General features: G+C 55.3%; 38 protein-coding genes and 1 pseudogene (1 of these 39 cut by a window edge). 23 read left to right on the forward strand and 16 right to left on the reverse strand.

Annotated features, from left to right (window positions below; genetic code table 11):
* The 5 genes from IQ22_RS07995 to IQ22_RS08015 form a co-directional block, all read left to right on the forward strand.
* On the forward strand, window positions 1-912 hold the 3' portion of the coding sequence (locus tag IQ22_RS07995; protein WP_145140611.1) for a cation acetate symporter. Its footprint begins 747 nt before the window's first position; only the last 912 of its 1,659 coding nucleotides appear in the window; its start codon lies beyond the left edge, outside the window; it ends in the stop codon at window positions 910-912.
* Window positions 913-976: 64 nt separating this feature from the next.
* Window positions 977-2,776 (forward strand): DUF294 nucleotidyltransferase-like domain-containing protein, encoded by a 1,800-nt coding sequence (locus IQ22_RS08000; RefSeq protein WP_145140612.1) that lies wholly within the window; start codon window positions 977-979, stop codon window positions 2,774-2,776.
* Window positions 2,776-3,399 (forward strand): 3'-5' exonuclease, encoded by a 624-nt coding sequence (locus IQ22_RS08005; protein ID WP_145140614.1) that lies wholly within the window; start codon window positions 2,776-2,778, stop codon window positions 3,397-3,399. Before IQ22_RS08000 ends, IQ22_RS08005 begins: the two co-directional genes overlap by 1 nt.
* Window positions 3,400-3,532: 133 nt before the next feature.
* Window positions 3,533-3,691, forward strand: a complete 159-nt coding sequence (locus IQ22_RS08010) for a DUF3309 family protein (protein ID WP_145140616.1) — start codon at window positions 3,533-3,535, stop codon at window positions 3,689-3,691.
* A gap of 304 nt (window positions 3,692-3,995) precedes the next feature.
* The gene (locus tag IQ22_RS08015; protein ID WP_145140618.1) at window positions 3,996-4,409 is read left to right on the forward strand and encodes a hypothetical protein; all 414 of its coding nucleotides are present in this window, start codon (window positions 3,996-3,998) and stop codon (window positions 4,407-4,409) included.
* A gap of 31 nt (window positions 4,410-4,440) precedes the next feature.
* Here IQ22_RS08015 and dacB read toward each other — a convergent pair whose 3' ends face one another.
* Window positions 4,441-5,901 carry a D-alanyl-D-alanine carboxypeptidase/D-alanyl-D-alanine endopeptidase gene (dacB, locus tag IQ22_RS08020; protein WP_145140620.1) on the reverse strand — a complete coding sequence of 487 codons (1,461 nt, stop codon included), beginning with the start codon at window positions 5,899-5,901 and terminating at the stop codon, window positions 4,441-4,443.
* 265 nt (window positions 5,902-6,166) lie between these two features.
* Here dacB and IQ22_RS08025 point away from each other — a divergent pair, with 265 nt between their 5' ends.
* From IQ22_RS08025 to IQ22_RS08050, 6 genes are read left to right on the forward strand one after another with little or no spacing between them, the layout of a single operon-like run.
* Window positions 6,167-6,562, forward strand: a complete 396-nt coding sequence (locus tag IQ22_RS08025) for a hypothetical protein (protein WP_145140622.1) — start codon at window positions 6,167-6,169, stop codon at window positions 6,560-6,562.
* The gene (bcsQ, locus tag IQ22_RS08030; protein WP_145140624.1) at window positions 6,553-7,344 is read left to right on the forward strand and encodes a cellulose biosynthesis protein BcsQ; all 792 of its coding nucleotides are present in this window, start codon (window positions 6,553-6,555) and stop codon (window positions 7,342-7,344) included. The genes IQ22_RS08025 and bcsQ overlap by 10 nt, the downstream gene beginning before the upstream one ends.
* A 10-nt stretch (window positions 7,345-7,354) precedes the next feature.
* Complete coding sequence (gene bcsA / locus IQ22_RS08035; protein WP_145140626.1) at window positions 7,355-11,731, forward strand: UDP-forming cellulose synthase catalytic subunit; 4,377 nt, start codon at window positions 7,355-7,357, stop codon at window positions 11,729-11,731.
* 17 nt (window positions 11,732-11,748) lie between these two features.
* Window positions 11,749-15,708: a cellulose biosynthesis protein BcsC gene (locus tag IQ22_RS08040; RefSeq protein WP_158635416.1), complete on the forward strand. Its 3,960-nt coding sequence runs from the start codon at window positions 11,749-11,751 to the stop codon at window positions 15,706-15,708.
* Entirely contained in the window at window positions 15,708-16,169 is a 462-nt protein-coding gene (gene bcsD, locus IQ22_RS08045; protein ID WP_145140628.1) for a cellulose biosynthesis protein BcsD, read from the forward strand. The genes IQ22_RS08040 and bcsD overlap by 1 nt, the downstream gene beginning before the upstream one ends.
* The gene (locus IQ22_RS08050) at window positions 16,159-17,181 is read left to right on the forward strand and encodes a family 8 glycosyl hydrolase (protein WP_145140629.1); all 1,023 of its coding nucleotides are present in this window, start codon (window positions 16,159-16,161) and stop codon (window positions 17,179-17,181) included. Before bcsD ends, IQ22_RS08050 begins: the two co-directional genes overlap by 11 nt.
* Window positions 17,182-17,221: 40 nt before the next feature.
* On the opposite strand, the gene IQ22_RS08055 is transcribed toward IQ22_RS08050, so the two are convergent.
* From IQ22_RS08055 to IQ22_RS08080, 6 genes are all read right to left on the reverse strand, one after another.
* Complete coding sequence (locus tag IQ22_RS08055; protein WP_145140630.1) at window positions 17,222-18,553, reverse strand: deoxyguanosinetriphosphate triphosphohydrolase; 1,332 nt, start codon at window positions 18,551-18,553, stop codon at window positions 17,222-17,224.
* A gap of 112 nt (window positions 18,554-18,665) precedes the next feature.
* Window positions 18,666-19,838, reverse strand: coding sequence for an EAL domain-containing protein (locus IQ22_RS08060; RefSeq protein WP_145140631.1), 1,173 nt, complete (start codon window positions 19,836-19,838; stop codon window positions 18,666-18,668).
* A gap of 178 nt (window positions 19,839-20,016) precedes the next feature.
* A complete protein-coding gene (locus tag IQ22_RS08065) occupies window positions 20,017-20,373 on the reverse strand; it encodes a hypothetical protein (RefSeq protein ID WP_145140632.1) in 357 nt (118 codons plus the stop codon).
* Entirely contained in the window at window positions 20,370-20,765 is a 396-nt protein-coding gene (locus IQ22_RS08070) for a phage holin family protein (RefSeq protein ID WP_145140633.1), read from the reverse strand. Before IQ22_RS08070 ends, IQ22_RS08065 begins: the two co-directional genes overlap by 4 nt.
* A gap of 19 nt (window positions 20,766-20,784) precedes the next feature.
* Window positions 20,785-21,165 (reverse strand): ElaB/YgaM/YqjD family protein, encoded by a 381-nt coding sequence (locus IQ22_RS08075; protein WP_145140634.1) that lies wholly within the window; start codon window positions 21,163-21,165, stop codon window positions 20,785-20,787.
* Window positions 21,166-21,263: 98 nt separating this feature from the next.
* Window positions 21,264-23,219, reverse strand: coding sequence for a monovalent cation:proton antiporter family protein (locus tag IQ22_RS08080; protein WP_145140635.1), 1,956 nt, complete (start codon window positions 23,217-23,219; stop codon window positions 21,264-21,266).
* A gap of 133 nt (window positions 23,220-23,352) precedes the next feature.
* On the opposite strand from IQ22_RS08080, the gene IQ22_RS08085 reads away from it, so the two are divergent.
* Window positions 23,353-23,595 (forward strand): glutaredoxin family protein, encoded by a 243-nt coding sequence (locus IQ22_RS08085; RefSeq protein ID WP_145140676.1) that lies wholly within the window; start codon window positions 23,353-23,355, stop codon window positions 23,593-23,595.
* 217 nt (window positions 23,596-23,812) lie between these two features.
* Window positions 23,813-24,073 (forward strand): DUF3509 domain-containing protein, encoded by a 261-nt coding sequence (locus IQ22_RS08090; protein WP_208733618.1) that lies wholly within the window; start codon window positions 23,813-23,815, stop codon window positions 24,071-24,073.
* 293 nt (window positions 24,074-24,366) lie between these two features.
* On the opposite strand, the gene IQ22_RS08095 is transcribed toward IQ22_RS08090, so the two are convergent.
* The 3 genes from IQ22_RS08095 to IQ22_RS08105 form a co-directional block, all read right to left on the reverse strand.
* A complete protein-coding gene (locus tag IQ22_RS08095; RefSeq protein ID WP_145140637.1) occupies window positions 24,367-24,780 on the reverse strand; it encodes a hypothetical protein in 414 nt (137 codons plus the stop codon).
* 116 nt (window positions 24,781-24,896) lie between these two features.
* Complete coding sequence (locus IQ22_RS08100) at window positions 24,897-25,175, reverse strand: DUF3509 domain-containing protein (protein ID WP_145140638.1); 279 nt, start codon at window positions 25,173-25,175, stop codon at window positions 24,897-24,899.
* Window positions 25,176-25,316: 141 nt separating this feature from the next.
* A complete protein-coding gene (locus tag IQ22_RS08105) occupies window positions 25,317-25,988 on the reverse strand; it encodes a haloacid dehalogenase type II (RefSeq protein ID WP_208733619.1) in 672 nt (223 codons plus the stop codon).
* A 524-nt stretch (window positions 25,989-26,512) separates the two neighbouring features.
* Between IQ22_RS08105 and IQ22_RS08110 the strand changes: the two genes are divergently transcribed.
* From IQ22_RS08110 to IQ22_RS08130, 5 genes and pseudogenes are all read left to right on the forward strand, one after another.
* A complete protein-coding gene (locus IQ22_RS08110) occupies window positions 26,513-27,181 on the forward strand; it encodes an aspartate/glutamate racemase family protein (protein WP_145140639.1) in 669 nt (222 codons plus the stop codon).
* 322 nt (window positions 27,182-27,503) lie between these two features.
* Window positions 27,504-27,809 carry an NIPSNAP family protein gene (locus IQ22_RS08115; protein ID WP_145140640.1) on the forward strand — a complete coding sequence of 102 codons (306 nt, stop codon included), beginning with the start codon at window positions 27,504-27,506 and terminating at the stop codon, window positions 27,807-27,809.
* 168 nt (window positions 27,810-27,977) lie between these two features.
* Window positions 27,978-29,348, forward strand: a pseudogene (locus IQ22_RS08120) (transposase).
* Window positions 29,349-29,582: 234 nt separating this feature from the next.
* Entirely contained in the window at window positions 29,583-29,843 is a 261-nt protein-coding gene (locus IQ22_RS08125; RefSeq protein ID WP_145140641.1) for a hypothetical protein, read from the forward strand.
* A gap of 591 nt (window positions 29,844-30,434) precedes the next feature.
* Window positions 30,435-30,641, forward strand: a complete 207-nt coding sequence (locus IQ22_RS08130; RefSeq protein WP_145140642.1) for a hypothetical protein — start codon at window positions 30,435-30,437, stop codon at window positions 30,639-30,641.
* A gap of 249 nt (window positions 30,642-30,890) precedes the next feature.
* On the opposite strand, the gene IQ22_RS08135 is transcribed toward IQ22_RS08130, so the two are convergent.
* Window positions 30,891-31,451 carry a hypothetical protein gene (locus IQ22_RS08135; protein ID WP_145140643.1) on the reverse strand — a complete coding sequence of 187 codons (561 nt, stop codon included), beginning with the start codon at window positions 31,449-31,451 and terminating at the stop codon, window positions 30,891-30,893.
* 176 nt (window positions 31,452-31,627) lie between these two features.
* On the opposite strand from IQ22_RS08135, the gene IQ22_RS08140 reads away from it, so the two are divergent.
* A complete protein-coding gene (locus tag IQ22_RS08140; protein WP_145140644.1) occupies window positions 31,628-31,855 on the forward strand; it encodes a hypothetical protein in 228 nt (75 codons plus the stop codon).
* Between the two features lie 2 nt (window positions 31,856-31,857).
* Here the strand turns inward: IQ22_RS08140 and IQ22_RS08145 are convergent, their stop codons facing one another.
* Entirely contained in the window at window positions 31,858-33,201 is a 1,344-nt protein-coding gene (locus IQ22_RS08145; RefSeq protein ID WP_145140645.1) for a short-chain fatty acid transporter, read from the reverse strand.
* A gap of 250 nt (window positions 33,202-33,451) precedes the next feature.
* Between IQ22_RS08145 and IQ22_RS08150 the strand changes: the two genes are divergently transcribed.
* Window positions 33,452-33,781 carry a hypothetical protein gene (locus IQ22_RS08150; protein ID WP_145140646.1) on the forward strand — a complete coding sequence of 110 codons (330 nt, stop codon included), beginning with the start codon at window positions 33,452-33,454 and terminating at the stop codon, window positions 33,779-33,781.
* Between the two features lie 67 nt (window positions 33,782-33,848).
* Here the strand turns inward: IQ22_RS08150 and sstT are convergent, their stop codons facing one another.
* The 4 genes from sstT to IQ22_RS08170 form a co-directional block, all read right to left on the reverse strand.
* A complete protein-coding gene (sstT, locus tag IQ22_RS08155; protein WP_145140647.1) occupies window positions 33,849-35,063 on the reverse strand; it encodes a serine/threonine transporter SstT in 1,215 nt (404 codons plus the stop codon).
* A gap of 229 nt (window positions 35,064-35,292) precedes the next feature.
* Window positions 35,293-35,760, reverse strand: coding sequence for a DUF2269 family protein (locus IQ22_RS08160; protein WP_145140648.1), 468 nt, complete (start codon window positions 35,758-35,760; stop codon window positions 35,293-35,295).
* 70 nt (window positions 35,761-35,830) lie between these two features.
* On the reverse strand, window positions 35,831-38,929 hold the full coding sequence (locus IQ22_RS08165) for a PAS domain S-box protein (RefSeq protein ID WP_145140649.1): 3,099 nt from the start codon (window positions 38,927-38,929) through the stop codon (window positions 35,831-35,833).
* A gap of 97 nt (window positions 38,930-39,026) precedes the next feature.
* Window positions 39,027-40,811, reverse strand: coding sequence for a sensor domain-containing phosphodiesterase (locus IQ22_RS08170; RefSeq protein ID WP_145140650.1), 1,785 nt, complete (start codon window positions 40,809-40,811; stop codon window positions 39,027-39,029).
* 185 nt (window positions 40,812-40,996) lie between these two features.
* Here IQ22_RS08170 and IQ22_RS08175 point away from each other — a divergent pair, with 185 nt between their 5' ends.
* The 3 genes from IQ22_RS08175 to IQ22_RS08185 form a co-directional block, all read left to right on the forward strand.
* On the forward strand, window positions 40,997-41,563 hold the full coding sequence (locus IQ22_RS08175; RefSeq protein WP_145140651.1) for a DNA-3-methyladenine glycosylase: 567 nt from the start codon (window positions 40,997-40,999) through the stop codon (window positions 41,561-41,563).
* Between the two features lie 137 nt (window positions 41,564-41,700).
* On the forward strand, window positions 41,701-42,987 hold the full coding sequence (locus IQ22_RS08180; RefSeq protein ID WP_145140652.1) for a cytochrome P450: 1,287 nt from the start codon (window positions 41,701-41,703) through the stop codon (window positions 42,985-42,987).
* A gap of 666 nt (window positions 42,988-43,653) precedes the next feature.
* Window positions 43,654-43,962 (forward strand): Hsp20 family protein (locus tag IQ22_RS08185; protein ID WP_145140653.1); only part of this gene is annotated, 309 nt, incomplete at its 3' end.

Below are 43,962 nucleotides of genomic sequence, written 5' to 3' on the forward strand. Positions count from 1 at the left end.
GGCGAAGCGATCATGAGCCCCGGCGGTCTGGTGAAGGATCCGATCTCAGCCTTCTCGCTGGGTCTGGCTCTAATGTTTGGTACTGCAGGTCTGCCGCATATCTTGATGCGCTTCTTCACTGTGAGCGATGCCAAGGAAGCTCGCAAAAGCGTGTTTTATGCGACTGGTTTCATCGGTTACTTCTATATCCTGACCTTTATTATCGGTTTCGGCGCGATTCTGCTGGTTAGCACTAACCCCGCGTTCAAGGATGCTGCTGGCGCTTTGATTGGTGGTAACAACATGGCAGCGGTCCACTTGGCCAATGCCGTGGGCGGCAGTATCTTCCTAGGCTTTATCTCAGCCGTTGCATTCGCCACGATTCTGGCGGTAGTGGCTGGCCTGACCTTGGCGGGCGCATCAGCGGTATCGCATGACCTGTATGCCAGCGTGATCAAGAAGGGCAAGGCTGTCGAAAAAGATGAGCTGCGCGTTTCGAAAATCACAACCATTACCCTGGGTGTTGTTGCTATCGCTCTAGGTATCCTGTTCGAGAAGCAAAATATTGCCTTCATGGTAGGTCTGGCGTTCTCCATCGCAGCCAGCTGTAACTTCCCTGTACTGCTGCTTTCCATGTTCTGGAAGAAGCTTACTACCCGTGGGGCGATGATTGGCGGCTGGATGGGGTTGATTACTGCCGTGGCACTGATGATCCTAGGCCCAACCATTTGGGTAACCATCCTGGGCCATGAGAAAGCTATTTACCCCTACGAGTACCCAGCGCTGTTCTCCATGCTGGCAGCTTTTGTTGGTATCTGGTTCTTCTCGATTACTGACAAGTCCACTGCTGGTAACGAAGAACGCGCACGCTTCCTCTCGCAATTCGTACGCTCTCAGACGGGCCTAGGCGCTTCCGGCGCAGCAGCTCACTAAGTCTCGTTGAAACGGCAGGCCCCTTTGGGTCTGCCGTTTTGTCGTTTTAAACGAGCATCAATCCATGTCTGAACACTTTAATTTTGACGCGACACCGTTCAATGAGTTGACCAATCATGAGCGTGAGCTATTCAAGGAAGGGCTTTCGATAGGCTATTACGTGCCAGGCGAGACGTTGATCGAGCCGGGGCGTAGTAGCGAGGCGCTATTCATCGTTCTTAAGGGTGTAATTGAAGAGCGGGGCAAGGACGACCACTTGTTTGCTCATTACGGTCCGGATGACTTTTTCGATGTGCGAGGCCTGTTGTCAGGGCAGAGCCGGCATGCCTATCGCGCGGTAGAAGAAAGTATCGTCTATGAGTTGATGGCTGCTACGTTTCATCAGCTTTGTGAGCGCAACCCCGCGTTTGCTTATCATTTCCAGGCTGACCTTGCTGCGAAGCGCCAACTAGCACGACGTGATGGTCAGAACTTGGCCGAATTCATCCTGACTCGAATCGCGCGCGAGCATCTGCTTCCGGCCATTGAAGTAGCAGCCGATCTTTCGCTGGGTGACGCGGCCCGCATGCAACTTGACGTAGGTGCCGATGCGTTGCTGGTGCGTCAGGGGGAGGGCTTCGAAGGGCTTGGGATTGTGACACGCACCGATCTTATGCGCGCACACTTTCAGCAGCGGCTGGGCGATGATAGCCCCATCGGCCCACTGGCCTATCGTCCTGTAGCCTGGGTTGAGCTCGGCGATTTTCTGTTTGACGCAATGATCCTTATGACCCGCCAGCGAATCGAGCGAGTGGCCGTTCGACAGGGGCAGCAGGTGATCGGTTTGTTGCATCTCACCCAGGTTCTGAGTCTGTTCTCTACCCACTCTCATGTATTGGCCCTGCGCATTGCCCGCGCCGAAACGCTTGATGAGCTGAGGCACGCGGCGGAAACACTGGATACGCTGATAGCCACCCTTGAAGGAAACGGCATTCGGTTGCGTTTCATTATGCAATTGGTCAGTGCGCTGAATGAACAACTGTTGGCCCAGGTCTTTGAGCAGTGCGTCCCGCCTGCCGGCCGGGGACGCTGCTGCCTGTTGGTCATGGGGAGCGAGGGGCGTGGGGAACAATTGCTCAAGACCGATCAGGACAATGCTCTGATCCATGCCGATGACGTTTCCCCGGGGCAGGCAAGGAGCTGGATGGCACGTTTCACTCAGGCACTTGAAGCATTCGGCTACCCGGTTTGCCGGGGAGGCGTAATGGCGTCTCGTCCGGAGTGGTGTCGCTCTCTGAGTGATTGGCAACGTGAGCTCAGAGCTACAGCTCAGGAGGGCCGACCTGAACAACTGCTGCGGCTCTCTATCTTGATGGATGCCTATCCGGTAGCAGGCAACGACAATCTTTATATTCCACTGCGGCATACGCTAAGCAATTGGCGTGAGCAAGGAGAGCGTTGGTTGAGCTATCTGGCCGCAGCGACAGTACAGTTTGATACGCCTTTGACCCTGTTCGGCGGTCTAAAGACAGCAGGCGAGCGATTGGATATCAAGCGGGGAGGGATCTTTCCTATCGTACATGGTGCGCGCGTACTAGCCTTGCGCGAAGGGCTCACGGAGCGCGGCACATTGGCCCGTTTGAATGCCTTGGGTTCACGAGGCGTGCTTGATCCCGTACTGGCCGAAAACCTGAGCGAAGCCTTCGAGCTATTCATGCAGATACGGCTTGCCCAGCAACTGTCCGCACACCGTGACGGTTTGCAGCAAGGGATCAACGTTGCGACCTTGAACCGTACCGAACGGGATCTGCTGCGGTTCAGTCTACATGTGGTCAAGAAGTTCAAGCAGACCCTGACTCGACAGTTTCACCTGGATACACGCTGATGACGTCCTTTGTTCATGCTCCTGACCTTCAATGGCCTTCCTGGCGGCAGCGCCTGTATTGGTGGCGGCACGACCCGATGGAGGCTGACGAGATCGTTTCTCTTGATCTGGAGACTACCAGCCTTGACCCCAGGAAGGCCGATATCCTGAGCATTGGTGCCGTGATGATCCGTCAGGGTAAGGTCATGGTGGGCGAGCGGCTGGAATTATATGTTGAACCGCCTGCCAGCCTGGGCGCGGAGTCGATCCGTATCCATAAGCTTCGCCGTATAGACCTGGAAGGGCAGTTGCCTCTGGAAGAGGCTCTGCGACAAGTGCGGGCCTTTCTCGGCAATCGCCCACTGCTGGGATATTACTTGTCCTTTGACATGGCTGTGCTCAACCGACACTTTCGACGCCTGGGGCAGCCGCGGTTGAAGAATCCGCGTATCGAGGTATCGGCTTTGTATCACCGTAAGGTCAGTCGCCTTTTCCCCGACGTTCACCTGGACCTGCGCTTCGATACCTTGTCGCGTGCGCTCGAGGTTCCAGTTACGGGGCGGCATACTGCCTTGGGGGACGCGCATACCGTGTCTCTGATGTTTTTACGGTTGCGCAAGGGCTCGGTACCTTACCCACGGTAGCGGCTAAATTGGATACCTGGATTTTCTCTGCCGCTGCGTAGTCCAATCAAACAGGTGATGTTCCTGCCAGACGGGTAGCGCTGGAACGAAGCCTTATGCTGGATTCTCCGTGGCGCTAATAAGGAGATAAGTCATGTCGCTTACAACCATCCTGATTCTAGTGCTTCTCGTCCTGTTGATCGGCGGCTTGCCGATATTTCCCCATTCGCGCAGTTGGGGATACGGTCCTTCAGGGATTCTAGGCGTTATTCTGGTCGTATTGCTCGTGCTGCTTTTACTGGGAATGATTTGACCTTGCTGCTTTCAGCAAGACACTGCATTAGCATTAAAAATAAGGTCTTTTTGACCTAAAACGGTGCGTTTATAAAAAAACTTGCCCAATCCGGTGCAAACGAGTAGGGTTTCTGTACCGGCCTGCCTTGCCGATGTCAGTTGTGAGACAAAACCAGAGCCAAGCGTTTCGCTTGCTCTGGTTTTGTCTTTTCTGCATAACCCTTTTTATATGTTCTATCTGAGTGCCTCGGATCACGACGGCTTGGCTCGGTTTCGGTTATTGTCCGAAGAGTCTGCTGGATGAAAGGATAAGGAGTGTCTATATGGACTCAGAGTCCATTGTATATGGCTGCATCCGGGACTGGCCCTCGAGTGACTCTATGGAACGCCGTATGCGTCGTGCTTTGAATCGTCGGGTATTGAACAGCCTGACAGGCGGCGCGTGGCCTTTTCTAGGGAAGGAGATGTTCAGTCAGTGCGAACAGGTAGGGGCGGGGCTTTACCGTACTCAAGTCATTCACTTCGGTGCCAGTTACGATGGCGTCGAGTATGAATGGACATTATGGGTAGCCGAGTTTGAAGCGTTGCTCAAGCGACTCTATTGGGCCAGTGCCGTGGTGCACCTGGATACCGGTCTCAATGGTTGCCACACGTTTCGCTGGGAGTCGGAAAACGGCTTTCATAGCCCCCAGGAAGATAATTTGCATGCCCGCTGCGCCTGGGAGCGCGAAGGTTGAACCTGTCGCGTCCAGGCAAGGCAGTAAAGGCTCAACGGTTGGCTGTGCTTTCTTGGCGGGTACGGTTGTAAAGATCCACAAGAACTTGGTCGAGAACACTTGAAGCACCCCAAGGGCGGGTGCTGTTCAGGATAGCGACGACTGCCCAGGTCTTGCCATTGGCATCCCGGGAGAAGCCAGCCAAGGCCCGTACGTTGTTCAGCGTACCGGTCTTCATGTGCGCCTGGCCTTCCAGCGGCGTGTTCTTCAGGCGTTTGCGAAGAGTGCCGTCCATACCGGCCAGGGGTAATGAGGACATATATTCTGCCGCATAGGGGCTGCGCCAGGCAGCCTGCAGAATTTCTGCCAGTTCACGTGCACTAACGCGCTCGTCCCGTGACAGTCCCGACCCGTTTTCTATGACCAGATGTGTTGCCATGATGCCTTTTCGCGCAAGCCATTGGCGAATAACGCGTTGTGCTGCGACGCCATCGTCGGCATCGGCGCTGGTCCGGAACTGCGCGCCAATGGACAGAAACAACTGACGGGCCATAGTGTTGTTGCTGTATTTGTTAATGTCGCGAATGATTTCCACAAGATCCGGCGAGAAAGAGCGTGCCAGGAGTTCGGCACTCTTGGGGACAGTGCCTTCTCGGTCCTTGCCCAGGATACTGCCGCCCAGTTCCTTCCAGATGGCGCGAACGGCGCCAGCCGTGTAGCTGGGATGGTCAAGCAAGGAAAGGTAGCTCTGGGCACTGCAGCCATTGGGTAGCGAGCCCGTCACGATTAGCGCCGTACCATCGGTCTGGGTTACCGGATTGAAGCGAATCTCGGGCCAGGCAGGGCATTTGCCTTTACCGAGAGCCTTAACCTGATTCTCGATACGGACATTGGTCAGGGGCGGGTCCATGGTAACCGAGGCCTGACCATCATTAGCCCGGATGACCATCCGCACGGACTTGAGGTTAACCAGCAGGGCGTCCGGCCCTACCAGGAAGGGTTTGTTTTCGTCGTTACCGTCGTCATTGAATACAGGAAGTTGGGGTTTTATGAAGCGTCCGCGGTCAAGGACCAGATCACCGTTGACTTGAGTTACGCCATTGGCGCGCAAGTCGCGCATCATCAACCATAGCTTTTCCATATTCAGCTTGGGATCGCCGCCGCCTTTCAGGTACAGATTGCCGTTGAGTACCCCATTCTTGAGTTGGCCATCGGTATAGAACTCGGTCTTCCATTGGTAGGTGGGACCAAGCAGCTCGAGCGCAGCAAACGTGGTGATTAGCTTCATTGTTGAGGCGGGATTAACCGAAACATCGGCATTAAAGTAATCCGGCGCTCCACTGGCATCGAGCGGTAGCAAGACTAGCGACAAGGCATCGTTGGGTAATTTGTTCTTCTGCAGCGCCTGCTGGACTTTGGCTGGCAGAAGCGCGGTATCGGCTTGGACCGAAACAGGCAGGCTAAGTGGCAGCAAGCCTAATAACAAGGAGAAAGGACGTAATAGTTTCAACATTAATCAAGACCCCAAAAGAAAGCCGGCGCAGGTGAAGCGTTAACAGCCAGGCATTCTCATTAAAGAGGTGTTCATTATGCAGTAAACAAGTTTGAAGCCAATACAAGGCTTGAAATGAGTACTACTGCTCATGCTTGCCATTAGGTGATGCCGTATAGCCAGTCATCAGAATGCGCTACAAAACGTGATTGGACTCACAAAAAATAATGATTATAGCAAGGCAAGTCGATAGTATGGTGGCAATTTGCCATGAGTGAGTATTGGTATGAGCGAAAGGGATATTCGGGATTTTATAAATAGCCTGAGCGAAGAACAGTTCGAACATGCATCTACTCCTCTCGAACAGGCTGGCGTTACATTAGGCTGGGCGTTGCTCGATGCTATTGCCGCTCCAGCTGGTAAGGATATTGAGCAGCCTACTCCCGCTACGCTTTCATTGGTTGTGCCCCCTGCATCTACCGACCTGACTCGCCCTGCTCAAAATGACCCGCTACGTAAAGAAAATGCGGTGAGTACACCCTGCGCGCCTGAGGTGCATTCCGCTGCGACAACCCGATTCGGCAATATTTTTCGCACCACTAAAGAAGTATCTGAGGAAGCAGGCATGCATTGCTCAGGTTCGCTAAAAGCCCTTTTGAAGAGTATTGCTTCATGCCGTTGATTACAGTCGCGTCGCCCAAGGGCGGAGTGGGCAAGACAACATTGACTGCTAGTTTGGCATATGCACTTCAACGTATGGGGCATCCGGTTATCCTGATCGATTTCGATGTTCAGAATGCGCTACGGCTGCACTTTGCTTCACCGTTGGGGTATTCCCAAGGTTTCGTGGAGCGCGCGCTAACCAGCACGAACTGGCAACAACTCTTAGTTGCCGCGCCTGATGGTGTTCAGTTGTTACCTTACGGTCGGGTCGATAGCGCTACGCGCTTGGCATTCGAAAGCCGAGTCCTGATGGACCCCAATTTTCTGAGCGATGGTTTAAGTGATCTGCTGAGCCTTCCTAATGTCATCGTTCTGGCCGATACACCTCCGGGCCCTAGTAGCGTACTGACCGCACTGGTGCGTCAGGCGGACCTCTGTCTGACAGTGCTGCTAGCTGATGCCGCGTCCATGGTGCTCTTGCCTGAAGTGGAATCCAAAGCCTTCTTTAATGTGACAAGTGGCACTATGTGTCCTGTCCGCTTAGTGCTCAATCAAGTCGATCGGCGTAAACGGCTTAACCGCGATGTAACGGCTTTCCTGCAGACGCGCTGTGGCGAGACGTTGCTGGGCATGATTCATCGGGACGAGTCCCTGCCCGAGGCGTTGGCAAGCCAGCAGTCTATTTTCAGTTTCGATGCCGCTTCTGCAGCGGCGCATGACCTAGATGCCTTGGCGCATCGGCTACTGGCCGAGCTAGAGGCAGATGTGAGAATCAACAGTCGTCAACGTCAATATTCCTGAGGATTCAAGGATGACATCTGGAGTCGGAAAGCTCGCTGCAGGCGGGCTTGTTGTTCTGGCAGCACCTCTCCTTGCGTTGATCATACTTGTACCCATGAGTATCCCAATGCAGTTGCTGCTAGGAATAGCGGCCATTCTGTTCACGATGGTACTCAAGCGTAACCCGTCTCCTCACATCACGCTGACGCTGGTGGTCATCTCGATCACCTTGTCGACGCGTTATCTCTATTGGCGAACTACGGAAACGCTGCATTTCAGTAATGGCGTCGAATGGGTGCTGGGAATCGGCCTCTATCTGGCCGAAGTCTACGCCTGGATTATTCTATTGTTAGGGTATTTCCAGAGCGCCTGGCCGCTCGAGCGTACGCCGAGTCGGTTACCCGCTGATACGGCGCTGTGGCCTACTGTCGACGTTTATATTCCGACCTATAACGAAAGCCTGAGCGTTGTGCAGGATACGATCCTGGCGGCGCAAAATCTGAACTATCCCGCCGACAAACTTAAGATCTATGTGCTCGACGATGGCCGTCGCCCTGAGTTCGGCGCTTATGCGGCGGCAGCGGGCGTGGGATATCTGATTCGTCCGGACAACAATCATGCAAAGGCCGGTAATCTCAATCATGCACTGACAAAAACCAGTGGTGATCTGATCTGCATCTTTGATTGTGATCACGTGACCACTCGGGTCTTTTTGCAAGCGACGGTTGGGCAGTTTCTTGATGATCCAAAATTGGCACTGGTTCAGACGCCTCACCATTTCTATTCACCGGACCCATTCGAGCGCAACCTCAGTACGCAAGGCAAGGTGCCGAGTGAAGATGAGCTGTTCTACGGCCCGATCCAAAAAGGCAACGACCTGTGGAACGCCACATTCTTTTGTGGCTCCTGCGCCATCATTCGCCGCCGTGCCCTGGACGATACCGGTGGCTTTGCTGTCGAGACCGTTACTGAAGACGCCCACACGGCTTTGAAGCTGCAGCGCAAGGGCTGGAATACGGCGTTTATCAGCGTTCCCATGGCGGCCGGTCTAGCTACCGAGCGCCTGGCTCTTCATGTAGGACAGCGCATGCGCTGGGCGAGGGGCATGACGCAGATATTTCGTTTGGATAATCCGTTGCTTGGCCGCGGCCTGGCGCTCCCACAGCGGCTGTGCTACCTCAATGCCATGTTGCATTTCCAGTTCGCCCTGCCGCGGTTTGTCTTTTTGACTTCGCCGCTGGCCTTCCTGCTGTTGGGCCAGAACATCATTGCCGCGTCTGCACAGACAATTTTCGCCTATGCCTTGCCGCACCTCGTATTGTCCATCCTGACGAACGCCCGCATCCAGGGAAAGCATCGGCACTCATTCTGGGGGGAAATCTACGAAACGGTATTGGCTTTTCACCTGATCAAGCCAACCCTCTATACCTTGTTCAATCCCCGGCGCGGTAAGTTCAACGTGACGGATAAAGGGGATCTGCTGGACCGTGGTTTCTTCGACTTTCCAGTGGTCAAGCCTCATCTGATTACGGTGGGCTTCCTGTTGGCCGGAATTGTATTCGGCATCGTCAAGTACCAATGGATCGAGGCGATTCGTCCCGATTTGTTCACGTTGATACTCAATATCGGCTGGACAGTCTTCAACATGCTGATTTTGTTAGCCGCTATTGCGGCAGCGTTGGAGACACGCCAGGTTCGCCAAACCGTTCGCCTGGCAGTCAGCATGCCCATCATGATGTACCTTGCGGACGGACGCGTTCTTCACAGCGAGTCAGTTGATATTTCGATGGGGGGCGCACGCCTGCGTTATAAAGGCAGCGAGCTGTCCGCTCAGGTCGAGCAGATCGAAATCCTTTACGGAGATTCGGCGCTGATTCTAGATACGGACATGGTCAATGCCCAGAACGGTTACGTACAGTTGCGCTACAAGCCGCTCAGCATTACCCAGCGTCGGGCTTTGGTCGGTATCGTCATGGGCCGGCCCGATGCCTGGATCAAGAGTCATGCCGTCAAGGAGGATAATCCTCTTCTCTCGTTATGGAACGTGATCCGTTCTGGCGCTTTGCTGGTTCGTCGTCCCTCAAAGCGGGCCTCGCGCGCCAGGCGAGCGCCAAGCAAGGCCATGTGGGTTTTCCAGAAGCTAGCTCCGGTTGCGGCCTTGTTGCTTGTTGCTGTGCTGTGCGTCGTTTCCTTGCCTGCTCAGGCTCAAGAGGCGTTACTACCTCCTTTGCCAGCATTACCTCCGCTGAGTACTGATGCCGGTCCGTCCGCAGCGGCGGTAGTGTTGCCAAGTAGGGTTGAGTCGATCGGCTTTAGCAAGCTGGGTGTATCGGAGGCCTTGATGCTTAAGGGGCGCCGTGGCGAAGCGGGGGTGGGGTTTTCCATCAATCGCCAGCAGGTAGTAACCGCCGCCGTACTGCATCTGCGCCTGAGTTACTCCGATAAGCTGATTGCCGAGAACAGCACGCTGGAGGTTTCGATCAATGATGAGCCGGTACAGAGCATTGCTCTGGTTCGCAGTGCCTCGTCGGGCATGGAAGTAGATATTCCCGTCAATCCGCTTTTATTACTGCCTTACAACCGGCTGAATCTTCGCCTCGATGCTCATTATGCGCAGCAGTGCGAAAATCCTTTGCATCCTTCCTTATGGGCACGAATCGACCCTACATCCAGTCTTGAGTTAACTCTCGAGCGCTTGCCAATCACCCGAGACCTGGGCCTGCTACCTGCGCCTTTTTTCGACGAAGCTGACATGAGTCGTCTGCGGCTGCCGGTCATTCTTCCTGAAAACCCCAGTACCGGGGTGCTGGAAAGCGCGGCCGCCATCGCGTCATGGTTTGGCCTACAGGCGCGCTTCCGGGGCGCTGAGTTTCCAGTCAGCCTGAACGAGATCCCCTTGGGTAATGCTGTGCTCATTGGTACGGCAGACGCGCCCATCAACGGCGTAATGCTGCCTGAAATCAACGGACCGATGCTAGCCCTCGTGGATAATCCACGCGACCCTCTAGGCAAGCTTCTATTGGTTTTAGGCCGCAATGCCGCTGATGTCCGTATCGCCACTCAGCACCTGGTGCTGCACGCGGATCGCTTGAAAGGCGAGAGCGTTATGGCGTCATCATTCACGGTGCCTCCCCGTCAGCCATACGACGCGCCCCGCTGGCTTTCCAATGCGGTTACCCTCTTCGCCGACCTGGCCAATCCAGAAGAGCTGGCCAGTGACAACCTGTTTCCCGGCGTCATTAACATCGGCTTTCGTGCTGCCCCGGATAATTTTCTGTGGGAAGGCGACAATATTCCCATGCGGATCCGCTTTCGCTTTCCTGAGGGGGAGTGGTATGACGCCAGTCGCTCTCGCCTGGACATTTCTCTGAATGGGCAGTATCTGAGCTCGGTCTCGGTGCTCAAGCCCGGCCTTTATGAAAAGCTGAAGACCTGGCTGGGCCACCCCAGCCGTCAGGAAGATGCTGTCGTGGAGATCCCCCCTTATCTGATCTATGGCGACAACCAGTTAGGGTTTTATTACAACCAGCAGGTCAGTAATACCGAGGACTGCACATTGGTCCTGCCAGACAAGGCGCACAGCTATATTGACGGTGATTCGTCTATTGACCTGAGCGGCGCCCAGCATTTTTCCCAGCTGCCTAACTTGTCGTTCTTTGTCGGTGCAGGTTTTCCGTTTACGCGGCTGGCGGATCTTTCGCAAACAGCACTGATCTTGCCTGCTGCACCTCGCCCTGCAGAAATCGAGGCCTTACTCGAACTGATGGGGCGCTTTGGTGATGCTACCGGCTATCCAGTGCTTAGCGCGCGAGTGCTGCTGGGGACGGCTCGTTTGCAAGAGGTAGCCGATCGCGACTGGCTGGTCGTAGGCCAACTGGGTGAGCGGTTGGATCTGCATACCCTTTTGCAGGGCTCGTCGTTCACGCTGGATAAAGGGCAGCTACGTATCGAGCTGTTAACAACGTCCGGCCTGCTCAAAACGACCTTGCTAGGTGATTGGGATCGCCAACTAGACGCAGCTGATCGTACCTTGGCCGGTTATCGCGATTTCCAAGGGCTCGTCAGTCGGCAATCGCCGCTCAACACCAAGCGGGTCGTAGTCATGGCCTTGGCCAGTCAGGCCGAAAGTTTGCCCGACGTAGTTACGCGCTTGGGCAGCCCGGATTACAGCGCAAACATTCGTGGTGACCTGGCCCTTTTCGAGGCGGATGGTGAGGTGAAAAGTTTTCGTGCCGGCGAGCGCTTCACCTACGGCGAGCTGCCATGGTTCATGTATGTACGCTGGTTATTCAGCGAGCGCCCTCTGGTTCTAATGGGCCTGCTGCTGTTGGCGGCCGTGCTGGCCGCTATTGGACTTCACGCATTGCTCAAGGCGCGTGCCCATGAGCGGTTGAGCAAGGGGAAGTAGTCATGCTGAAGTACCCCATGAAAACCTTATCAATTGCCATCATCTGCACACTGAGCGGCTTTGCACAGGCTAACCTGCCTGCGGCTGGCGTGACGGCGCAGGGCGTAGAGGTACTGTTGAAGCAGGCCAGTTTTTGGCAGGACCGTAATCGTCTCGACATGGCGCGACAGGCGCTGGACCGTGCCCTGCAAGTGGACCCATCCTCCGAGGAGGTCCTGTATCGACAAGCGCTTCTGGCCCTGAACAATGATAAAGCAGCCTATGACGGGTGGCTTCAACGTCTGCAACGCTTGAATCCTGCCAGTCCGCGTATAGCGGCGTTGCAGAATCAGGTGAAAACGCAGGCGCTGGACCGTAGCGTGCTTCCCCAGATCCGTCAGTTGGCCCAGGCGGGAAAAACAGACGAGGCGGTAACCCGTTACAAGACACTGCTCCAGGGGAATCCTCCACCTGAGGATCTTGCGCTCGAGTATTACCAAACACTGTCCGGAACTCAGGCGAACTGGGATGAGGGACGGGCAGGGCTTGAACAGCAGGTACGGCAGAAGCCAGGGGATGTGAAGGCACGGCTGGCCTTGGCTGAGGCGCTAACCTACCGCGATGATACGCGGCGACAAGGTATTGTGCAGTTGGCTGAATTAGCCGTGGCCACACCCGAGGCGCGCAAGCCTTGGCGGCAGGCATTGCTCTGGCTAGGGGCGGAACCGGGCGATCAAGCGCTCTATGCACGTTATGCCCAGGCCCATCCAGACGACAGCGATGTGGTACAGCATTTTCAGGCGGCGCTTGAAACGCAAGCCGATAACGCAAAAGGCCAGATGCGCGCCGCAGCTTTTAAAGACCTCAATGCCGGCCGGCTCGATACTGCCGCACGACACTTTCAGCAGGCCTTGCAGGAAAATCCGCAGGATGCCGAAGCCTGGGGCGGGCTGGGCATCATTCAATTACGCGCACAGGACTACACGGCAGCACAGCGCAGCCTGCAGCGTGCCAGTGAGTTGGACCCGACTCAGCGCGCTCGTTGGGCGGAGGCGCTCGGGACGGCCGATTTCTATGGCCGACTGGCAGCGGTACGCAATCTGCGAGATAAGGGTCGCCTGATGGAGGCGGAGCAACAAGGCCGCGCTCTGACACAAGCCAGCGGTGAGCAAGGGCGGGCGGGCAAGCTGCTTTATGGCGACATCCTGTTGCGTAACAGCAAGGCAGCCGAGGCTGAAGCGCTTTATCAGTCGTTGCTAAAGGCACGTCCGAATGACACTGCTGCCGGCCTGGGCCTGTACAACAGCTATGTCATGCAGCAGCGTACGACCGAAGCGCTGGCCTTACTCAAACAAAATCCTGCGCTGGCCAAGCAGGCGGCTGACAGTCTTGAGCAAGTCGAAGCACAGGCGCTGAGCGAGCGCGCCCGCAAGGCATCGGTAGCCGGAAATAACGAGCAGGCGTTGAAACTCTACGCTCAGGCCTTGGCTGTTGCGCCTAACAGTCCGTGGATTCGACTGGCCTACGCACGGTTGCTGCATAATTCTGACCCAGTGCAAGCCCAGGCCCTGATGACGCCCGACACGCAGCGTAACGATCCTGAGGCTTTGCATGCCGCTGCGGTCTTCGCTATTGAACAGGCACGATGGGAAGATGCTCAGCGTTATATTCAGCGCATCCCTTTGCCGGCTCGTACGCCTGAGATGATGCAGCTCGTCTCACGTACTGAAATCAACAGTCGGATCGCCCAAGTACGCCGTGTAGTAGCCGCGGGCAATGCTATACAGGCGCGTCAGGCGCTCCGTGAGCTTTACGATAACGCACCGGCCGATCTGGCCGGACGAGGTGCCGTCGCTCAGGCGCTGGCGGATATGGGGCAGATCGCCCAGGCCCTGACCTTGGTGCAAGGGTTCGCGCGGGATGATGGCCGTCAGCCGGTCACTCATTATGTACCGGTCGTTTCGGTACTGAGTCAGGCGGGGCAGGCGGCCGAAGCCGATCTTTTGTTACACCAACTGGAGCGTCGGGGCCGGTTGTCTGCGGTTGATGAGGCCAGTCTGGTCGGGTTGCGCCGCGGGTTGGCCGTCAATCAGGCGGACTGGCTGCGCAAGCGTGGCGACAAGGCCGGCGCCTACGACACGCTTATGGCTGCGCTTGCGCAGTCACCACGTGATCCGGATTTGCTGCTGGCCATGGGGCGTTTGTATGACAGTGGCCATATGCCCAAGGAAGCACTGGCCGTTTATGACTATGTACTGACCCAGACGCCTACCAACGAGGATGCGGTAAAAGGCGGTGTGAATGCAGCACTCGCTTTAAACGACTCTGCGAGGGCCTCGGCTATTCTCAAGCGCTCCGGGCGAGCGGATGACGCCACATCGTTGTATCTGTCAGCCCGTATTGCTCAGGCGGAAGGGCGGACAGGTGATGCTTTAGGGTTGCTCCAGGCTGCCCAGCGTAAACAGCTATCACAAGGGAGGAGTCTGGTTCAGAGCGAACGCTCTTCGCCGCTTGATCCAAGCAATCCGTTCCGCAAGGAATACAGCGTAAGTAACGTATCCGTCCCGCTGAGGGTGGCCGATGCCGGAGCAGATACCGCAGTGCCGGGATATTTGCGTCAGCAGGGTGAGGTAGCGCTTCAACCGGCGGATCCATTGTTGATCGATATTCAGCGTACCCTCGCCGATCTGCAGGAGCAGAGGGTGCCTGTCATGAGTGCAGGGATGAATATTCGTGCACGGGGTGGCGATACCGGGCTCAGCCGCCTGACGGAAGTCAATGCGCCGCTGGCCTTTTCCCTGGTTCCGTTTGGCAATACCCGGCTCGACTTAACGGTAACGCCTGTCTCTATCAGCGCTGGGTCCATTGAGGGCGATACGGCCAACCGCTTTGGAACAAGTGCGCTCTACCGGCAGGCTGCGTTCAGTTTCGAAGACAAGGTCACGACACGTTTCCTTGAAAGCGTAAATTACAGTACGACTACGATGACTGCGGCAGATCGGCTTAAAGCCGCTCAGAGCGTCCGCGATGAGTTGTTAAGTGCAGATCAGAACAATGCCTTAGGTGCTCAAGGGCAAGCATTTCTGGATAAGCTTGTTAATAACAAAGCCAGTACGCTGCTCGCTCCTTATGCGCCGGGCTCCCAGTCCGATTCGGGGGTGGCGCTCAATGTGGCGCTCCGAAACGAACGTTTCCAGGGTGATATTGGTAGTACGCCGCTTGGGTTCGAAAAGCAGAACATCGTAGGGGGCTTCAAGTGGACGCCCAAGATTGGTGAGGACGGAAAGTTATCTCTTGGAGTTGAACGGCGAGCTGTGACCGATAGCGTCTTGTCGTATGCAGGCACCAAAGATCCGCTGACCGGCAAGAGCTGGGGTGGAGTTACCAAGACGGGCGTTACGGCTGAATACGCTTATGACGATGGCGATACCGGGGCCTACGTTGGCGGCAACTATCATCTTTATCGTGGTGACAACGTGGCCAATAACGCAGCCTTGGGCCTGCATGCTGGAGCCTATGTAAGACCTGTGCGCGAGCAGGACCGGGAACTGAAGACTGGGATTCACTTGGGCTGGAGCAGTTTTGACAAGAACCTGAGCGGTTACACGCTAGGTCATGGGGGCTATTTCAGTCCGGAGAACTACGTAGGCGTCTCCTTTCCTGTCGAATATACCGCTAAGTACGGCAGCAAATGGAACCTGAAACTCAATGCAGCGCCTGGCTTCCAGGCCTTTACGCAGGCGAGTGAAGACTATTTCCCGACCGAGCAGGGGCTTCAGTCAGCAATGGCGTTCCTTGAACAGCAGGGCTATGTGAGCGCTTCCAAATATAAGGGCAGTAGTGACAGCGGCCTGGCTTTGAGCGCAGGGGCAAAGCTCGAATACAGCCTGGGCAAGCAAACCAAAGTGGGCGGCGCCGTCAGCTACGATACATTTGGCGATTACTCCGAGACCACTGGGCAAATCTATCTGAAACACAACCTGGAGAACCTGCCGTAATGCAGCCCAAGGATATTGAACAGGCCACTCTCGCGTATTTCATGGAGTGCCGCGGACAAGGGCAATGGAGCAAATTCATCCTGATCTTGATTGGTGAAATGTACCGGTCGGCAGGCAGTGCAGATGCCCAAGGCTTTTTGCGCCTCGTTGGTAGCCGTCTGCATGACACCTTGGGACTGGCCGAACAACCTACCCTTGAAGCGCTGGAAGCAACGCTTAACGAGCAGTGGCGCGCCATGGACTGGGGATGGGTACGACTCACTCTACAAGGGCAGGGGATCGAAATTACCCATGGGGCTTATCCGGTTCTTGAGGCCTCTGAGCAATGGACGCAAAGTATCAGCGCCGTTCTGGAAGGGCTGTATGAAAGCCTTTTTCAAGCACAGGGAGAGGAAACACGGTTACAGGTGCGCCTGGTAGAAAATCTGTCCGGTGCGTTGGTGTTCCGCTGTGCAAGTTAAATTGCTGTTTGGCCTGCTGATAGCAGGACTGCCTCTGGCGGAGGCTGCCGACGTTGTAAGCTGTCAGGAAGGCTGGGCGCTGTATCGAGAGCGTTTCGTGACGCCCGAGGGGCGAGTGGTTGACACGGGTAACAAGGGCATCAGCCATTCGGAAGGGCAGGGCTATGCACTTTTGATGGCCGAGGCTGCAGGCGACCGGAAGGCATTCGACCGTCTCTGGCAGTGGACAAAGCAGACACTTCGCCGCCAGGATCAGCTGTTTTCCTGGAAATACGACCCTCAGGCAACCCCAGCTATAGCCGATCGCAACAATGCTACTGATGGTGACCTGCTTATTGCCTGGGCTTTACTGCGAGCGGGCGAGCAGTGGAGCGACGCCAGGTATACCAGGGCAGCCGCTGGGATTCGGCAGAGCATTGCGACGCACCTGGTTGTCACTCGTAAAGGCTATACAGTATTGCTGCCTGGTCTGGAAGGTTTCAGTCGCGACGGCGATACAGTGGTTAATCTTTCATATTGGATCTTTCCGGCCTTGCAGGCGTTTGCACGTGTCGACCCAGCCGGCCCATGGCGCACTCTGTTCAATGATGGACAGCGCCTGCTCAAAACAGCACAGTTTGGCGAGAGCCGGCTGCCCACGGATTGGGTCACGCTTACCGTCAAGGGGCATTTGCAGCCAGCGCAGGGATGGCCGCCACGGTTCGGCTTTGATGCCGTGCGCATTCCTCTCTACGGTACATGGGCTGGAATCGGTCAGAATGGAGAGTGGTCTGCCATCCAGCATTTCTGGCACAGCCGGAAAGACGCTTCACCGCCGGCCTGGGTTGATGTCTATAGCCGTGAGGCAGCGCCTTATCCTACCTCGTGGGGCGTGCTGGGGATTCGCGCCTTGGTAGACGGGCAGCCGCTACCGCTGCAGCGTGACACACTGCTAAAGGAAGACTATTACTCGTCTTCGCTTCTGATGCTTAGCCAGCTTGCCCAAGGGGCCTGTACGGCAGACGTGTCCTGAGTTATCAGCCGCCAGCCTATAGGTGGCGGCTGATGTTCTTTCAGACAGGGCTTGAGCGTCCGGTCATTTCTCGGGCCATTTCTGTGGCGTAGCTGTCAGTCATGCCTGCAATGAAATCGATCACACGCAGGAACGCGTGATACAGGGACCAGCTTGGGTCCGGTGCGTTATTGCCCAGCAGATCGAGAATACGCCGGTGCTTAAAGGAGAGTTCCTGGCCGCGATGTTGTTCCAGTGCGGCACCGCAAAAGGCGTTGAGCAAGATCTCCAGTGTGGTATACGCGCCGATCTCATGCAGCGTCTTGCGCTTGTCCTGAAAAATCTTTTCCCGGGCCATGGCCTTGGCGCGCTGGACGCAACGTTTGGCCGGTCCGTCCATGTGCTCAACCAGATCATCCTCTAGTGTGCCGGCAAGCAAGGCGTCTTGTTGCTCTACAAATGCCTGGGCGGTCGCATTGGTCAGATGCTCAATGGCCTTGCCACGTAAAATGGCAAGTTTGCGGCGTTGGGAATCTTTTGGGCCAAGCTGGCGATAGGTATCAGGCAGGTCGTCGCCTACCAGCCCCAGTAGCAGCGCCTCTACTTCACCATAGCTTAAAAGGTCCATCTCCAAGCCGTCTTCCAGGTCGATCAAGGCATAGCAAATGTCATCGGCGGCTTCCATGAGATAAACCAGAGGGTGGCGTGCCCAGCGCTGTTCACCTAGTAACGGAAGGCCTAGTTTGTCGGCAATTTGCTCCAGTATGGGCAGCTCGCTCTGGTAGCAGCCAAACTTGTGCTTTTTGTAACCGGGAGCCTCGGCGTAGCGAGACGTCCAGGGATATTTCACGTAAGTGCCCAGGGTGGCATAGGTCAGCCGCGTACCGCCGTCGAACTGGTGGTACTCAAGCTGAGTCAGCAAACGAAAGCCTTGGGCGTTACCTTCAAAATGCAAGAAATCGTCCCGCTCGGCTTCGGTCATGTCGTCCAGCCAACCACGCGAGGTTGCCTGGGAGAACCAGTAGCGAATAGCATCCTCGCCAGAGTGGCCAAACGGTGGATTACCAATGTCATGGGCCAGGCAGGCTGACTGTACAATGACGCCGATATCACTTGGCTCGCACCAGTCAGGTAACTGATCACGGAGCATCTCACCCACACGCATGCCTAGGGAGCGGCCAACACAGCTGACTTCCAAACTGTGGGTCAGGCGCGTATGGATATGATCGTTGCTGCTGACAGGATGAACCTGTGTCTTACGGCCCAGGCGGCGAAATGCACCGGAAAAGATGATTCGGTCGTGATCCTTGTGGAAGGGGCTCCGCCCAAGCTCTGCATTGCTGTGCACCGCCTTGCCAAGGCGTTCACGGGTAAGAAGTGTTTGCCAGTCCAAGGACTACCTCGCGGTATCAAAAGGATATAGCAACAACCCTAGCAGGACTGGCCTGTCGAGCGTTACTGCAATATGCAGATAACGCCTGTTCGACGCCTGAAATCGGAGGAGGTCAGAACCCGGGCAGGCACGAAGCGTCGATGTCGACCAGAAGAAGCCTTTCGCCGTTATGAATGAACTGACCGGCCGTTATGCAGTACTGGTTGGTAGTAGCATCCCGGTAGACATTGGACACGTTCAACCGACGCTCCTGCCAACCTTCGGCGAGCAAGCTGTAAAAATACGGGCGCCAGGACCAGTTATGGTTCAGATAGCGACGATTCTCCTGCCAGAACATGCCGTTCCATTCCAGGTTGGGGCTGATTTGCGTGCCATGGCGGTCGCACTGATAGATACGTAGCAGCCAGGGGTAGTCGTGAGGCAGTGGCAAGGCGCTAAGGGTAGCTTTGCTTTCGGCCCAGGGCCGTATCGACTGGACGAAGCGGGCCAGCTCCTGACGCAGACTCATCATCTGCTCACGCTCCGTCAGTTTGTGCTGGACATAGTGGGCCCGTAGTTCGGCGAAGCGGTCGACATGCGTTTCGGCGGGGTGAAAGTCCCGTGTACCCTGCGCAAAAAGGAAGCCTTGTACGTAGCGTGCGCCACATTCCAGTGCAAAGCTCAGTTCCTCTTCAGTTTCGACGCCTTCTGCAATAATCCAGCATCCCGTCTTTTCCGCCATGATGGCGAGAGCCTTCACCAGTTCGCTGCTTGGGCCGCCACGGGCAGCAGCCTGGAACAGACGCATGTCCAGTTTCAGAATATCGGGTTGCAGATCCAGAACGCGATCGAGTTGAGAATAGCCTGCGCCGAAGTCATCAATAGCAATACGGGCTCCTGCTTCGCGATAGAGGTTGACCACCTCCAGCAGGCGCGTTTGATTACCGGAGAGCTCGGTAATCTCGAATACTACTCGACGTGGGTCAATGGCATATCGTTCAAGCTGTTTCAGGCTAGGCAGCTGCTGGCCGGGCTTAAGCCGACTAATCCAGCGGGGCGAGATGTTTAAGCTGAGAAACCAGTCCGCTGGCGCGCCGTGGAAGTGCTGCAAGGCATCCTCGCGGATAAGACGATCGAGGCGTCGCAGATCGAACAATGGAATTTTAGGGTTGAAAAACAGCGGACCTACCGATTCATAAGAGCCGTCTTCCTGGCGCAACCGGCCTAGCGCTTCGACCCCGGCGATACGTCCTGTAGCGGTATCGATGAATGGTTGGAAAAAAGCAAGTGGGGATCCGATTATCACAGCGTGACCCCTACGCGGAACATACCTATCACTAGACGCACCTGATCATTAACGTTGTCGCAATCCTCTGGCAAAAAGGCGGCCAACATGACCGTCTATCAAGGTAGTCAAGGTTGGCGCCTCCCTGCGCCATTTCCATAGACTTCTTTCTAGAAGGCTGACGTTCTGCAACTGCCGATCAAGAATAAGGACGATAACGACGAGAAGCGGTCTGTTGCTGTTCGTGCAGATGCTGCTGGCGGACCGCCTGGAAGCGGCGCACAAAGGGGTACACTGCCAAGCCCAGACGAGCCAGGCGGCCAACGGAGCCCAGGCGCTTGCCAAATAAGGTCAATAGCAGGGTCAGGCCCATGACCATGGGGCCTTTCCCTTGGGTCAGGGCCTCCTTGGGGCGAAACGTTTCCTTGAGCATACCCAACGGGTTATGCAGCGGTTGGGCATTGTAAAGAAGCTGCTGACGATACAGCTCCATGCGTAGGCGCACCATTTGCTTGCGCTTGTCTCGCTCGACGGCAGCAGTCAATGGCTGGTTCATGGCAGGAGGCGCTCCCGGTTGCGGGCCAACTCTTCAAGCGTGGCGTGGAAGGGAGGATTACCCTTGATCAGGCTGAGCGCTTTCAAGACGCAGAGCCCCATGGCAATAGCATAGGCCCCGGACAGTAATAGCGTGGCCAACAGGCGGTGAGTGTCCCAAAACGCAATGATGACGGCCGCCGACAGCCCCACCAAGACCAACAGGCCAAAAATCAGGCTTAGTCCTGTCAGGAGAAACAGCTTGAACGTGCGGACCTTTTCTTCCTGAACCTCGATACCGAGGAGTTCCAGATGACTTTGGACAAGACCTACGGCAGCACTGGCCATACGTTTCAAGGAAGGCTTTGGCGCCTCATCCAAAGGTTCATGGGAAGTCGGCGGAGTAACATCCATTCGTCCCTCTCCTTATGGTTCAGCGGCGGGAGAAAAGCAGTCCTACAACAAAGCCGATGCCGGCAGCGATGCCGACCGCTTTCAGGGGGTGCTCGATTACATAGTCTTCAGTGGCCTCAAGGGCAGCGCGGCTTTGGTCACTGACAGAGCTCTGCCTGGACATCATGGCTTCTTTGGTGCGCCCCAGCGTTTCGTTCAGCCGGCTGCGCAGTTCTTCGACCTGGCTACTGGCCGAGGAGGCGGTATGCTTGAGCAGCTTTTCTGCATCGGCAATCAACGTAGCGAATTCAGCGCTCAAGGCATCCTGCGCTTCGTGCAGGTGCTCACGATGGGTCTGCTTGTCAGTACCGGATGACTGTTCATCGTCACGGGAAGGAGGGAGCGTGCTTTCCATTGTCATAACGAGACTCCTTAGCACTAATAGAAAAGATGAGTGATTTGCTTCAGCGGTTTCGAGCCTGGCCAGACGGCAAAGGTTCCGTTTACACGCATCTCTTCTTAACCCATACCGGCCAGTAAGCAAGCCTCGGCCTGCTCCAGAGCCGTTACAGTACCTTTGAGCAAGACGGTATCGCCGGGCATGAGTTGGAGTTCCTCGGTGAGTTCGAGATCGATCTCGTCTCGCCGGATCGTTTCGATATCAATATTCATTCGGTGCAGGTTCAACTCAGCCAGTGTTCGGGCTACGGCATAGGCGTGTTCCGGCAATTGCACAACGTGCAGGAGCACCCGACTGGTACGATGGGCGTCCAATACCTCGGCCTGGGCGCCCTGGTAATAGCCTTGCAGCAGCCGATAACGTTCGCGCCTGATCTCGTCGATCCGGGCCTGGACATGCCGCTCGGGTAATCCTAAAAGTAACAGGGCCTGAGAGCCCAGCATCAGGCTAGACTCCAGAAGTTCGGGTACTACGGCACTAGCGCCGGCGGCTCGCAGGTCTGCGTTCAAGCTGCTATCACGCGTACGTACCAGGATAGGCAGCTCGGCACACTGCTGGCGTGCCAGGCGAACGATGCCCAGCGCATGGGTTGGATCGTTCACCGCGACCACGAGCAGACGTGCACGTTGAATACCTACGGCGTCGAGCAGTTCGGCGCGAGACGAGTCACCGTAATGCACATTGGCCTCGATACCGAGCGCTTCCTGAACACGTATAGGGTCGTTGTCCAGAGCTACATAGGGAATGGATTCCTTGGCCAACAAACGGGCAATAGACTGACCGACCCGGCCAAAGCCGCAAAGAACAACATGGTTGCTGATCGTTGCCGTTGCCGCTGCAATATCGACAGGCGCATTGGTCGTATGTTTATGCAGGCGCTGGGCAACGCCCGAGGCGTTTCGAAGAAGTACGGGTGCCAGCATCATGGAAAGGAAAACGGCTGTCAGCAGGGCGCCAGAAAACGCTTCGTCTGCCAATCCGGCGCCCTTGGCCTGGGCAACCAGGGCAAAACAGAACTCTCCGCCCTGGGCTAAAGCTATACTCGTGCGCCAGGCTGTTGACGTATTGCCGAAGCGCCAGCGAACAAGCAGGGCGACGATAGCGAATTTCACTATCACCAAAGCAACGACTAAGGCCATGACAAAGCCGGGCTGTCGAATCAATACCTGGATATCGATGAGCATGCCTACGCTGATAAAGAACAGACCGAGCAGGACATCCCGAAACGGACGCAGGTCAGCCTCTACCTGATGCCGGTAGCGGCTTTCACCTAACAGCATGCCGGCCAGAAACGCGCCGAACCCCATGGATAGCCCCATCAGGTGGGTGAGCCAGGCGGTGAGAAAAACAATCAGCAAGGCCAACAGTAAAAACAGTTCGGCCGAACGCGAACTGGCAATCTCACGAAAAAGCGGGGGCAGTAACCAGCGGCTGGCAACCACCAATGTAATGAACAGTAGGGCCGTCTTGCCCAAGGTTAGAGGCAGTGCCCAATACCAAACGACCGTACCGTCGTTGCCAAATACCGGAACTAGCGTAAGCAACAGTACCGCGACCACATCCTGAAACAACAGGACACCAATAGTGTTCTGCCCATGGGGCGTAAGTACCTCACCCAACGTAGAAAGCTCACGGGTCACGATAGCTGTCGACGAAAGTGACAAACCCATACCCAATATGATGGCCGTAGTCGGGCTTGCCCCAAACAGACCTAGCAAGAGGGCCAGCGGCACACTGCATAGCAGGATTTGCAAACTGCCCAGGCCGAACACGACCCGACGCAAGGCCAGCATCCGAGGTAATGAGAACTCCAGGCCAAGCATGAACAAAAGAAACACCACGCCCATTTCTGCTATCAGCGGCAGCGACTCGTCGGGTTTAACCCAGCCCAGGGCATTAGGCCCCAAGGCAAGCCCCACGAACAAATAACCGAGTAGGGCAGGCAGGCCAATACGGCGCATAAGGGCGATGACTGCCAGGGAAGCAGCCAACATAAGAAGAAGATCAATAAACACCGCGTGCCTCGTTGAGCCCAAATACCCTCAGTGTAAATCAGTGCCCTTTGGACAACCTGAGCCACATCAAGAAAGCATTCGTACGGGTATCGTCCATACTAAGTGGATACCCATGGGTCATGGAGTTTTGGTCATGGCGCCTCACTGTCAGTTGCTAGTTACCGAGGCTTGCTCACTGTGCCGAGATGCCGAGGCGGTCTTAGTGCCATTCATAGAACATGGCTTGTTGGTTGAGCGCGTAGACATCGTGACGCTTGATAAGGGCGTCGCCCGGTACGGTTTACGTATACCGGTTCTACGGTTGATCGCTGATGGCCGCGAGCTTGACTGGCCTTTCGACAGCCAACAGGTTGCTGCCTTTCTTACGGCTGGCTAATAACATTTCTATCTGTTTCTTCCCGGAATGCCGCTATCTTTTGATGGGGTGATGGCACGATGCCGTTATTTTCGCGGCATTGGTTGCATTTTTTGCCGAAATTCAAGCTTTTCTTATGAACTCTGCTGTTTGGGTCACTGTCTTCTTTCTCGCATTCACAAAATTCAAAAATATTTAAAAGAATGGGGGAATGATGAATAGCGCTACTGAAAGACTTATGTCTGCCTTTTCCGACTATGACTGCACAGTAACGAACCCGCGGCCTGATGGTAGTGTTGTGCTGTGTGTCAAGGATACTGGCAGCGATGCGCACATAACCCGCGTGATCACGGCTCGGCAACTGAGCGAACCCAAGGCGCTCCAGCTCGTGATTGACGATATGCGTAAGGATGTATCCTTACGTGCCGGAGCGCTGGCACCGCAGTGCCTAGCGACCTTACGCAAGACTGGCGCCACGGTAGTCCGTTACGCCGAGTAAGCCGCTATAAACTGGCCTTTTCTGGCTAGCGACTTGTTGTCCGGCAGACGTCTGGTCTGCCGGTAAGTCATCCTCTTATGTCCTCTGTTTGTCTTGCCTTGAAAGCTGTAAACGGCCTGTATGTTCTTAATCACAATTCGATTAAGCCAGTCCGACAAAGTCTCTTGAAAGTTTTTTACCGCGCCTAGGTTACTCAGTCTCGCTGGCCTTCAAGCCCTGTATGTTTTTCAAAACCAGGGGGTCAAGAGGCGGGTATGAAACGAGACGGCCAGCACGATGTATCGTGTAGCGACTCAGAATTTGCACGGCATCAGACGGCAGGTTTGGCAGGGCGGAGAGAGATCGTCGGTGCTCACCGCAGAGCAGTTGTGCGGCTTTTCGATGGCATCGGTCCAGGCGGGAAACTCGAGGCCCTGGCTCGCCAAGGCACGTTGGGCGGCGAGGATTACTCTGTTGAGAAAAGCCGGGTCGCTGTATTGGACACGGCGTAAACGCAAGGAGCGATAGGCAACGCGTCCATAGAGGTCAAGCACGCTAAAGGTGAAGGCCTCCTGCCGGTCGGGAATCGTGGGCCAGACCTGAAGGGGGGCGAGGGCTTCGGCTAATTGATCACACGCAGCGGCATAAGTAGAGGAAGACGCTGTCGAGCCCAATAGAGACAGGGGCTCTGTAACCGTGGCCATTGCCAACGCGGGGGCAACAGACATGTTTTGAGAAGCCGGCATTGCAGGCGTCGAGGCAGGCGGCGACGCAAGGACCGTATTTCTGAGATCTACCAAAGAAATACGACCGTTGCCGGTAGGCAAAGGCATAAAGCAACCGATCAGTTGGGGAGAGAGTACGTTTTATAAGGTGACAAAGAGGCAAGAAGCTCAGGGACACCACGGCCATTGTCGATAGCCATGCCTAGACGGATGCTGTCAATAACACGATCCAGTTTCTTAGGCGTGTGCAGTTGCTCCTTGGTGATCAGGCGGCGTACCTTGACGCCGGACTCATCAGATAGCGTCAGAGTAACGCTTCCATCCATGCGTTCGATGCGGAAATTGACGCGATAGTCGGCTTCGAATGCCGAAGCGATAACTTGAAAGGGATTACTCATACGCGTCACCTGATTGCCATCAAACCGTCACGCTGTCATTGACCCAGGTCATGCTCGCAAAGTTTCACGTTTTTTTTATGAAGCTGACAGATGAGCAAAACTCCTCATTTCTTGCATCGTATTAATCGTTTTTTGCGTCTATCAGCCTTTTTCTATGGTCAAAATCTGTTCTGCCACAGCGGTAAGGTCAGCGCCTTGTACCGTGGGTGGCGCTAAAGGGCTGGGTACTTGCAGGCGATCACGCATTACCAGAGCGGTCCGCAGCCCTGCCCGTTGGGCTCCTGCAATATCCCAGGCATGAACGGCTATCAGCCAAAGCTGGTCGGGGGGCAAGGCCAGCGTCTTGGCGGTTTGGAGATAAGCCGGCGCGGCTGGTTTCAGGGTATGGGCCGCTTCGGCGGAAAGCACTTCATCGAATTGATCACGCAGGCCAGCGGCTGTGAGCTGAAGTTCGGCCAACTCTCGGGCGTTGTTGGTCAGAGCTACCAGACGTACGCCGGACTGGCGCAGGCGCTTAAGGGCAGGCAGGGCATCGGCATGAGCCGGCAGCATGCGCAGCGCACTCTTTACACTGTGGCGGTCGGCCTCACTGAGTTGGATGTTTTCACGCTGCGCCTGCATGGTCAAAGCAGCCTGTCCGGCTTCCTCAAACGGGATGTAAGGTCCAGTAATCACCGAAACCAGGGCATTCTGAAGGGTCTGGGCAAACCAGGCGTGCCGTGCTGTAGAAGAGCCAAAAATTTGCAGAAATACTGCATCGAGGCCGGATAGGTCCAAAAGGGTTTCATTGACATCAAACAGGCAGCAGGTCATGGCCATCATCCTAAGGGGTATCAAGCATGGACCATGATGGAAACAGCAGGTTGCGTCTTGGTGTGGGAGGCAAATAAAGTTTCATCCCGTTGCAGCCTTGGAGTCTAGTAACTGAGTTGCTAACCAGCTTTGCGATTAGGTTAAAGTTTCATCCTATTTTCCGTGAACAGTGCTTTTCCAGCCATCGCAAGCCACACGAAGCCCGGGAGATCGCGATTCGGAAGGCCGCTATCGACCGATTCTGTTGAAAAAGTCCCGTTGCGACGCTCGCCTATGAAAGAAGGTGAGCGACGTTGAAATCTAATTCGCTCAAAAGGCAGAGATGCATCGGATTTTACATAGCAATGCGAAAATCGAGCGCTTTTCGACCTGCTGACAACACGTGTCCGTAAAAGTCGACTTTTTCAACAGAATCGACCCTTAGCTGCCCTTCATTGAGACAAGCTGCTAATGCGTGACCATCAGTGTTTTACCGCCTCGGCAAACTGCTATAGTGAGCCGAACGGCTAAGACAGGGATGAGTGATGCATATTGGATTGATTGGTGGCATTGGCCCAGCGGCGACTGAATTCTACTACCGGGCCCTTGTAAGCCTGTATGCCAAAGAAAATCGAAAGCTGGACCTTACGATTGCCAACGCCGATGCTCGGGAAATGGTGAACAACCTGGAAGCTGGGAACCAAAAAGCTCAGGCAGCTATTTTCTCCAGATATATCGATCAGCTAAGAGCTGCTGGATGCGAAGCTGTTGCGGTGACATCGATGGGAGGACACTTCTGCATCGAAGAGTTAGAATCTATTTCGAGTCTTCCCATTATCAACGCAATTTCCGCCCTTCACGCTTACTTTACTAAAGAAAATATCACAAAGGTTGGTGTACTTGGCACGCGCGCTGTCATGCAGTCCAGATTATATGGTCTTGAGGGTGTAGACGTGCTCACAGTCGCGGAGAACGAATTAGGAGAAGCGCACGCGCATTACGTTTCCATGGCCGTTAGCGGAAAAGCAACCGACGAACAACGGACTTATTTTGAAAACGCGGCAGTGCGGCTAGTCAGCGAACAAGGCGCCCAGGCAATAGTATTGGGCGGTACCGATCTATTTCTTGCGTTCGATAAATCCAGTTATCCCTATACCCTTGTAGACTGTGCATTGGTTCACGCAGCAGAAATTGCGCGATTGGGGATGAACTGAAATGCTAATTTTTGCTGCATTGGCGAACTTCAGTCCGCACGGCAGGATGATGACAGTATCTACACCATTAGGCACTATTTAGCTAAGGGGTATCATCATCGAAGATCCGCTTTCGTCCAAAGCGGATCTTCGCAAGCGGCAGCTACCAACCCATAGCTCCTGGTGATTCTAGAAGTCACTATTGTAGGAATCGATCTGCCGACGATGAGTCCGGTACTGAAAGCGAAATTCTGGAACCATGATCCGCTTTAGTCGATTGCGGGTCCCATTTGACCGGTCGCCGGCTTCCCCTAGAATAACCCCTCAGTCAAGGAACGATTTCATGATCACTTGCCATGTCCGATACATTATCGATCCCTATCAAATTGACGCGTTTGAACGTTATTCGCGTTCATGGATTGCAGCGGTAACCCGCCTAGGTGGCCAGCATCACGGATACTTCCTGCCGGCTGAGGGAGCAAATAACGTCGCATATTGCCTCTTTAGCTTCGCAAACCTTGCCGACTATGAGCGATATCGTCAGGAAGCCGCATGCGATCCTGAGTGTGTGCGTTTGGTGGAGGAATCGTCTGAGTTGAAATTCATAGTGAGCTACGAGAGGAGCTTTCTCCGCCCTGTGCTTGAGTAACGCATACGGGCATCTGTCCTTCAGGCGCGTTGGCCATCGCGGCGTTCTGGGCTTGCTCAGAACGATGGCCCTTCGAACGTCCGTTATGGGTCGATTCTGTTGAAAAAGTAGCTGTTTCCCCACGGCGTCGGCAGAATTGCTCCGTCAGCGAGCGTGGGGGCGAATAGCATGATGGGACAATTACCGAGTGGGCAGCAGCGCTTGTTCTACTTGTTCAATCTGGAAGATCACGTCCCGCCCCAACACCTCCTGCGCAGCATCGATTAGTGCTTGGATCTTAGTGATCTGCGCGCCTACCTGGCGGATTTCTATAGTCCCATCGGGCGCCCCTTGATTGACCCGGAGTTGATGGTGCGCATGTTGGTCGTCGGTTACTGCTATGGCATCCGTTCCGAGCGGCGATTGTGCGAAGAGGTGCATCTAAACCTGGCCTATCGCTGGTTCTGCCGGCTGGGCCTGGAAGACGAAGTACCCAATCACTCGACCTTTTCGAAGAATCGCCATGGCCGTTTCCGTGACAGCGATCTGTTCCGCTGGTTGTTCAATGAGGTGCTGCGGCGCTGCATGGCAGCCGGCCTAGTCAAGGGCGAAGGTTTCGCTGTCGACGCCAGCATCATCAAGGCGGATGCCAGCCGGCAACGTGGGGTGGCGGGAGATGAAATCGATTGGCGCGATCCAGCACTCAGCAGCCGCGCCGTACGCGAGTACCTCGAAGCGCTTGATGAAGAGGCGTTGGCTGAAGCCCTCCCCAAGAAGGTTTCCCTCACCGACTCGTTGGCTCGCTGGACTGCAGCACCAGGTGGCCCGGCCTACTTTGCCTACTCCACCAACTACCTGATCGACACTGAGCACGGCGTTATCCTGGATGTAGAAGCGACCCCGGCGCACCGTACCGCCGAAGTTGATTCGACCAAAACGATGGTGGAGCGCGTCGAAGCGTAGTTTGATCTCACGCCAGAGCGCCTCATCGGTGATACCGCCTATGGCACGGCTCCGATGCTGGCCTGGATGGTCGAAGAAAAGAACATCGACCCGCATGTCCCAGTCTGGGACAAGACCGAGCGCAAGGACGACAGCCTCTCCAGTAACGACTTCCACTGGAATCCGGAGGCCAGTGAATACCGCTGCCCAGCCGGCAATCCGCTGCGCAGTGAATGGCGCACCTTCACCCAGAAAAGATCGCAGGTGACCAAGGCCAACACCATCATCTACCGCTCCAGCCAAACCGACTGCGCCACGTGTCTGCTGAAAGCGAAGTGCTGCCCCAGCACACCGAATCGGAAGATCGTCCGCAGCATTCATGAGGCTGCCTGCGACGTGGCCCGACGCATCGCCAAGACACCGGAATACCTCGTCTCTCACTGCGAACGGAAGAAGGTGGAGATGCTTTTCGCCCACCTCAAACGGATCATGAAACTCGACCGTTTACGACTGCGTGGCCTGACGGGTGCGACTGACGAATTCACCTTGGCCGCGACCGTGCAAAACCTGCGACGCATGGTCAGGCTTTTACCTCAAGGGCCGCCGCTCACGGGATAGGTGCGTCTGCTGCGAGCAGAAACCCTCGAATTAACCCTCAGACCTGAGCAAGGAAGCTCAGTGAAACGCCAAAAGGCAACTTGAAGTGGCTTCCAGCCACTTCGACAGCAGGCAAACCTCACCGGCCCGCTGCCGCTGAACCTACTTTTTCAACAGAATCGGTCGATAGCTGCCACCGGCTAGCCTCGGTTTTTGTCATTTTCCGTGAACACTGCACTTTATTGAGTTATCACCATGTCCTTACTACTAGAACAGGCGCTACTGCGTCATGCTGACCAGATGCTTAAAGAACTAACTTACAGGGTGCGCGATCTGTGTAACGAAAGCACAAACCAAGCCGTAGATGAGGCACTGGGCATCTGGCGGGGTATTGGCGCTCTAATAGAACTTGCACACTGGACACCCGTAACGTCGGGATTAAGCGCCGAGGCGCGTTCAACCCTGCTTAGCTATGAGCGGCAAGCCAATCAGTGCGTTAGCATGATTAACCGTTGATGATGTGCTTGATCGACTGACCCACACCGCCACGATAGGAATCGTGAATTTAAATCGTCGAAGGAAGATTGACCCGCATTGTGCGTGGCCAAGAAACCTCCATCTGATCATGAAAACTAGGATGACACTCTATTTATACGGATGAGACTTTATTTGCATCCAACACTTGGCTCGTCTGATTGATTATGAAGCGAACCCAAGACCGCTTAGAGTGCTTGAGGTATCACGACCTGTCTGGAGATGTACTCGGCACCGGATATTACTGAGGAGTCGAGCCTGCTGAAAAAACTATCTATCGGTGCGCTGGTCTTGCTCGCCTTAGGGCGATCAACCCTGGCATTACCACCTCTGTGTGCAGATCTAATGCACAGTCAGGTAGCGGAGCCATTAAGCGGCTCCCTCATTAAGTATCGGCATCCCTGGCCGATAGCGGACATAACCAATGTCATCGTGCCTCATACTGAAGGCTTTTTGCCATTCGTCGGGTATGTTCTGTTTATTGTTAGCCTGCTGTCTTTTCGGGTGACCTGAAAAGCAAGCCTTCTCGTCTGAGGCAGCATTATCTATTTGTAGTAATTATTGGGAGTAGTTGTGAGAGCCAAAGACAATACGTCGAAACAGCGCCGCGAAGGTACATCGATTCTGGAATGGCTGGTCATCGGTGTTTTATCTGCCTATATCGTGTTCGGGCTGGGTCTGTTCGTCACGAAGCAGTGGAATGCCCTGAGTGATGCGCAAAAAGAGCAGATCATTCAGGACATCGGTCGGGCTGCCGTCGAAACGCCCATGCTTACCTAAACGCAGTAGCCTTCCTTCAAGCCCTTCGGCTTGCCTGCCTTACAACAATAACAAGCGGTTTTATAGTAGCGTCGTTTAGCGGCGAGACTTTTGTGCGCGTGAAAAAAGCCTTGCGCCAGCGCTAGGCTAGACGCTCAACCAGGACCTGCTGACGGATCTGGAGGAGCTTCTCGATAGCGAGCAGCCTGTCCAGATTCAAATACGGTGCTGACTGGCCGGTAGGCGGATATTCAGCCCAGTCCGGCCTTGTCAGAAAGCGGCTTCCTCCGTTGGTAGCCAGCCTAGACGCTGTTCTATAACGCTTCGATAGGGTGTTCGCAGCTCCAGCGGTAACTGTCGAACGTAGTCCCGAGCATGGGCTTGTGTATCTCCGTGCAGGGCGGCTAGGTACGCTACGGCTTCATCAGGCGTCGGCAGGCGGCCTTCCGTGCTTCGAGATTTAGGTGGAAGCGCTGTCCAGACCACCGCGTCTAATTGTTTTTCATCTGCCCAGGCGCGAATCTTCTCATCGTAAGGGCCTGCATTTTCACGAGCAGGGATACTGCCTACGAATTCAGGGCGCTGTGGGGAAATGCCTTCACGTTGGCGCAACAGTTCGCGAGCCGTATCCAGATCATCGACAGCTAGTAGTGCCCAGTACGTAGGGCTTTCAGGTGCGCTGTCACACAGGGCGACAGCCAGTTCGCCGCCATCGCATTCACGGCACAGCTCTACCGGCAAGAGCGGGCCGTCATTCATCCAAGAAGAAGCCAAAGGAAGAGGGCCGGGTTTCCAGAGCAGTGATCCCCAGGCAAGGCAACCGATTCGCATGTTGATTTCTCGTATCGACAGTAAGAAGGGATATTGGGAACATACGTCTTTGAAGGTAAAAAAGGTGCGTGGTTCAGCTCGGGTGACCAGAAGGCATAGGCAGCCAGTCAGGATGTGATCCGTTAGACTAGGCAGTATTGTCAGCTGGCTATTGGCCTATTAGGAAAGCGATTCGAATGAGTAAGCCCCCATTCAAGCTCCACCCGTTAACGATCTTGGGCCTTGTGCTGTTCATTGGTGGCATTATCGGAGTGGTGACGTCTCTGATCCCATTACTAGGCCCTACCGCTCCACCCGAGCCTGGTCAGTTGACCCGGCTGGTCGTTTCAGCTGCGGTGCAATTTACCGGTTACGTTCTGCTCAACCGTAACCGGTTCCGCAATCGCAAGAATACCAAGCGCTAATGTCAGCCTAAAAAGTAAAAGGCACCGCTGATTACCAGCCCTGAATAAACCAGCATGATCAGGCAATACCCCATGATGTCACGAGCGCCCAGCCCGACAATCCCAAGCAGTGGCAGCGCCCAGAAGGGCTGAATCATGTTGGTCCAGGCATCGCCCCAGGCAATTGCCATCGCGGTGACCTCCGGTGGCACGTTCAACGCCTGCCCGGCTGGTAACATGATGGGCCCCTGCACAGCCCACTGACCGCCTCCGGAAGGCACGAAAACGTTGATGAGTCCTGCACTGAGAAAGGCCAGTAACGGAAAGGTATCTGCTGAAGACCAGCTTACAAAGGCATCGCTGATCAGCGCGCCGAGCGACAGACCTTCCGCATTGACACCCGCCATCATGCCCATAATGCCTGCATAGAAGGGAAACAGCAGCACAATGCCGCTGATACCGCCGATACTCGAATCAATGGCCCGCATATAGCGCTCCGGCGTGCCATGCAGTAGCAGGCCTGCGAACAGAAAGAGGCCGATTACGATGTCCAGACCAAGGGAAAAGCCCTGGCTGGCAAAGTACATGACGTAATACACCGCTGCGAGCGCCACAACGACCCAGGCGAGTAGTCGGCTGTCATCCAGCTTTTGAGCAGGCGTGTTCTGCAGCGGGCGAATCGCTTCTGGTTCGACGAGCAGGGCTGGGTCCGCTACCTTGACCTGGGTCCGCGGATGCATGAGGCGGTTGAGTAAGGGTAGACCCAGACAGAGCAGAGCAATAATGGTCAGGTTTAGTGGGGTGAACAACGTATGCTCGACCCCAATAGGCTGGGTCACCACGCCCCCGGTCATCTTTTCGAGATTGGCGCTGGTGCTGGCGAGTGTTAGCGGAATGGAGGCGGATAGCCCGCCGTGCCAGATCAGAAAGCCTGAATAGGCCGACGCCACCAGAAGCGGGTAATCCACGCCGCGCACCTGTCGGGCCAGTGCCCGAGCAAAGACAGCACCAATGGCCAGTCCAAAGCCCCAGTTGATCCAGGAACCAGCCAGCCCGACCAATGTGACGACAACAATCGCCTGACCAGGAGAGCGAGGCAGGGCGGCGAGACGATCCAGCAGCCGGTTGACGCTTGGTGCACGGGCCAGTGCCAGCCCTGTAACCAGGATGAGCGCCATTTGCATGGTAAACGACAGGAGCGTCCAAAGCCCTCCGCCCCAATGCTTCACCATAACCGGCAGGCTTTGGCCTGTGCCAAGCATGGCGGCAACAAGCACGATAAGGTTGAGCAACAGGGCGAAGACAAAGGGAGAGGGAAGGTAGCGTTGAACCAAGCTCACGCTCATCCCCGTAATACGGGCCAGCATAGCAATCTCCTTGTTTGTTTTTATTGTTGTGGCGAACAGACGTTCGGGCTGGATGGGGCATGCCTGCAATAAGGAGAACTCAGTGGCGTTCACGTTCCGCTAAAGCTGTATGAATAGCGATATTTACGCTTTTTGTGTGATATGCCTCTCACAACTTCAGGCTAAAACGATCGCGGGCTCGTTTATGCAGTCTGCTTAAAAAGTGCGGTCTTCGTCGAGGCGAGGCGGCTCGTCCAATGAAGGGGGCTTCATGCGTAGCGTATTGATTGTGTGTTCGATGGCATTGCTTGCTGCATGTGCTGGTGAGAGGCAGGAAACTTATCCGCCGCAACAAGTAGAGGTCCAGCGTTATATGAGTGAAAAGCAACTGACCGGGGCGATGGGAGCGCCGGACCGTTTGCAGCAGGACGGCACGTTGAAAGTGCTCCAGTACAAGAACCGGCTTATCTCGAACTGGTCGAGCGACCGTTCCGATTATTCCTTTATCTTCGACCAGGGCCGATTAGTAGAGTACACCCCGGGTCGCGTACAGCTAAGCACAGTAGATGGTGTGCGAAAAATCAGCGTAGAGCCTATGTAGAACGGACGTTAATCCGTCCTACATAAATGCCCCGGCTGTATAGGTTTTGGCCGGGGTATGGCTGCAATCAGCTGGCCTTTGCCTGGGAGGCCGCAGCAGTAAACAAGACATCAGTAGATGAATTGAGGGCGGTTTCCGCCGAGTCCTGCACGACGCCAATGATGAAGCCTACCGCTACTACTTGCATGGCCACTTCATTGGTAATTCCAAAGAGACTGCAGGCCAGCGGAATCAAAAGCAGCGAGCCACCTGCCACGCCCGATGCACCACAGGCGCAGACCGAAGCAACCAGGCTCAAGAAAAGGGCGGTGGGAAGGTCCACGGCGATTCCCAGCGTGTGGACGGCTGCCAGAGTCAGTACGGTGATGGTGATAGCCGCACCTGCCATGTTGATCGTGGCGCCCAAAGGAATGGAAACCGAGTAGGTATCCTCATGCAGGCCCAAACGTTCGCAAAGTGCCAGGTTTACCGGTACGTTGGCTGCCGAGCTACGAGTGAAAAAGGCCGTCAGGCCGCTTTCCCGCAGGCAGGTAAAGACCAGGGGGTAGGGGTTACGGCGCAGCTTCCAGAAAACGATGGCCGGATTAACCACAAGAGCCACGAATAGCATGCAACCCACCAGCACCAGTAAAAGATGCAGATAGCCCATCAGGGCGTTTAGGCCCGAGGTCGCCAGTGTCGAGGCGACCAGACCGAAAATGCCGAGCGGGGCGCAGCGGATTACTACTTTTACGATCAGGGATACCCCATCGGCCAGATCAGTAAATACGGTCCGGGTGGTTTCGCTCGCATGACGGAATGCAATACCCAGTCCCACAGCCCAGGCCAGGATACCCATGAAATTACCGTTCATAAGAGCCCTGATGGGGTTGTCCACCAGGCTTAGCGCCAAGCTCTGTAACACGTTGGCGATGCCTTCGGGCGGGGTTATATCCGTGCTGCCAGAGGCCAGGACCAAGGCGGAGGGAAAGGCAAAGCTGGCAGCAACTGCAACGCAGGCCGCGGCAAATGTACCTAGCACGTACAGCCACAACACAGGGCGGATGTGCGTGGGTTGGCCTTGTTTGTGGTTGGCGATTGAAGAAGCCACCAAGACAAAGACCAGGACAGGCGCGACGGCTTTGAGCGCCGTGACGAATACCGTACCGATAAAGCCTGTAGCGGCCGCTGCTGACGGTGCAATCAAGGCCAGCAGAATGCCGGCAACCAAGCCAATGAGAATCTGAGTCACCAGGCTGGAATGCATGAGCCGGTTCAGGAAAGGGTTAGAAGCATGAGTCATGGCAGCTATCAACTTATGAAGGAAACGATGGGTCGAGGCCGAGCAGGTACAAGAAAAGCGGTTCCCCTGGCAGGTGATGAAAACATGGCCGCTTGTTCTTGTTAGCGGCAGTTCAGAACGCCATAGCGGCTGGACGAAGCGGCGAATTCTATAGGGATTTTCGCTAGATTTGGACCATTGTATGGTCGCATCTGGTAGGCAGTCGGTTAAGGACTGGCAAAATGGCCCGTTAGAACCCTTTGCTAATCATTAAATACAGCACCACGAGCAAAGCCAAAAAGGCAGGCCAGCCCAGGATCAACCAGGCACGCATGTACCGGAAGGCTTGAGGCGGTAGCGGGCTTTTATGGCGATGTGAGGTTTCTGCCAGACGCTGCAGACGTACCTGCAGCCAGAGGATCGGTAGCCAGCAAAGGCCGGCGAGCAAAAAGAAAATAATGCTCCACTGCAACCAGGGCAACGTTAGAGAGAAACCGGCGCCATGGGCCAGAGCGATACCGGTTGCGGCCTGGATTACGACGCAGGGAAGCGTAATGGCCCAGTCGGCAAAGACCAAATGCTTGAAGGTGAGCGCGATGAATTCAGGACGGCCTGTACGCCAGGAACGCCAGGCATAATAGGCCGAGCCGGAGCCCAGCCCGATCAGGATGGCGGCAGACAGGACGTGTACTGTCTTGAGTAGCACATAGGCCGTCACGACAAAGAAGCCTTTCGATCTGGCCGATAGGGCAAAACACACTGGCTTAAGGCCAAGGATCCTGCGTGCATCATGAGTCGACAGTCTGCCGGGTCGCAATATAGGCCGGCGCGCTGATCATTTCCTTGATTCGGTTGGCCAGCGTGTCGATGTTGAAGGGCTTGTTGATAAGCTCCATACCAGGGTCCAGGTAGCCACTGACGTTGGCGCCTTCGGCATAGCCGGTAGCAAGCAGAATTTTAAGACGGGGGCGGGACTGGCGCGCTACATCGGCCAGCTGCCGACCATTCATGCCAGGCAATCCCACATCGGAAATCATTAGATCGATCCGTTGACTGCTTTCCAGCAAGGGAAGGGCGGCATGTGCATCAGCCGCTTCGAGCGTGGCGTAGCCCAGCTCGCTCAAGACTTCAAGGATAAGGGCACGAACCACGGCTTCGTCCTCGACCACCAGAACGACCTCACCTGCACCGAGTGGGGCTTCTGGATTTACCTGGCCTACCGTTACCTCATCCAGTGAACCCGAGAAACGAGGCAGGTATAAATGGACGCTGGTGCCCTGGCCTAGTGTTGAATGAATCTGTACATGACCTTTGGACTGTTTGGCGTAGCCATAAATCATGGACAGGCCTAGTCCAGTGCCCTGGCCGATGGGTTTGGTAGTAAAGAAAGGATCGAAGGCACGTGCCATTACCTCAGGTGTCATGCCGGTGCCCGTGTCGCTTACGCTAAGGACCACATAATCGCCTGGTTCGGCTTCGTCGATCAGGCTGGCTGCCTGCGGATCGACATGCATGACGCCGGTTTCAATACGGAGCGAACCACCGTTCGGCATGGCGTCACGGGCATTGATTACAAGGTTAAGCAGTGCGCTTTCCAACTGATTGTTATCGGTAAGGGCTGGCCAGATACCGGCCCCCAGAGCCGTTGTCAGCTCGATTTTTTCACCAATGGTCCGGCGGAGCAGTTCCTCCATCGAGGCCACCAGGGTATTAACATTAACTGGTTTAAGATCCAAGGCTTGGCGCCGGGAAAAGGCCAATAAGCGCTGGGTAAGGGCAGCAGCGCGCTGGGCAGAGGTCACCGCCGAGGTCATGTAGCGTTCGATGTCTTGTGTGCGTCCGCTACTAAAGCGGCGCTGCATAAGATCCAGGCTACCGATAATGCCAGTCAGCAAATTATTGAAGTCATGGGCGATACCTCCGGTGAGTTGGCCGATCGCTTCCATTTTCTGGGATTGCCTGAGCTGCTCTTCCAGTTGACGTTGCTCGGTGATGTCTCGACCCACCGAGTACATCAGATTGTCTTCTGGAACCGATGTCCACGAGGTTAACCGGTAACTACCGTCTGCATGACGCAGTCGCACTTCATAAGAGCAGGTTTGCCGGGTACGGCAGAGGTTTTTGAAGCCCCGGATGAGGTGCTCGATTTCGTCCGGATGAACAAGGTCGAAATAACTGCGCCCAGCCAGCTCCTGTTCTGTCCAGCCCAGGGTTCTGCTCCAGGCAGCATTTACTGCGGCCAGTTGCCCGTCCAGGTGGCAGACTTTCATCAGGTCATTACTGAGCCGCCAGATACGATCCCGCTCTCGAGTCCGCACCTCTATCAAACGCTCAAGTTCTTCACGTGAGCGTGACAGAATCTCGCGGGCGTCAACAATGTCTTGAATATCTGTACAGGTGCCAAACCAGCTTTCGATATCTCCCGCTAGGTTACGTACGGCCTGGGCGCGTCCAAGCATCCAGCGGTATTGGCCGGAACGGTACCGCAAGCGGTATTCGATATGGTAAGGCTCGCCTGTGGTAAGGCTGTGTTGCCAGATCCGTTTGATGCGGGCTCGGTCATCGGGATGAAACAGGTTGATCCAGGCTTCGCCTTCAGCCGAGCTAGCCGGCACGCCGGTAAATTCGTACCAGCGATCATTGAAGTAATAATGACGGCCGTCGGGGTGTGTGGCCCAGACTATCTGTTCAATGGAGTTAGCAATGGCTTTGAAGCGCGCTTCGCTTTCAGCTAGCGCCGCTTCAGTCTGCTTGCGGGATGTAATGTCCATAAACAGAACGGCAAAGCGGTTATCGCTGAGTTTGCGGGCCCAGGATTCGAACCAGTGGTCATCGCTATCGTGCATCTGTATTTCGAAATGCACCGATCTACCATTCTCCATGAGACGAGCATACCGCTGAACCAAATCGTGAGCCGCTTCAGGGCTGATGTCATGGATGGAGCGGCCGATAGCTTCTTCGCGGGAAGTTCCGGTCAGCTTGTTGAAGGCTGGGTTAACCTGCAGGAAACGAAAATCGACCATCTCGCCTTGAGCGTTCCAGCAAGGCTCTGCGATGTAGAAAGCTTCCTGCATATCCTCCGTCAGACCGAGTAGGCGCGCGTCGCTTTCCATGCGCGCCTGCTGGGCCTGCTTGCGCTCGGTGATGTCGTAGCACATACCCAGAAAACAGTGGGATTCGCCGCGTACACTCAGGTGAATGGCTTCGCCACAGTGCGCCATCCAGCGCTCTTCACCCGTATCTGCTCGTTGGATACGGTATTCGAGCAGGTCTAACGTATCCTTTTGGTAATCGGTATAGGAGGCAGCAACGTGTGGGCGATCTTTTGGGTGGATACGCTCAAGTAGGAACGTCAGCGAAAAGGAGTCCTGTTCGGGGAGCCCCCAAAGCTGACACATCTCGCGGGAGATCGTGACTTTATCCTGTTCAGGATAGACTTCAAACGTGCCGATATTGCCAACTTGTTGAGCCAGGCGCAGCCGCTCTTTGGTTAGTCGCTCACGGGTGCGATCGCGCAGAATCTTGGTGTAGCCGAGCAGTTCACCGGCGCGACGCAACGACGTCATCTCTCCGCTGGCCCAGAACCGGGTGCCGTCGCACTTGATATGCCATCGTTCATCCGTGGCACATCCGCATTCGGCAGCCTCCCGCATTTCTGTCTCTGGACGTCCGTTTGCACAGTCTTCCGGGGTAAAAAACAGTGAGACGTGCTGGCCGATAGCTTCCTCGGCGGACCATCCCAGTACCTTTTCCGCGCTCTGGTTCCACGCAACGATAGTGCCGCTCAGGTCTGCTACTACCACGGCATAGTCCGCCGTGTTTTGCAGTACCAAAGCCGCTAGAGCTTCCGGAGACAACGAGGCGAGGGTATGTTTTGTGGAGATCATAAGAGGATCTTTTGCTTTCCCATCACCTTGTGACAGGCGAATGCCGGAATTATCCCTGCAGCACGTCCAGTCACCGGACCAGCGTAGCGACGGCGATTTAGTAAGTTGGCGGTTTCGTTTGTAACCAGCGCGGTATTTCAGTGGCAGGCATTGGGTAGGCCATCAGGTAGCCCTGGCCCTCATCGCATCCCCAGTCGCGCATCAGGCTGTATATGTCTTCCGTTTCAATGCCTTCCGCTACGATCCGGTAATTCATTTCCTTAGCCAGATGAATCATCGCCTTGACGATACGACGGTCCTTTTCCACCTGGGAAAGATGGCGCAGGAAGGAGCGGTCCAGTTTGACGGTAGAGGCTGGAGTATCTCGCAGATACGCCCAGTTGCTATAGCCTGTGCCAAAGTCGTCGATGGCAATCTCGATGCCGAGTGCATGCAGGCGCTCCAACTGTTGTTTTACCTGTTCGGCGCTTCGGATAACGGCACTCTCGGTAAACTCGATTTCAACGTAGCAGATGGGTAGGTCGTGCTCTTGCAGATGAGCAATCAAGGTGTCTACGAATTGCGTGTCGTCCAGATCGGCCGCTGAGACATTAATGGCCACCTTTAGGTTAAGACCCTGGCGGTACCATTCAGCGGCCTGCCGAATAGCCTGGCGCAGCACCCATAAGCTGACCGAGCGGATCAAAAACGTTTTTTCCGCTAGAGGAATGAATTCACCAGGACCGATTTTTCCCAAGGTAGGGTGAGTCCAGCGAATCAAGGCTTCTACAGCATGACAAGTATGAGTAGTCAGGGAGAGGCGAGGTTGATAGTGAAGGCTCAACTGGTCATCGCTCTGCAAGGCTATCGTTAACGCGTTTAAGAGGTTGAAGGCTCGCTGCTGGGCCTGGTCGCGGTGGGGGTTGTAGATTGTCCAGCCGTCTCTGTTTTCGCGGGCATCATCCGCCACGCTGACCAGCGAGCGAATCCAGTCGGTCTGGCGGAAGCGTTCTTCTGCCAGCGGCAGTACGCCTATACCAATCTGGGTTTGAAGCGGAATGCCGTTGCAGACCAGCGGCGCCTCGAACGCCTGGACGATTCGATCATAAAGAGCTTCAGCCTTGGTTTCGGCGTGGTTGGTCAGCATGAACGCGAGCCGGGTGGAGCTGATCTTATACAACTCAAAATGGGCAGGCAGGAGCGCTTGAAGTCTCTCTTTGATGACTAGCATGAACTGGGTAGAAAAGGTGTAACCCAAGGCCTTGACGATTTCATTGAGGGTGCGCGGAGCCGCAATATCTACAGCCACTAACGTAATGGGATTATCGGACAGAGCAAAATGCCGCGCGACGTCTTCTTCCAGACGAGAGCGGTTATAAAGACCGGTCGGCAGGTCGATGAAGTTGATTTTACGCACTGAGTCGATTCGCTCCATGACCAGATCGGCTAGCCAGGTCAGGCACTCTATTTCATGGGTATTCAGCGGTGGGCGTGGCTTTGTGTCGATAATACAAAGACTACCAAGCCCAAGACCGTTCTGGGTTAACAGCGGAACGCCGGTATAAAAGCGTATATAGGGCTCGCCGGTTACGAGCGGATTGTTTTGAAAGCGAGGGTCTTGAAGGGTATCTGGAACGACAAAGGGTTTGTCGCTCAGGATGGCGTAGGTACAAAAGGATTGTTCCCGGGGCGTTTCCTGTATGGCCAGTCCGACGCGCGCTCTGAACCATTGACGGTTCGTGTCTACGATCGAGACGAGCGCAATGGGTACCTTAAAAAGCTCGGCAGCGAGCTTGACGATCCCGTCAAAGACAGGGTCCGGCAAAGGATCCAGTAAGCAGAGCTCTTGAATTTCTGCTACTCGTTCGATCTCATTGGCTGGAACCGGAACGTCATATGTCATAGGAAACCATTCGATCCTTTATTGATGAGTACGGGATAGGACTGTGATTTACAGCATAGTTTTAAATCCTTGATACGTCTGTCGACAGGTTTCATTGAAGCCCTTCAGCCAGAGCCAACAGGTAGGAGCTGAACGCTCGCCGCAAGGGTTTCCCCTTCTGCATTCGGTCGGTCTACACTGGTGGCATGACCGATATTTATACCTCTATTGATTTTTCTGCCCCTGCCCATGAGGTAGCTCGCCAGTTGATCGGCTGGCGTTTTCTGTTTGCCGGCGTCGGTGGCCGTATCGTTGAAACGGAAGCCTATGACCGGGAAGACCCAGCCTCTCATAGCTTTTCCGGTTTGACCCGGCGTAACGCGACCATGTTTGGTCCTCCTGGTCATCTGTATGTCTATCGCTCCTATGGCATCCACTGGTGCCTGAATTTTGTCTGCTGCGAGGCAGGGCATGGCGCCGGTGTCCTTATCCGGGCTCTGGAGCCTTTGAGCGGGCTGGACGTCATGCAGGAGCGGCGTGGGCTTCAGGAGCAGCGGCTGTTATGTGCCGGCCCAGGACGGGTGTGTCAGGCGCTGGCGATTCATGGTGAGCATGACGGGATGCCGCTGGATTCACCTACCTGCGCACTGCTGCCGCCTACCGGCCCGGTTGCTGTCGTCAGCGGCCCGCGTATTGGGATTACCAAAGCACGGGATGTTTCTTGGCGGTTTGGTCTTGAGGGCTCGCCCTACCTGAGTCGTCGCTTTCGCTGAGAGGCGGGCCGCGGAGATCGCACCTTGAGTAATCGGCCGGGTCAATTGATCAGAAGGCGCATATCGCGGCCGTTCACCCTTTGCCTCTGATCAGACGGCAGGCGGTGGAGCACCTGGTACCTGGAGTGTCATCAACCATGCCGAGAATCCCTCATGAGCACCGTCTGGACAGTTCCCTTGCCTTGCTAAAGGAGGGTTACCGTTTTATCCCCAACCGTATGCGCCGCTTTGGCACGGCAGTTTTCCAGACCCGCCTGCTATTACAGGACACAATCTGCCTGACCGGTGAGGAAGGGGCTCGGTTGTTCTATGACGAAAACCTGTTCACGCGTGAGCATGCCGCGCCTCGGATGATGCAAAAATCGTTGTTAGGGGTGGGAAGCGTACAAAGCCTGGATGGTGAGGCGCACCGCATACGTAAAGCGATGTTTATGTCACTGATGACACCTTCCGCTATCCAGTCGCTGGTTCAGCGTTATACAAAGCAATGGCAAAAGGATATCCAGGCCTGGACAGGCAATCATGAGGTCGCGTTGTTATATGCCGCGCAGTTTCAGTTGTGCCGCTCAGTTTGTGATTGGGCCGGCGTGCCGTTGCCAGAGGAGGATGTTGCCAAACGCCGTTCACAATTGGCCAGTCTGATCGACGGTGCAGGAGGCGTAGGGCTACGTCATCTAAGGGCACGTACGTCACGTCAGCAAGCAGAGGCCTGGATTGCCGGGTGTGTACAGGATGTGCGTGAGGGCCGCTTGAAAGCCCCGGTCGAATCAGCCTTGCATGTCATCAGTTTCCATCGAGAAGCCAACGGCCAATGGCTTGACCCGAGAACCGCGGCGGTTGAAGTTCTTAATGTCTTGCGGCCTACCGTAGCAGTAGCCCGTTTCGTCGTATTTGCTGCCTGGGTGTTGCATCGGTATCCACAATGGGCTGAACGTCTGCGACAGGAGCCAACCGTTCTAGAGCCCTTCGTTCAAGAGGTGCGTCGGGTTTTCGCATTCTTCCCCTTTGCCGTGGCGCGTGTACGCAAGGATTTCGAGTGGAAAGGTTATCAGTTCACGAAAGGAACCCGGGTCCTGCTTGACCTTTATGGGACGAACCGCGAATCGCAAAACTGGCAGCAACCCGAGCGGTTTGATCCTGAGCGTTTTTTCAATTGGAACGGCAATGCCTTTAATTTTATTACCCAGGGCGGTGGCGATCATTATCAGAACCATCGGTGCCCCGGTGAATGGATCACGATTGAACTGTTGAAGGTTGCGGTGACTGCATTGACCCAATGGATGCGTTATGAGGTTCCGCCGCAGGACCTTTCGATCGATATTAGCCGCATGCCAGCGTTGCCTAAGAGCCGTTTCGTGATTAGCCGGGTACATCCGATGTTAACGGAAGAGGCTCATCAAGCTCCTGCGCTGACGACGCCATAAGTTGCAGTTCACTGGCTGGCCAGGGGCATAACACCATAAGCCGGTGCAAGAGTGCTTCGGCTTTCTGGCGTTGTGTCTCGCTAACGCAGATGCGTGCGATCAGATGTAGCAGAGTCGAAAGTCTTTTCGCTTCGAAGGGAGGTTCTTCTTCGAGTCGCCACCAATCTCTTGAAGCATGCAAAAACGAGAGACCTTTTTCGCAGCGCAAAAGAAGATCTTCGATTTGTTCAAACGTCATTCGTGTCCATCCGTGGCCTAGGCCGTATGTCCCTGATAGAAAAGTGCCTGTATCTGGATCACCGGAGTACACCTTGTTACTCGCACCAGCATCTTATCCAGATGCCGCTATGACTGATGAGAGAGGGGGCGGTTCAAGGCATCGACAATAAGGTTTCGTTTCTGTGAAGGGTACTGCAACTAAACCGGTCTGCTTATGAAACATCAAAGCCCAAATGCTTAAAAGGCTAAGGCGGGTAAAGGTTTTGTCAGTAATCCGAAACATTGGCTTGAACGCCTGAATGGACGGGGCATTCGATATTTTCTGCCATAAGTGCCGTTCGTCGGCAAAACGCTTGAAATGGAATAGGGTGTCTTTATCTGGATGAATGCGGGAGGCCGAAATCGGGTCCCGCCAGGAAAACTTGCTGACTCTCAGGAGATTTCATCATGACTAATTTATCCCTTGCTCCGCTGTTCCGTCATTCCATTGGATTCGACCGTTTCAACGATCTGTTCGAGGCTGCGTTGCGTAATGAATCGGGCAGCTCGTATCCACCCTACAACGTTGAAAAGCACGGCGATGACCAATACCGCATCGTGATTGCAGCCGCCGGCCTGCAGGAAGACGACCTTGAGCTCGAAGTCGAGCAGAGCGTGCTGACCGTACGGGGTGGCCGTCGTGAGAAGAACACCGACAGCGTGACCTATCTGCATCAAGGCATTGCCCAGCGTGCGTTCAAGCTGTCCTTCCGCTTG

The organism is Pseudomonas duriflava, from assembly GCF_007830155.1.
GTDB lineage: Bacteria > Pseudomonadota > Gammaproteobacteria > Pseudomonadales > Pseudomonadaceae > Chryseomonas > Chryseomonas duriflava.

What these genes read in the sequence shown, in the direction of transcription:
- IQ22_RS08000 (WP_145140612.1), top strand. Translation starts at nt 977, where the DNA reads ATGTCTGAACACTTTAATTTTGACGCGACACCGTTCAATGAGTTGACC.
- IQ22_RS08005 (WP_145140614.1), top strand. Translation starts at nt 2,776, where the DNA reads ATGACGTCCTTTGTTCATGCTCCTGACCTTCAATGGCCTTCCTGGCGG.
- IQ22_RS08010 (WP_145140616.1), top strand. Translation starts at nt 3,533, where the DNA reads ATGTCGCTTACAACCATCCTGATTCTAGTGCTTCTCGTCCTGTTGATC.
- IQ22_RS08015 (WP_145140618.1), top strand. Translation starts at nt 3,996, where the DNA reads ATGGACTCAGAGTCCATTGTATATGGCTGCATCCGGGACTGGCCCTCG.
- dacB (WP_145140620.1), bottom strand. Translation starts at nt 5,901, where the DNA reads ATGTTGAAACTATTACGTCCTTTCTCCTTGTTATTAGGCTTGCTGCCA.
- IQ22_RS08025 (WP_145140622.1), top strand. Translation starts at nt 6,167, where the DNA reads ATGAGCGAAAGGGATATTCGGGATTTTATAAATAGCCTGAGCGAAGAA.
- bcsQ (WP_145140624.1), top strand. Translation starts at nt 6,553, where the DNA reads ATGCCGTTGATTACAGTCGCGTCGCCCAAGGGCGGAGTGGGCAAGACA.
- bcsA (WP_145140626.1), top strand. Translation starts at nt 7,355, where the DNA reads ATGACATCTGGAGTCGGAAAGCTCGCTGCAGGCGGGCTTGTTGTTCTG.
- IQ22_RS08040 (WP_158635416.1), top strand. Translation starts at nt 11,749, where the DNA reads ATGAAAACCTTATCAATTGCCATCATCTGCACACTGAGCGGCTTTGCA.
- bcsD (WP_145140628.1), top strand. Translation starts at nt 15,708, where the DNA reads ATGCAGCCCAAGGATATTGAACAGGCCACTCTCGCGTATTTCATGGAG.
- IQ22_RS08065 (WP_145140632.1), bottom strand. Translation starts at nt 20,373, where the DNA reads ATGAACCAGCCATTGACTGCTGCCGTCGAGCGAGACAAGCGCAAGCAA.
- IQ22_RS08070 (WP_145140633.1), bottom strand. Translation starts at nt 20,765, where the DNA reads ATGGATGTTACTCCGCCGACTTCCCATGAACCTTTGGATGAGGCGCCA.
- IQ22_RS08075 (WP_145140634.1), bottom strand. Translation starts at nt 21,165, where the DNA reads ATGACAATGGAAAGCACGCTCCCTCCTTCCCGTGACGATGAACAGTCA.
- IQ22_RS08085 (WP_145140676.1), top strand. Translation starts at nt 23,353, where the DNA reads ATGGCGCCTCACTGTCAGTTGCTAGTTACCGAGGCTTGCTCACTGTGC.
- IQ22_RS08090 (WP_208733618.1), top strand. Translation starts at nt 23,813, where the DNA reads ATGTCTGCCTTTTCCGACTATGACTGCACAGTAACGAACCCGCGGCCT.
- IQ22_RS08095 (WP_145140637.1), bottom strand. Translation starts at nt 24,780, where the DNA reads ATGTCTGTTGCCCCCGCGTTGGCAATGGCCACGGTTACAGAGCCCCTG.
- IQ22_RS08100 (WP_145140638.1), bottom strand. Translation starts at nt 25,175, where the DNA reads ATGAGTAATCCCTTTCAAGTTATCGCTTCGGCATTCGAAGCCGACTAT.
- IQ22_RS08105 (WP_208733619.1), bottom strand. Translation starts at nt 25,988, where the DNA reads ATGACCTGCTGCCTGTTTGATGTCAATGAAACCCTTTTGGACCTATCC.
- IQ22_RS08110 (WP_145140639.1), top strand. Translation starts at nt 26,513, where the DNA reads ATGCATATTGGATTGATTGGTGGCATTGGCCCAGCGGCGACTGAATTC.
- IQ22_RS08115 (WP_145140640.1), top strand. Translation starts at nt 27,504, where the DNA reads ATGATCACTTGCCATGTCCGATACATTATCGATCCCTATCAAATTGAC.
- IQ22_RS08125 (WP_145140641.1), top strand. Translation starts at nt 29,583, where the DNA reads ATGTCCTTACTACTAGAACAGGCGCTACTGCGTCATGCTGACCAGATG.
- IQ22_RS08135 (WP_145140643.1), bottom strand. Translation starts at nt 31,451, where the DNA reads ATGCGAATCGGTTGCCTTGCCTGGGGATCACTGCTCTGGAAACCCGGC.
- IQ22_RS08140 (WP_145140644.1), top strand. Translation starts at nt 31,628, where the DNA reads ATGAGTAAGCCCCCATTCAAGCTCCACCCGTTAACGATCTTGGGCCTT.
- IQ22_RS08145 (WP_145140645.1), bottom strand. Translation starts at nt 33,201, where the DNA reads ATGCTGGCCCGTATTACGGGGATGAGCGTGAGCTTGGTTCAACGCTAC.
- IQ22_RS08150 (WP_145140646.1), top strand. Translation starts at nt 33,452, where the DNA reads ATGCGTAGCGTATTGATTGTGTGTTCGATGGCATTGCTTGCTGCATGT.
- sstT (WP_145140647.1), bottom strand. Translation starts at nt 35,063, where the DNA reads ATGACTCATGCTTCTAACCCTTTCCTGAACCGGCTCATGCATTCCAGC.
- IQ22_RS08165 (WP_145140649.1), bottom strand. Translation starts at nt 38,929, where the DNA reads ATGATCTCCACAAAACATACCCTCGCCTCGTTGTCTCCGGAAGCTCTA.
- IQ22_RS08170 (WP_145140650.1), bottom strand. Translation starts at nt 40,811, where the DNA reads ATGACATATGACGTTCCGGTTCCAGCCAATGAGATCGAACGAGTAGCA.
- IQ22_RS08175 (WP_145140651.1), top strand. Translation starts at nt 40,997, where the DNA reads ATGACCGATATTTATACCTCTATTGATTTTTCTGCCCCTGCCCATGAG.
- IQ22_RS08180 (WP_145140652.1), top strand. Translation starts at nt 41,701, where the DNA reads ATGCCGAGAATCCCTCATGAGCACCGTCTGGACAGTTCCCTTGCCTTG.